The following is a 44,749-nucleotide window of genomic DNA, read 5'->3' on the forward strand; positions in this document are numbered from 1 at the left end:
TGAGGGTGGGCGAGGACGGCACGTCCTCCACCTTGGCCCGCAGCCGCTGCACACAGGCGTCGACCAGCCGGGAGTCGCCGAGGTAGTCGTGCTCCCAGACCAGGCGCAGGAGCTGCTGGCGGGAGAGCGCCTGGCCGGGGCGGCGGCTCAGTTCGAGCAGCAGCCGCAGCTCGGTCGGCGTGAGCTGGAGGTCCTCGCCGTTCTTCGTCACCGTCATCGCGGCCCGGTCGATGACCAGGGACCCAAAGCTCGCCGAGTCGCTGGACTCGCGTTCCCCGCGGCGCAGCACGGCTCGGATCCGGGCGTCGAGGACCCGGCCCTGGACGGGCTTGACCACGTAGTCGTCGGCACCGGACTCCAGGCCGACGACCACGTCGATGTCGTCGCTGCGGGCGGTCAGCAGGATGATCGGCAGCTGGTCGGTGCGGCGGATCCGCCGGCACACCTCGAAGCCGTCGATCCCGGGCAGCATCACGTCGAGCACGATCAGGTCGGGCCGCTGCTCGCGCAGCAGTTTCAGGCCGTCCTCGCCCGTCGCCGCGGTGGCCACTCGGTGGCCCTGGCGTGACAGGGAGAGTTCGAGGGCCGTGCGGATGGCGTCGTCGTCCTCGATCAGCAGCAGGAAAGGCACGGGCTCATTCTGTCCCATCCCCCGTCGGGACTTCGACCGTCGGGCGCTGGAGTTCGGGTGGAGGGTCGCTGTGACAGGCCTGTGACAGTCGGCGGACACCGCGGTTATGTCGCGGGGGCAGGCTTCAGTCAACGCACAACGGACCGAAGCAGACTCCACGACGGGGGGCGCGAGATGAACACGCTGCACAGCACCACGACCAGCGCGGTTGTCACGCGGCTGCACGATGTGAACCGCCGGGCGGGTGTCCGTACGGTGACGGCCGCCCGTCCGCGACCGGCACATGTTGTAGCCATTGACGCGAACCAGTACCAGGCGGTTCCCGTACCGCGCACCCCGTCCTCCGCGTCGGAGGCCGAGTTCACCGCGTACGTGCAGGAGCGCCGGGCCGCGCTGTACGCGACGGCCTTCCACCTGACCGGCGACCGGCACGAGGCCGAGGACCTGCTGCAGAGCGCGCTGTTCTCCACGTACCGCGCCTGGGACCGCATCACCGACAAGGCCGCCGTCGGCGGCTACCTGCGGCGCACGATGACGAATCTGCACATCAGCGCGTGGCGTCGGCGGAAGCTCAACGAGTACCCGACGGAGGAGCTGCCGGAGCAGGCCTCCGACACGGACGCGATGCGCGGCACGGAGCTGCGCGCGGTGCTGTGGCAGGCGCTCTCCCGCATCCCCGAGCCGCAGCGCACGATGCTGGTGCTGCGGTACTACGAGGGCCGCACCGACCCGGAGATCGCCGAGATCCTCGGGATCAGCGTCGGCACGGTCAAGTCGAGCATCTGGCGGTCGCTGCGGCGCCTGCGCGACGACGAGGCGCTGAGCTTCGGCCACGACGAGGCGGAGTCCTTCGAGGAGCTCGTCGCCTGAGGCGGCGGGCCACACGGAACCATCGGGCCGGGGGGCCCGTCCCACGGGGGTGGGACGGGGGCTGCGGGGGGAAAAGGCGGGATCAAGCGGCCGGGGGTCCGCGTGATCCCGCCTTTTCGCATGCCCGGGCGCCGGCCCGGGCCCCGTCAGGCGCGGGCGGCCGGGGTGCGGTGGCGGCCGGCTGCGGCGGCGGCCAGGCGCCCGAGGGCCTCGTCACGGGCGCAGGCGTGCGCGCCGAGCGCCACGTGGCGGGCCACGATGCCGCGTTCGGCACGCATCAGCCGCCAGCCCCGGCGCAGCAGGAACGGAACGGACTTGCGCCCTTCGCGCAGGTCGCGGACCAGCCGGCGGCGGAAGGTGGTGGAGGGGCGCCCGCGCAGGCAGAGGGCGTCGGCCAACAGCCCCAACTCCTGGCAGCGTGCCGCGATGTCGGCGGCGAAGATGCCCTCCGCGATGAACAGCGAGGTGCGCGGGGAGCGGGCGATGTCCAGGGTCTCGGCCCCGGTCCGGGAGGACGTGGCGATGTCGTACACCGGCACGTGGGTCCGCCCCGTCGCGCACAGCCGCTCGATCGCGGCGACCGCCTCGTCCGCGTCCCAGGACAGCGGGGAGTCCCAGTCGATGTCGGTGCTGCCCATGACCTGCGGGAGGGTGGGGTCGGTCCCCTCCTTGTAGAAGTCGTCGAGGCGCAGTACCGGCAGCCCCGAGCGGGCGGCCAGCGAGGACTTGCCGGAGCCCGACGGACCGGTCAGCAGCACGACGCGGGTCGGTGAAGGAGAGGAAGAGCTCACGGGACACCAGTCTGAACCATTCCCCCGGGCAGGGGATCCTCCAGGTGGCCGGTTGGTATCCAGGATCACACCTCCACTACGCTGCGTGCGCACGCGACTACGACCACAGGCGAGGATTCCGATGGCACGTCACGCAGCTCCCTCCGGACCGGGCCGGCTCCGCGCGGCGGGTCTGACCGTCTCGATGGCCGGTGCGGCCCTGGCGATGGCCGCCGGCGGCGCGCAGGCCGGCGAACTCGACGTCCCGGCGGCCCTCGCCGGCGTCGCGAACCCGATCGCGAACCTGAAGGTGAACCCGCTCGCGAACACGGGCGTGGACCCCCTCGACAACGGCGTCGCCACCAAGGTCGCGGACTTCCCCGCGCTCGGCACGGGCATGGTCACCGGCAGCCTGACGCGCGGGTCCTCGGTCGGTGAACTGCCCACCGCCGCGGCGTCCTCACTGCTCGGCCCGCTGCTCCCGGGCGCGGCCGGGCAGCGGTAGGCGGGCGCACGAAGGCCCCGGCAGCACGGGGGTCGCTGCCGGGGCCGGTCTTTCGTGCGGCCGGTTCCCCCATCTCTCGGACGGGGGCCCACCGCCGATACGGGGTCCGTCCGCTAGTACGAGGACCCGCCGGCGCCCAGCGAACCCGTCGGGTGCCAGACCGTCTTGGTCTCCAGGAACGCCGTCATGCGGTGCGTGCCCGGGTCGGCGCTCCAGTCGTCCACAGGCTGTGGACGCAGGACGCGCTTGAGGTTGTCCGCGGCCGCGATCTCCAGCTCCTTGGCGAGGGCCGCGCCGGCGCCCGCCAGGTCGATCGCGTTGACGTCCTGGTGGGAGGCCAGGTGCGGGCCCATCTCGGCGGCCTTGCCGGACAGGATGTTGACCACGCCGCCGGGCAGGTCGGAGGTGGCCAGCACCTCGCCCAGGGACAGCGCGGGCAGCGGGGAGGCCTCCGAGGCGATCACCACGGCGGTGTTGCCGGTCGCGATGACCGGGGCGACCACGGAGACCAGGCCGAGGAACGAGGAGTCCTGCGGGGCCACGACCGCGACCACACCGGTGGGCTCGGGGGTGGAGAGGTTGAAGTACGGCCCCGCGACCGGGTTGGCCCCGCCCACGATCTGGCCGATCTTGTCGGTCCAGCCGGCGTACCAGACCCAGCGGTCGACGGCCGCGTCCACGACCGCGGCGGCCTTGGACTTCGACAGCCCCTCGGCCTCGCCGACCTCGCGGACGAACTGCTCCCGGCGGCCCTCCAGCATCTCGGCGACGCGGTAGAGGATCTGGCCGCGGTTGTACGCGGTCGCCCCGGACCAGCCGCCGAAGGCCTTGCGGGCGGCGACGACCGCGTCACGGGCGTCCTTGCGGGAGGACAGCGGGGCGTTGGCCAGCCACTTGCCCGTCCCGCCCGAGGATGTCTTCGCCGTCACTTCGTACACCCGGCCGCTCTCGGAGCGGGGGAACTTGCCCCCGACGTACAGCTTGTAGGTCTTGAAGACGCTCAGCCGCGTCGCAGCAGAAGACTCAGACATCGAGGTAGCCCTCCAGGCCGTGACGGCCGCCTTCGCGCCCGAAGCCCGATTCCTTGTAGCCGCCGAACGGCGAGGTCGGGTCGAACTTGTTGAACGTGTTGGCCCAGACGACGCCCGCGCGGAGCTTGTTCGCGACCGCGAGGATGCGCGAGCCCTTCTCCGTCCAGATGCCGGCGGACAGGCCGTACTGGCTGTTGTTGGCCTTCGCGACGGCCTCGTCGGGCGTACGGAAGCTCAGCACCGACAGCACCGGGCCGAAGATCTCGTCACGGGCGACGGTGTGCGCCTGGGTGACGTTCGTGAACAGCGTCGGGGCGAACCAGTAGCCGGCGGACGGCAGCTCGCACGCCGGGGACCAGCGCTCGGCGCCCTCGGCCTCGCCGGTCTCCGCGAGCGCGGTGATCCGGGCGAGCTGCTCGGCGGAGTTGATCGCGCCGATGTCGGTGTTCTTGTCGAGCGGGTCGCCCAGGCGCAGCGTGGACAGCCTGCGCTTGAGGGAGTCCAGCAGCTCCTCCTGGATCGACTCCTGGACCAGCAGGCGCGAGCCCGCGCAGCAGACCTGGCCCTGGTTGAAGAAGATGCCGGTGACGATGCCCTCGACGGCCTGGTCGACGGGCGCGTCGTCGAAGACGATGTTGGCGCCCTTGCCGCCCAGCTCCAGGGTGACCTTCTTGTCGGTGCCGGCGATCTGGCGGGCGATGGCCTTGCCGACCGCGGTGGAGCCGGTGAAGGCGACCTTGTTCACGTCCGGGTGCTCGACGAGGGCCGCGCCCGCGTCCCCGTACCCGGGAAGGATGTTGACGACGCCCTTGGGCAGACCGGCCTGGCGGCAGATGTCCGCGAAGAACAGGGCGGACAGCGGGGTGGTCTCGGCGGGCTTCAGGACGACCGTGTTGCCGGTGGCGAGCGCCGGGGCGATCTTCCACGCGAGCATCAGGAGCGGGAAGTTCCACGGGATGACCTGGCCGGCCACGCCGAGGGGGCGCGGGTTCGCGCCGTAGCCCGCGTGGTCGAGCTTGTCGGCCCAGCCGGCGTAGTAGAAGAAGTGCGCGGCGACCAGGGGGAGGTCCGCGTCGCGGGTCTCCTTGATCGGCTTGCCGTTGTCCAGGGTCTCCAGGACGGCCAGTTCGCGGCTGCGCTCCTGGATGATCCGGGCGATCCGGAAGAGGTACTTGGCGCGCTCGGAGCCGGGCAGCGCGGACCACTTCTCGAAGGCCCTGCGGGCGGCCTTGACGGCGCGGTCGACGTCGGCGGCGCCCGCCTGGGCGACCTCGGCGAGGACCTCCTCGGAGGAGGGGGAGACGGTCTTGAAGACCTTGCCGTCGGCGGCTTCGGTGAACTCGCCGTCGATGAACAGGCCGTAGGACGGGGCGATGTCGACGACCGAGCGGGACTCGGGAGCCGGTGCGTACTCGAAGAGGGATGCCATGGTGATCAGTCCACCGTCACGTAGTCGGGACCGGAGTAACGGCCGGTGCTCAGCTTCTGGCGCTGCATCAGCAGGTCGTTGAGCAGGCTGGAGGCGCCGAAGCGGAACCAGTGGCTGCTGAGCCAGTCCTCGCCCGCGGTCTCGTTGACCAGGACCAGGAACTTCAGGGCGTCCTTGGTGGTCCGGATGCCGCCGGCCGGCTTGACGCCGATCTGGATGCCGGTCTGCTGCTTGAAGTCGCGGACGGCTTCGAGCATGAGCAGGGTGTTGGCGGGGGTGGCGTTGACGCCCACCTTGCCGGTCGACGTCTTGATGAAGTCGGCGCCGGCCATCATGCCGATCCAGGAGGCGCGGCGGATGTTGTCGTAGGTCGACAGCTCACCGGTCTCGAAGATCACCTTGAGGCGGGCCGCGGAGCCGTCGGGGCGGACGCACGCCTCCTTGACGGCCTTGATCAGCTCGTAGGTGTCCAGGTAGCGGCCGGCGAGGAAGGCACCACGGTCGATGACCATGTCGATCTCGTCCGCGCCGGCGGCGACGGCGTCCGCCGTGTCCGCGAGCTTGACGGGCAGGGCCGCGCGGCCGGCGGGGAACGCCGTGGCGACGGAGGCCACCTTGACGTCGGCGCCGTTCAGCGCCGCCTTCGCGGTGGCCACCATGTCGGGGTACACGCAGACCGCGGCCGTCATCGGCGTGGTCCGGTCGGTCGGATCGGGGTGGACGGCCTTGGCGGACAGCGCCCGGACCTTGCCCGGGGTGTCCGCGCCTTCCAGCGTCGTCAGGTCGATCATCGAGATGGCCAGGTCGATGGCGTAGGCCTTGGCCGTCGTCTTGATCGAACGGGTGCCGAGAGCGGCCGCGCGGGCCTCCAGGCCGACGGCGTCGACGCCGGGCAGCCCGTGCAGGAAGCGGCGCAGCGCGCTGTCGGACGTCGTCACGTCAGCGAATGCGGTGAGGGTGGTGGGCATGGTCACCAGATGAGCATATCTACGCGCGTAGCGACATGTCACCCCCACCCCGGGATCCGCTATGCAATCGACACCTCCCCCCGCCGATCTCGTCGGCCGGGACGGCGTGGGGCAGAATCGACCGCATGAGCAGCGAGCAGCAGCAGCCGACCGGTGAGCCGGTCTACGAGGACCGTGTGCACCGCTCTTCCATGGGCGTGGTGACCGGGGTGCTGCTCCTGGCCCTGACCGCCTGGCTGTGCGGGGACGCCGTGGTGCGCGGCGCGGGCAGCACCCCGTGGATCGCGCTGGCCGTCGCCCTGATCGTGGTCCCGCTGATCGTGGCGTTCACCGTCCGCCCGGCCGTCTTCGCCAATGCCGACCGGATGCGGGTACGGAACCCCTTCCGGATCATCGAGCTGCCCTGGGCGGCCGTGGACGCCCTGCGCTCCAGCTACTCCGTGGAGGTGCTGTCCGGGGGCGCGAAGTACCAGGTGTGGGCGGTCCCGGTGTCCCTGCGCGAACGGAAGAAGGCGAACCGGCAGCAGGTCCGCGTCCGGCGCGGCGGGCTGATGGGCCGGGGCATCGCCGAGCCGGAGGCCGCGGCGGCCGCCCGGCCGTCGGAGCCGCAGCGGGCCGCGGCGGACCAGATCGTCGACGAGCTGCGCGACCTGGCCGAGCGCGGCGCGGCCCGGCCCGGCGCGCAGGGCGCCGCCCGCGTGCGGTGGTCGTACGAGGTGATCGCGCCCGCCGTGGCCGGCGTGGTGCTGCTGGCCGTACTCGTCGCCACCGGCTGATCCACCGCGGGGCGGCCCGCCCCGCACGTGCTCCCCGCCACACCCCGCAGCCGGCGGAACCGGTCCTACCGCCTGGCGCGTCCTCGCAGGTGTGCAGCGTCTTGAGGCCGGCGGCAACGCCGCCACCGCCATCCCCCTGCGGCTCCGGCTCCTGGCCGGGGCCCTGCTCGCCGCCCACCTCCTCGTCGTCGGGTGGCTGACCCTGCAGCCACTGGACGTGCCCTGGGCGGCGGCGGCCAATCTGACCCCGCTGGCCGGAATCCGGGCGGACCTCGCCTACGGGCCGCTGGAGGCGGCCCGGCGCATCGGGGAGGCCGTGGCCCTGCTGGCCCCGCTCGGCGTCCTGCTGCCGCTGGTGAACGGCCGCCTCGCGCCGTCCCCGCTGACCGCCTGGTCCTCGCTGGTGCGGACGGCCGCCGCGGGCGGGCTGGTCTCGGTGAGCATCGAAATGCTCCAGAGCGCCGTCCCGGGACGGGTCGTCGACGTGGACTCCGTCCTGCTGAACACCGTCGGCGTGGTCCTCGCGCACGCGGTCGTCGTACCGGTCCTGCGGGCCCGGCTGCGGCGCTCACACCCCGTTTATCAGGGGGCCACCCCGAGAATTTCCAGGGTCGGGCTCGGCCCCTGGACCGAGGTCCTGTCGGCGGTCCCGCGGGAGTATTGAGGCACCGCACCCGAGCGGTCCCGACGAAGGAGAAACCATGAGCGCCCTGGCCCGCCCCCGTGACGGACGCTGGATCGGCGGAGTCTGCGCCGCGCTGGCGCGCCGCTTCGGAATGTCCGCGAACACGATGCGCGTCATCTTCGTGGTCTCGTGCCTGCTGCCCGGCCCGCAGTTCCTCGTCTACCTGGCGCTGTGGCTGCTGCTGCCCAACGAGAAGTCCGCCTCCACCGCCTGGTAGACCTCGCGACCCGGCCGGCGGCCGCGTGCTCAGCCGGCCTGCTGGACCTTTTCGATCTGCTTGGCGGCCACTTCCTGCGGCACCTGGGCCTTCTGCTGGGGTGCGGCCACGTTGAGGGCCATCAGCCGCACGACGGTGTCGCCCTCGCGGACGACGACCAGGTGCACCGGGGCGGAGACGCCCGCGGCGGTGGCGGTGGTGGTCCAGCTGACGCTCTCGTCGCCCCGGGTGGTGTACGGGGCGGCCGCGACCTCGCGGTAGCTGCCGGTCTGCTTCTCGACCGTGGCGGAGAAGCCCGTACCGCAGGCGGCGACGGCCGTCCTGAGCCGGGAGATCAGTGCCTTCGCGTCGCTCTCGGAGTACGAGCTGACCGAGGCGGAGACGGCGAGCCCGACCTGCTTCTGGGAGCCGATGCCCCGGTTGACCGTCTCGCGGGCGGCCGGGTCCGGCTTGTCGCCCATGATGTCGGCCAGCGGCTGGCAGGCCTTCTTGTCGGCCTGCGGCTGCCCGTCCGGGGCGTTGGGGTTCTTGCCCTGGGCGGAGATCTGGTAGCCCGGGATGTCGCCCTGTTCCAGCGCGGACCGCTCCAGCCTGCTGCCGCCGCTCTTCGGCGTGGCCGCCGGTCCGCTCGTGGTGGCGGAGGTGCCCGGGGCTCCGGGCGCGCCGGGGGTGGCGGCCACCGAGCCCTTGGGATCCGGGTCCTTGCCCGTCGCGGAGTTGTCCGTGCTGCTGCAGCCCACGGCTGCGAACAGCAGGGCGGGGAGCAGGGCGACCCAGGTCGCTGGTGCCTTCAAGCGCATGACCGAAACCTCATACCCAGTGCGTCGGCGGGCAGTTGGTGGTGATCGTGGCACACGGCGCGGCGGGACACACACCTCCTCGAAGGGGTGTGCGCCCGCCGCGCGCGCGTTCGTTTCGCGGCAGCGTCAGCCGCCGAGCCCGTTCAGGCCGCCGGTGAGCGGGTTCAGCAGGCCGGTGACCTGGGAGGTGGGGTCGCTGGCCTGCTGGCCGTCCTCGGCACCCATGTGCTGCTGGCTGGTGAGTCCCTGGAGCGTGCCGGTGGCGGAGCCCAGCGCATCGGTCAGTCCGACGGCGGGGACGGCGGCGGAGGCGGTACCGGCGGCGGCGACGGCGAAGGCGGCACCGATGACGGCGGCACCGAGGGTCTTGGCAGCTGACTGCTTCATGAAAACGTGTCCTTGCGACGGGGAATTGAGCGGCTCCGCAAACTAGTCACTTCAAACCCCGGCCCGCAAACATCCGTATATATGAGAAAGCGCCCGGGAATTGCTCCTCCCGGGCGCCTTCCGTACGTCAGGCCGTGGCCTATGCCGAGACAGAACCGCTGGTCGAAGCGGTCTGCTGGAACAGCCACGCCGACTTCAGCTCCGCATAACCGGGCTTGATCACCTCGTTGATCATGGCCAGCCGTTCATCGAAAGGAATGAACGCGGACTTCATCGCATTGACGGTGAACCACTGCATGTCGTCGAGCGAGTAGCCGAAGGTGTCGACCAGGTGCTCGAACTCGCGGCTCATGCTGGTCCCGCTCATCAGCCGGTTGTCGGTGTTGACCGTCAGCCTGAAGTGCAGCTTCCGCAGCAGGCCGATCGGGTGCTCGGCGTACGAGGCGGCCGCGCCGGTCTGCAGGTTCGAGGTCGGACACATCTCCAGGGGGATGCGCTTGTCCCGCACGTACGAGGCCAGGCGGCCCAGCTTCACCGTGCCGTCGGCGGCCACCTCGACATCGTCGATGATCTTCACGCCGTGACCCAGGCGGTCCGCGCCGCACCACTGCAGGGCCTGCCAGATGGACGGAAGGCCGAAGGCCTCGCCCGCGTGGATCGTGAAGTGGTTGTTCTCGCGCTTCAGGTACTCGAAGGCGTCGAGGTGGCGGGTGGGAGGGAACCCGGCCTCGGCGCCGGCGATGTCGAAACCGACCACGCCGTTGTCGCGGTAGCGGTTGGCCAGCTCGGCGATCTCCAGCGCGCGGGCCGCGTGGCGCATCGCCGTGAGCAGCGCGCCCACGCGGATCCGGTGGCCCGCCGCCTTCGCCCGGCGCTCGCCCTCGCGGAAGCCCTCGTTCACGGCCTCGACGACCTCTTCGAGGGTCAGGCCCGCCTCAAGGTGCTGCTCGGGGGCGTAGCGGATCTCCGCGTACACCACGCCGTCCTCGGCCAGGTCCTCGGCGCATTCCGCGGCGACCCGGGTCAGGGCGGCCTTCGTCTGCATGACCGCGCAGGTGTGCGCGAAGGTCTCCAGGTAGCGCGGGAGGGAGCCGGAGTCCGCGGCTTCGCGGAACCAGATGCCGAGCTTGTCGGCGTCGGTCTCGGGGAGGTTCTCGTAGCCGGCCTCCGCGGCCAGCTCGATGATGGTCCCGGGGCGCAGCCCACCGTCGAGGTGATCGTGCAGCAGCACCTTCGGGGCGCGGCGGATCTGGTCCGGGGTCGGCAGGTTAGAGGTCTCGCTCGTCATCTGCGCACTCTAACTCCTACGCGCGTAGAGCTGGGTCTTCGCGGGGTCCCCGGTTATGTAACAGTGACCGCGCGGACGGATGTCGTACACCTCGGCGTCTGAGACTGTTCCGCCATGGCACAGCATGCGCCGCCGGCGCGCGGGGCCCGCCTGGGGCGGGCGGCCGGCGCGACCGGGCCGGGCTCGACAGTCAGTGGTGTGGTGCTCCTGCTCCCCGGGGCGTCCAGATTCCCGCCCGGCCCCGTGCGCCCGCTCGCGCGGGCCCTCGCCCGGGCGGGCGGGGCGCAGGGCCTGGTCACCCACGGGGTGGTGCCCGGTCGGGACGCACCGCGGGAGGACGGTGCGGCCTGGGCGGTGACCGAGGCGGTCCGGCGGTACGGCGACGTCCCGGTGTGCCTGGCCGGGTACGGGGAGGGTGCCGCGGCCGTGCTGCGGGCGGCGGGTCACGAGGCCGTCAACTCGGTGGTGGCACTGGCCCCTTGTCTGACGGGGGAGGACGGCGCCGGGCCGCCGGAACCGGTGAGACAGCTCTCGGGGCGGCAGGTGCTCATCGTGCACGGTACGAACGACGCCCGGAGCGACCCCGAGGAATCCTTCCGGCTGGCCGCGCGGGCGAAGAAGGCGAACCGGGCGACCTGCCGTTTCGAGGTGCACTCCGACGGGCACGGGCTGCGGGAGCACCAGGCCGAAGTGGTCGCCCTGGCAGTGGACTTCGTCCTGGGGTCGGTGTTCTCGGGCCGGTTCTCCCGGCCGGTCACCGACGCCCTCGCCGCTCCCCCGCCACTGGGCCTGCGCATGCCGCTGGCCTCCGGCTTCGGCCGAGCCGCGAGGCGGTGAACGCCGGACGTCCCCGACCGGGCGCCCCCGGCCTCTCCACCCGGCTACGGCACCAGTGCTGTGACCGGGACGGTGTGCCGGGCGCCGCGGCCCGGTGAACCGGCCCGGTCACAGCACTAGGCGAGGCCGGTCTCCGGCTGGCGGGTCCGGCGCGGCGACTGGGCCAGCAGGCCGGCCGCCCGGTCGAGGGTGCGGGCCAGCGAACCCGCGGTGGGGGCCGTCGCCAGGACGTACGCGTGGTGCAGCGCCCCGGTGGGCGCGCAGCGGACCGTGCCGCCCATCGGCACGTCCAGCTGCACCCGGACCACGCCCGGCACGGACCGGGCCGCGGCGAGCCCGGGCCGGATGCCGTCGAGGCGGCGTCCGGGCGGGAAGTCCACGTAGCGCAGGGCGGCGTGCGCGGCGCGCGGCACCCGCTGGGGGGCGGGCAGTCCGAGTCCGGCCGCGAGGGCGAGCGCGAGCACGTCGGTGCCGTGGGCGAGCCGCAGCAGCCGGACGACCTCCTCGCCGCCGGGGCGGGCGTGCGCCTCGACCAGGCGGGGGCCGCGTCCGGTGAGGACGACCTCGGTGTGGGAGGGCCCGTCGCGGTGTCCGGCGAGGTCGAGGACCCCGCGGACGAGGGCCCGTACGGCCTCGGCGGTCGGGGGGTCCAGCGCCACGGGGAGTTCGTGGCCGGTCGCCCTGAGGCCGGGGTCCGTCAGCCGGCGGGTCCAGCCGAGGATGCGGTGGCGGCCGTCCTCGGAGAGGGCCTGCACGCCGAGCTCGGGGCCTTCGAGCAGCTCCTCGACCAGGAGGTCGGTGACGTCGGGGTAGGCGCGGGCGGCGCGCATCGCCTCCGCGGCGTCGCGCACCGGGTGCACCCCTTCGCCGTCGGCACCCGCCCGCGGCTTGACCACGCACGGGTAGCCGATGAGGCCCGCGAGGAAGGGGATCAGGGCGGCGCGTCCGCAGCGGGCGTAGGAAACGGGCCGACCGGGGTGCAGGGTGTTGGAGCGGGCCCGCAGGGCGGCCTTGTCCGTCAGGGCGGCGACGGCGGCGGCCGGGGTGCCGGGCAGGCCCAGCTCTTCGTTGGCCCGGGCCGCGGCCAGGGCCGAGGCGGCGGTGAAGCCGAACACCGAGGCGCCGCCGTCCCGGACCTCCGCCAGCGGGCCGAGGGCCTCGACGAGGCGGCGGTGGTCGCGCCAGTCCGCCCGTACCCGCCGCTCCGCCCCCTCACGGTCGGATGGCACGGGTGGATCCGGTGCGACCACCACGGTGTGCGCGCCCGCACGGCGGGCGGCCGCCAGTACGGCGGGGCGCGGGCTCAGCAGGACGGCCACGGGCCCCCGCCCCGGTCCGGCTCTCCGCTGCCCCATACCGCGCTCCCCCCTCACGCCGTGCTGCCCACTGTGCCCGTTCGGCATATGCCGGTAGCGTCCGGGCAGGCGTCGTCTTGCCGCCTTGCGGGAATACGAGGGGTTTATAAACGGACCCAGGCCGGGACGAATACGCATATGCCTGCCGATGCAGCAGAGGAACTGAGTCCGGCGGCCCGACGCCTGTACGCGTACGCCGTCGAACGACACGCCTTCGACACCGCCGAGGCCACGCAGGCCCTGGGCGCGCGCGCCGCCGCCGCGATCACCGAGCTGGCTGCCGCCCACCTGCTCCAGCGGGCCCCGGACGGCGGACCGGACCGGTGGAGCGCCGTGGCTCCCCGGGCGGCGGCGGCCCGGGCGCTGGCCCCGCTGGCCGTGCTCGTGCGGGAGACGCACGACGAGATGGACCGGCTGCGGGGGCGGCTGGAGGCGCTGGTGCCCGCGTACGAGGCGGGGACCGCACACCGGGACCTGAGCGGTTCCGGATGCCTGGAGCTGGTCACGGACCTGGGGGCGGTCCGGGCACTGATCGCGGAGCTGGTCGCGGGGTGCACCAAGGAGCTGCTCACCTCGCAGCCGGGCGGCGGGCGGCCGCTGGAGACGCTGGAGGAGTCGATCGGGCGGGATGAGACGCTGTTGGCCCGGGGCGTCCGGATGCGGACGATCTACCAGCACACCGCCCGGTACTCCCGGCCGACCGCCGCGTACGTGGAGCGGGTGACGGCCCTGGGGGCGCAGGTGCGGACGCTGGGCGACGGGCTGATGCGGATGCTGGTCTTCGACCAGCACACCGGGCTGATGGCGGTGCCGGACCGCGGCGGGGCGGCGCTGGTGGTGCGGGAGCCGAACGTCGTGCACTTCATGACGGCGGCGTTCGAGCGGTCGTGGCTGGGGGCGGAGCCGTTCCCGACCACGGTGAGCCCGGAGGCGGCCCGCTCGATCTCGGACGAGCTGCGGCAGACGATCGTGCGGCTGCTGTCGGAGGGCCTGGAGGACAAGGTGATCGCGCGCCGTCTCGGCATGTCGGAGCGGACCTGTCAGCGCCACATCGCGGAGATCATGCGGGCGGTGGGCGCGAAGTCCCGCTTCCAGGCGGGCTACTTGCTCTCCGCGCACCCCGCGCCGCCGCCCGGCCCCGGCCCCGGCCAGGCCCAGGACCCTGACCCGGGCCCGGGTCAGGGTCCGGGTCCGGGTCCTGCTTAGGCCGACGGTTCCAGTTCGGGGATCAGGCGGCCGCGGCGGGAGAGCAGGAAGCGCTTGAACTCCGCGACGGGCGGGGTGTCGGGGTGTCCGTCGAGCCAGGCGAGGCCGATCTCCCGGACCGCCCGCGGGGCGGTGACCGTCAGCTCGACCACTCCGGGGCGGGGCACGGCCGGCGGCGGCAGCAGGGCCACCCCGAGGCCCGCCGCGACCAGCCCGCGCAGGGTCTCGGCCTCCTCGCCCTCGAAGGCGACGCGGGGGGTGAACCCGGCCTCCGCGCAGAGGTCGTCGGTGATGCGGCGCAGGCCGTAGCCCGGCTCCAGGGTGACGAAGGTTTCCTCGGCGGCCTCGGCGAGGCGGATGCGCTTGCGGCCGGCGAGGCGGTGGTCGTCGGGGACGACCAGCCGCAGCCGCTGCTCGTCGAGGCGGCGGGCCACCAGGTCGGGTGCGACCGGCAGCGGCGAGGTGAGGCAGAGGTCGAGCTCCCCGGCGCGCAGCCGCTCCAGCATGGCCTCGCCGTAGTTCTGGACGAGGGAGAAGCGCACCCGCGGGTGGTCGGCGCGGAAGGCGCGGATCAGGCCCGGTACGGTCTCGGAGCCCAGGGTGTGCAGGAAGCCGAAGGCCACCTTCCCGCCGGCCGGGTCGGCGTCCTGCTGCACGGACTCGGCGGCCCGGGCGATGCCGTCCAGGGCCTGTTCGGTCGAGGCGAGGAAGGTGCGCCCGGCGGTGGTGAGGGCGACGGTGCGGCCCTTGCGGGCGAACAGGGTGACACCGAGGTCGCGTTCGAGCCGGACCATGGCCCGGGACAGGGTGGACTGCGGAACGCCCAGTTCCTGGGCGGCGCGGGTGACGTGCTCGTGGCGGGCGACCGCCGCGAAGTAGGCGAGGCGCGGGGCCAGCACGGATGTCACGGCCATGTCTTCTTCGTTACGGTTCATCGACATACGCAGCCCTGAGCTGTGGTGATGCACGCATGGATCGATTATCGCGAATCCATGCATTGGACGCATCAAAAAGCCGGGCCTACCGTCGACGTATGCCTCCCGCTCATACCGGGGCACCCTCCATCCCGGGTGCCTCCACCCCGCTGTTCCCTCTCTCGCCCGAGGGCCGGGAGCCCGGCCGCCCCGGCTACCGCCGGATGAGCCTCGCTCTCTTCGCCGCCGGCCTCGCGACCTTCGCCCTCCTCTACTCCACCCAGGCGCTGCTGCCCGCGATCTCCGCCGGCTTCGGCGTGACGGCGGGTCAGGCCAGCTGGACGGTGTCCGCGGCCACCGGCGCCCTCGCCCTGTTCGTACTGCCGCTCAGCGCGCTGTCCGAACGCTTCGGCCGGACCCGGATGATGACCTGGTCGATGGCCGTGGCCGTCGCCGTGGGCCTGCTGGTCCCCTTCGCGCCGAGCCTGGAGTGGCTGGTGGTGCTGCGCGCCGTGCAGGGTGCGGCGATCGCCGGCATCCCGGCCTCCGCGATGGCGTACCTGGCGGAAGAGGTGAAGCCGAAGGCGCTGGTCGGCGCGATCGGGCTGTTCGTCGCAGGCAACTCCATCGGGGGCATGAGCGGGCGCCTCGTCACCGGCTGGGCGGCGCAGTGGGGCGGGTGGCGGCTCGGCCTGCTCTCCGTGGGCCTGATGTCGCTGGCCTGCGCGGCGGCCTTCCTGGTGCTGCTGCCCCGGGCGCGGTTCTTCCGGCCCGCCCCGCTGGGCCCGCGGTCGGTGGGCCGCACCGTCGCCGGACACCTGCGGGATCCGCTGCTGCTGCGCCTGTACGGGATCGGCGCGCTGTTCATGACCGTCTTCGGGGCCGTCTACACGGTGATCGGCTACCGCCTGGTGGACGAGCCCTTCTCCCTCGGGCAGGGCGTCATCGGCTCCATCTTCCTGATCTACCTGGTGGGTACGGTCTCCTCGGCCGCCGCCGGCCGGCTCGTGGCCCGCGCGGGACGGCGGGGGGCGCTGTACCTGGCGGTGACCACCACCGCGCTCGGGCTGCTGCTGTCGCTGTCCGACTCCCTGGCGGTGATCCTCCTCGGGCTGGTCCTGATCACGGCGGGCTTCTTCGCGGGCCACGCGGTGGCCTCGGCGGCGGTCAGCCGCACGGCGAAGACGGGCCGGGCACAGGCGTCCGCGCTGTACCAGTCCGCGTACTACCTCGGCTCCAGCGCGGGCGGCACCCTGGGCGCGCTCGCCTACCACTCGGCCGGGTGGGCGGCCACGGTGGGGATCGCCCTGCTGGCAGTCCTCGGCGTCGTGTCGATCACGCTGTACGGGTCCCGCGCGGCCCGGGCGCAGCGCAGCCCGCTGGGCCGTACCGCCGCCGCGCGCTAGGAAATCTACGTCGCGGAACCGGGTGGCAGCCGCCCGCTTTCCGGGCAGGGACCCCCCAGGACGCGTACGCGGGCGGCCGCGGGCGCGGTGCGACCAGGGGAGGTCCGCATGGGGACGGCACGGGTGCGCAGCAGGGGGCGGGCGGCGGCGGTGTTCGGCGGGGCGGTGGCGCTGGCCCTGCCGATGGTGGTGGCCGAGGGGGGCACGGCGCAGGCCGCCGCCTGCAACCTCACCACCGGCCCGTACCAGCGGCAGGCTGAGCAGTTCCTGGGGCGGCCGGTGGACGGCCGGCAGTCGGCGGCCGACTGCTCCGCGACGCGGTCCTTCCAGGCGAGCCACGGGATCACCCCGACGCAGGGCTATGCCGGGCCGCTGACCTGGCGGACCATGAGCACGATGCTGGCCCAGCGGGCGGCGGGCAGCACCCCGAACCGGGACGGGAAGTGCCCGGTGGACCGGGGGCGGATCGCCTGCGTCGACCTGACCCGGCAGCTGAGCTGGATCCAGGACGGCGGCGCCCTGGCCTACGGGCCGGTGCCGGTGCGCACCGGCAAGGACGGCACGGAGACCCGGACCGGCCCGAAGAAGATCTACTACCGGAGCATCGACCACTGGTCGACGATCTACGACGTGGCGATGCCGTACGCGCAGTTCTTCGACGGCGGCATCGCCTTCCACTCCACCACCAAGAGCATGTGGAACCCGCCGGGTTCCGGGGGCTGCGTGAACATGCGGCCCGTAGACGCCAGGGCGTACTGGAACCTGCTGGGCAAGGGCGAGGACGTGTTCGTCTACGGCACCAAGCCCGGTACGTAGCAGGCCGGCCGCTTCCGGCTGCCGTTGTCGTACCCCTCCGGTAGTTTCCGAGGTACCGGACCTATCTGGGGGAACGACAGCCATGAGCGACCTCGCGACGACACCCCTCGACCTGGACGCGGCCATGGACCGCTACCGCGTCGAGCTGACCGGCTACTGCTACCGGATGCTCGGCTCCTCCTTCGATGCCGAGGACGCGGTGCAGGACACGTACATCCGGGCCTGGCGCGCGCACGGGAAGTTCGAGGGCCGCTCCTCGCTGCGCTCGTGGCTGTACCGGATCGCCACCAACGTCTGCCTGGACCTGCTGAGCGCCGGGAAGAAGCGGGCCCGTCCGATGGACCTGACCGCCGCCCAGCACCAGGCCTCCGCGGTGCTGAGCGAGCGGCCGGAGGTGACCTGGCTGGAGCCGGTGCCCGACGGCCGGGTGCTCCCGCAGAGCGCGGACCCGGCGGAGATGGCCCTCGCCAAGGAGTCGGTCCGGCTGGCGTTCGTCGCGGCGCTCCAGCACCTGCCGCCGAAGCAGCGGGCCGTCCTGATCCTGCGCGAGGTGCTGGCCTGGAAGGCCGACGAGGTCGCGCAGCTCCTGGACACCACGGTCGCCTCGGTCAACAGCGCGCTCCAGCGGGCGCGGGCCACGCTCGCCGGGCAGTCCCTGCGCGAGAGCGACCCGGCGGACCCGCTGGACGCGCAGCAGGCCGCACTGCTGGAGCAGTACCTGGCGGCCTTCGAGGCCTACGACATCTCCCGGCTGACCGCGCTGCTGCACGAGGACGCGGTGCTGTCGATGCCGCCGTACGACCTGTGGCTCCAGGGGCACGCGGACATCGCGGCCTGGCACCTGAACCAGGGCATCGGCTGCAAGGGCTCCCGGCTCGTCCCGACGACGGCGAACGGCATGCCTGCCTTCGGCCAGTACCGGCCGGCGGCCTCGGGCAGCGGCCACACGCCGTGGGCGCTGCAGGTCCTGGAGATCTCAGACGGCAGGATCGTCGGGCTCAACGCCTTCCTGGACACCGAACGCTGGTTCCCGCTCTTCGGCCTGCCCGAGCAACTGCCCTAGCCCTACGAGCTCCAGCAGGTCCCGCAGCTCGGGCGCGGCCCGCACCCGCAGGGGGACGCCGAGGCGCCTCGCGGCCAGTGCGGCGCGCGCGAGGGCCTGGACGGTCGCGAGGGTGGGCCCGGCGACCGCACCCACGTCGAGAACGATCCCGTCGGGCCGGCCACGGCACAGTTCGGCCACGCGCGTGCACAGCCCGGCCGCATCCGGCTCCGGTCCCTCCACCGTCAGGGTTCTGGTCTCCACACGGGGCAGACCCCCGGCCCTGCCCGAACTCATCGGCGGGGCCGGGACCTGCCGAGGTACGGCGGAACGCCTGCGGCGGCGTACGCCGTGAGCTTGCGCCCCGGTCTTCGGGGAGCGCCGAGCAGAACGGGACCGGCGGGAGTCCACCGGTCCCGTTCATCCGACAGGGAAGCCGCAGGTCAGGCGATGCGGTCCAGCACGATCGGCGTGGCGGAAAAGGCCGTGCCCGCCGGGGCGATGTCGTAGGCGCCCTCCAGCGAGGCCAGGGCGTACGCGAACTTCTCCGGGGTGTCCGTGTGCAGGGTCATCAGCGGCTGGCCGGCGGCCACGGTGTCGCCCGGCTTCGCGTGCAGCTCGATGCCGGCGCCCGCCTGGACCGGGTCCTCCTTGCGGGCGCGGCCGGCGCCCAGGCGCCAGGCGCCGACGCCCACCGCGTACGCGTCGAGGCGGGTCAGCACGCCCGAGGCGGGGGCCGTCACCACGTGGTGCTCACGGGCGACCGGCAGGGCAGCGTCCGGGTCGCCGCCCTGCGCCGCGATCATCCGGCGCCAGACGTCCATGGCCGAGCCGTCGGCCAGGGCCTTCGCCGGGTCGGCGTCCTTGATGCCCGCCGCGTCCAGCATCTCGCGGGCCAGGGCCAGGGTCAGCTCGACCACGTCGGAGGGGCCGCCGCCGGCCAGGACCTCGACGGACTCGCGGATCTCCAGGGCGTTGCCCGCGGTGAGGCCGAGCGGGGTGGACATGTCGGTGAGCAGCGCGACCGTCTTGACGCCGTGGTCGGTGCCGAGGCCGACCATCGTGGAGGCCAGCTCGCGGGCGTCCTCGATGGTCTTCATGAAGGCGCCGGAGCCGACCTTGACGTCCAGGACCAGGGAGCCGGTCCCCTCGGCGATCTTCTTCGACATGATCGAGGAGGCGATCAGCGGGATGGCCTCGACCGTGCCGGTCACGTCACGCAGGGCGTAGAGCTTCTTGTCCGCGGGGGCCAGACCGTCGCCGGCCGCGCAGATGACCGCGCCGGTGGTGTCGAGGACGTGCAGCATCTCCTCGTTGGAGAGCAGCGCGCGCCAGCCGGGGATGGACTCCAGCTTGTCGAGGGTGCCGCCGGTGTGGCCCAGGCCACGGCCGGACAGCTGCGGGACGGCCGCGCCGCAGGCCGCGACGAGCGGGGCCAGCGGAAGGGTGATCTTGTCGCCGACGCCGCCGGTGGAGTGCTTGTCGGCGGTCGGGCGGGAGAGGGAGTCGAAGTTCATGCGCTCGCCGGACGCGATCATCGCGGCGGTCCAGCGGGCGATCTCGGCCCGGTTCATGCCGTTGAGCAGGATGGCCATCGCCAGCGCCGACATCTGCTCGTCGGCGACGACACCGCGGGTGTACGCGTCGATGACCCAGTCGATCTGCTCGGGGCTCAGCTCGCCGCGGTCCCGCTTGGTCCGGATGACGGAGATGACGTCCATGGAGTGCTTCTTTCTACGCGCATAGAGAGAGGGGTTGAGGAGAATGCGACGGCCCTCCGCCCGGCAGGGGGCGGAGGGCCGTCGGCACGGCTATCTCAGGTGGTCGGGCCCGAAGGCCTGCGGCAGCATCGCGGCCAGCGGCAGGATCCCGTCCGGGGTCTCCACCAGCAGCTCCGGGCCGCCGAATTCGTACAGCAGCTGGCGACAGCGGCCGCAGGGGACGAGGATCTCGCCCTTGCCGTCCACGCAGGTGAAGTGCGTGAGCCGGCCGCCGCCGGTGGCCTGGAGCGAGGAGACCAGCCCGCACTCCGCGCACAGGCCCAGCCCGTAGCTCGCGTTCTCGACGTTGCAGCCGGTCACGATGCGCCCGTCGTCCACGAGGGCGGCGACCCCGACCGGGAAGCCCGAGTACGGCGCGTACGCACGGGACATGACGTCCCGGGCGGCCGTGCGCAGGGCTTCCCAGTCGACGGCCGGAGCTGCCTGCGGGCTCGTCACTTGCCCTGGCCCTTGCGGTACGGCAGGCCGTCCGCCTTCGGCATGCGCAGGCGCTGCGCCGACAGGGCGAGCACCAGCAGGGTGGTCACGTACGGGGCCGCGTCGACGAACTGGCTCGGCACCGAGTCGGTGAGCGCGTACCAGACGAAGAGCAGCGCGGCGCAGGCCGCCGAGATGCCCGCCTGCAGGTACTTCTTCTTGTACAGCTGCCAGGCGCAGACCAGCAGCAGCAGGATCGCGATCAGCAGCAGCAGGGCGTGCACGTTGGTGGCGCCGCCGCGCAGCTTCAGGCTGTCGATGAAGCCGAACAGGCCCGCGCCCAGGGCCATGCCGCCCGGCATCCAGTTACCGAAGATCATCGCGGCGAGACCGATGTAACCGCGGCCGCCGGTCTGGCCCTCCTGGTAGATCGGGCTGGCGACGATCGACAGGAACGCGCCGCCGAGGCCGGCCAGGGCGCCCGAGACGATCACGGCGATGTACTTGTACTTGTAGACGTTGACGCCGAGGGACTCCGCCGCGGTGGGGTTCTCGCCGCAGGAGCGCAGCCGCAGGCCGAAGGTGGTCCGCCACAGCACCCACCAGGTGCCCGGGATCAGCAGCAGCGCGACGACGGTCAGCAGCGACAGCTCGGTGACCAGGCCGCCGATGACGCCGGCCAGGTCCGAGACGAAGAACCAGTGCTTGCCCTGGAGGTCGGACATCCAGTCCGACAACCCCGGCACAGTGATCTTGTAGATCGGTTCGACCTGCGGGGACTGCTTGGAGGAGCCGCCCGGGGCCTCGGCGAAGGTGAAGTTCGACAGGTACTGGGTGAAGCCCAGGGCCAGGATGTTGATGGCCACACCGGAGACGATGTGGTTGACGTTGAAGGTGATCGTGATGATCGCGTGCAGCAGGCCGCCGATGGCGCCGCCGGCGATGCCGGCCATGACGCCGGTCCACGGGCCCCACTGGTAGCCGGCCCAGGCACCGAACCAGGTGCCGAGGATCATCATGCCTTCGAGGCCGATGTTGACGACGCCCGCGCGCTCGGCCCACAGGCCGCCGAGGCCGGCGAGGCCGATCGGCACCGCGAGCGAGAGGGCACCGGAGACCTGGCCGACCGAGGTCAGGTCGTTGGCGCCGCTGATCAGGCGGACCACGGAGACCAGCGCGAGGCCGGCCGCGATGATCAGCATGATCCAGGGCAGGGTGAGCTTCTTGCGGCCGCCGGACTTCTTCGGGGCGGCGGCCGTCGCGGATACCGTGCTGGTGCTCACGCCGCGACCTCCTTGTCGGTCTTGATGGCGTGCCCGGCGGCGAGCTCCTCGCCGACCTTCTGCTGCTGGCGCCGGATGCCGTAGCGGCGGACGAGTTCGTACGAGACGACGACCGCGATGACGATCAGGCCCTTCATGATCGTGCCGATCTCCTTCGCGTACCCGGCCTGGTCGAGCGAGGCCGAGGCCTTGTCGATGAAGGCCATCAGGAACGCGGCGAAGAGGATGCCGACCGGGCTGTTGCGGCCGAGCAGCGCGATGGTGATGCCGGTGAAGCCGACACCCACCGGGAAGGCCAGGTTGTAGGTGTGCGTCTCGCCCAGCAGCTGCGGCATGCCGGCCAGGCCGGCGACCGCGCCCGAGATGAGCATCGCCGTGATGATCATCTTCTTGGAGTCGACGCCCGAGGCCTGCGCCGCGGACTCGCTGGCACCGGTGGCGCGCAGGTCGAAGCCGAAACGGGTGCGGTTGAGGGTGAACCAGTAGACGATGCCGAGGGCGAAGGCCACGAAGGTGAAGCCGTAGATCTCCAGGCCGTCACCGAGGGAGACCGCCGGGAACCAGCCCGATTCGGCGATGTCGCCGGTGGTCAGGTCGTTGGAGCCCTCAAGCTGCACACCGAGGTTCTTCGTCAGGATCAGCCAGGCGATCAGGCTGGTCGCGATGGCGTTCAGCATGATCGTGGACACGACCTCGCTGACCCCGCGCTTGGCCTTCAGGACGCCGGCGATGCCGGACCAGAACGCGCCGACGAGCATCGCGACGAGGATGATCAGCAGCAGGTGCAGCGGACCCGGCAGGGTCACGGCCGCGCCGACCACGGCGGACAGCATCGCCGCGAGGCGGTACTGGCCGTCGACGCCGATGTTGAAGAGGTTCATCCGGAAGCCGATGGCCACGGCCAGGGCCGCCAGGTAGTAGGTGCCCGCCTGGTTGACGATGAGGACCTGGACGTCCTCGTAACCGGCGTTCTCCACCATCAGGCGCAGCGGCTCGATCGGGTCGATGCCCGTCGCGGCCAGCACGACCACGGTCAGCAGGAAAGCGGTGACCAGCGCGAGCACGGGCCCGGCGATGCCGAGGAGCAGCCGGTCCTTGTCGAATTTCTTCATCGGGCCTCGTCCTCCGTGGAGCCGGTACCGGTGTCGGTGCCCGCGGCGGAGTGGTTGTCGGATGCTTCCAGGTGACCGGAGGCGGCGCCCGTCATGGCGGTGCCGAGTTCCTCGGGGGTCACGGTCGCGGGGTCGGCGTCCGCGACGAGGCGGCCGCGGTAGATCACGCGCAGGGTGTCGGACAGGCCGATCAGCTCGTCCAGGTCGGCGGAGATCAGCAGGACGGCCAGGCCCTCGCGGCGGGCCGAGCGGATCGCGTCCCAGATCTGCGCCTGCGCGCCGACGTCCACGCCGCGGGTGGGGTGCGCCGCGATCAGGAACTTCGGGCCGTGGCTCATCTCGCGGCCGACGATCAGCTTCTGCTGGTTGCCGCCGGAGAGCGAGGCCGCGGTGACCTCGATGCCGGGCGTGCGGACGTCGTACTCGCGCACGATCCGCTCGGTGTCCTTGCGGGCGGCCTTCGGGTCGAGGATGCCGCGCCGGGAGTTGGGGGCCTCGGTGACGTGGCCGAGGATGCGGTTCTCCCACAGCGGGGACTCCAGCAGCAGGCCGTGGCGGTGGCGGTCCTCGGGGATGTACCCGATGCCGCCCTCGCGGCGCTTGCGCACCGAGGACTTCGTGATGTCCCGGCCGTCCAGGGTGATCACGCCGGCGTCGGCGGAGCTCATCCCCATGAGGGCTTCGATGAGCTCGGTCTGGCCGTTGCCCTCGACCCCGGCGATGCCGAGGATCTCGCCCTTGTGGATGGTGAAGCTGATGCCGTCCAGCAGGAGGCGGCCGGCCTCGGCCTTCTCCTTGAGGGCGGAGTCCCCGGGGGTCTCGGGCCGCAGCGACTCCGGCTCGACGGCGACGGTTTCGTCCGCGGCGACCGTCAGGTCCGACACCGCGAGCATCGGCACGGTGGTGACGGTCGACTCGCGGGTCTCCGGGGAGGGCAGCTCGGAGCCGACCATGAGCTCCGCGAGCTGCTTGGTGGTCGCGGTCCTCGGGTCGGCGGTGCCCACCGTCGTACCGCGCCGGATGACGGTGATGTCGTCGGCGACCTTCAGCACCTCGCCCAGCTTGTGCGAGATGAAGATGACGGTCAGGCCCTCGGCCTTGAGCTCGCGCAGGTTGTCGAAGAGCGCGTCCACTTCCTGCGGCACGAGCACGGCGGTCGGCTCGTCGAGGATGAGGATCTTCGCCCCGCGGTAGAGGACCTTGAGGATCTCCACGCGCTGGCGGTCGGCGACACCGAGGTCCTCGACCAGGGCGTCGGGGCGGACCCCCAGGCCGTAGGCGTCCGAGATCTCCTTGATCTTCCGGCGGGCCTTGGCACCGATGCCGAAGAGCTTCTCGCCGCCGAGGACCACGTTCTCCAGGACGGTGAGGTTGTCGGCGAGCATGAAGTGCTGGTGCACCATGCCGATGCCGCGGGCGATGGCGTCGCCGGGGCTGCTGAAGGAGACCTGCTCCCCGTCGATGGCGATGGTGCCTTCGTCCGGCTTCTGCATGCCGTAGAGGATCTTCATCAGAGTCGACTTGCCGGCGCCGTTCTCGCCGATCAGAGCATGGACCGTGCCCTTGCGGACGGTGATCGCGATGTCTTTGTTGGCGACGACGCCGGGGAAGCGCTTGGTGATGCCGTGCAGTTCTACGGCGGGGGGCGGGCTGGACGCGTTGATGACGCACTCTCCTTGGCGCGGAAGGAGTTGGAGGCAGGGCAGGGACAGGGCGGAGTTCGGCCGGGCGGGTGGGCGGGAGGAGGACGGTATCGCGTCCACCCTGCCTCTACGCGCGTAGCACTGTCGAAAGTGAAAACTTGCGGCCAACTGACCACGAGCAACACCGCTGGCAGGCGTTCTCCTACAGAACACGGCTCGGGGCCCGGGAGCGGCAGAGACCGCTTCCCGGACCCCGGAGACCACTACTGCATCAGACGGAACCTTACGGCGCGGTCTTGACGGTGATCTTCTTGGCGATGATGTCGGCCTTCGCCTTGTCCACCGCGGTGATGACGTCGGTCATCTTCTTGTACTCCGGGTTGGAGTCGGCCAGGCCGACGCCGTCCTTGTCCAGGCCGTAGCGGATCTCGCCGGTGGTCGGCTTGCCGTCCTTGACCGACTTGATCAGGTCGAAGACGGAGTCCGAGACGTCCTTGGTGACCGAGGTCAGGATGTGGTCCTTGTACTTCGTCAGACCGGCCTGGTTGTACTGGTCGGAGTCGACGCCGATGGCCCACTTGCCCTTGGCGGCGGCGGCCTCGATGGCACCCGAGCCGGCCAGACCGGCGGCCGAGTAGACCACGTCGGCGCCCGCGTCGAGCTGGCCCTGCGCAGCGGCCTTGCCGAGGTCGGGCTTCGAGAAGCCGTCGAAGTTCGGGGGCTGCGTCAGGTACTGCGAGAGCACCTTGGCGTTCGGGTTGGTGTCCTTGACGCCCTGGACGAAGCCCGCCTCGAACTTCTTGATCAGCGGGACCTCGACACCGCCGATGAAGCCGACCGTGCCGGTCTTGGACACCTTGGCGGCGGCGACGCCGGCCAGGTAGGAGCCCTGCTCCTCGTTGAAGACGAGGTTGGCGATGTTGGCGCCGGTCACCGAGGTGTCGTCGATGATGCCGAACGTGGTGTCCGGGAACTTCGGCGCGACCTTCTTGATGGCCGGGGCGTAGGCGAAGCCGACGCCGATGACCGGGTTGTTGCCCTTGCGGGCCAGCTCGGTGAGGCGCTGGACCTTGTCGGCCTCGCCCTCACCGTCGGTGGGCTCCGCCTCGGCGCCCTTGACCTTCAGCTCGGTCTCGGCCTTCTGCAGACCGGCGTAGGCGGCGTCGTTGAACGACTGGTCGCCGCGGCCACCGACGTCGTACGCGATGGCGGCGCCGGCTTCCTTGGAAGAGGTGTCCGACGAACTCTTACCGCCACAGGCGGTGGCCGAGAGGGCCAGCGCAGCGGACGCGAGGCCCACGGTGGCGATCCTGGTGATCCGGCGCAAGGGGAGGCTCCTTCAAAACCTGACCGAAGCGCCACGACCGGCGCTGGTTTCGCGGCGATCGTAACGCGCGTAGATGTCAGTTAAAGGCCCGTTCATGAGTCGTTATCGGATCGTCGCGAACCGGACAGTGACCGATTCGTAACTCCTTGGTGCCCAGCCCTTGTGTACCAAGGGCTGGACAGCTCCGCCGAAGTACCCCCCGTTGTTGTACGGAGCTTTACCCGGCGGGCGTCACCCGGAGGCTGTCGAGCAGGGCGGCGGCGGTGAAGAACTCCACGCCGACAGCGATCGCGTCCTCGTCCACGTCGAAGTCGCCCCGGTGCAGGTCCCGCTTGGCCGTGTCGCCGGGCGCGCGGACCCCGAGGCGGGCCATGGCGCCCGGCACGTGCTCCAGGTACCAGGAGAAGTCCTCGCCGCCCAGGCTCTGCTCGGTGTCCTCGACCGACTCGACGCCGCGGCGGGCGGCCATCGCCTCGCGCAGCAGCTCGGTGACCACCGGGTCGTTGACCACGGGCGGGACCCCGCGCACGTGGTTGATCTCGAACTTGGCCCCGTGCATCGTCGCCACCTCGTCGATGGCCGCGTGGATCACGTCCGGCGCCTCGTGCCAGGCGTTGAGGTCCAGGCAGCGGACCGTCCCGGACAGTTCGGCGTGCATCGGGATGACGTTGCAGGCGTGCCCGGCCTCGATCCGCCCCCAGGTGACCGACATCCCCGAGCGGGCGTCCATCCGGCGGGCCAGCAGGGCCGGCACGTCGACGGCCACCCGGGCGGCGGCGGTCACCAGGTCGGTGGTCAGGTGCGGGCGGGCGGTGTGCCCGCCCGCGCCCGAGAGGCTGACCTCCAGCCGGTCGCAGGCCGAGGTGATGGGACCGGACCGCAGACCGATCCGGCCGGCGTCGACCCGCGGGTCGCAGTGCACGGCGACGATCTTCCCGACGCCGTCCAGCACCCCCGACTCGATGGCCTCGGTGGCTCCGCCGGGGAGCACCTCCTCGGCGGGCTGGAACAGCAGCCGCACGGGCCGGGGCAGCAGGCCCTGGCGGTCCAGCTCGGCCAGGACCAGCCCGGCGCCGAGGACGACCGCGGTGTGCACGTCGTGGCCGCAGGCGTGCGCGCGGTCCGGGACGGTCGAGCGGTAGGCCACGTGCGTCTTCGCGTCCGGGATGGGCAGGGCGTCGATGTCCGCGCGCAGGGCCAGCATGGGCCGTACGCCGTCCCAGGTGCCGACGTCGCAGATCAGGCCGGTGCCCGAGGTCAGCACCCGTGGGCGCAGGCCGGCTTTCTCCAGCCGGGCCTTGATCGCCGCCGTGGTACGGAACTCCTGGTGTCCGAGTTCGGGATGCATGTGCAAGTCCCGACGGAAGGCGATCAGTTCGGCACGCAGGTGGTCCGGAAGCGTGCCTGGCAGCTCGGGCCGGTCGGGCTTGCCGGGCAGGGCGGTCGGGGACTCGCGGGACATCAACTGGTTCACCCGTTTAAGGGTAGGCGCACCCACCGGCCAACTGGCTGGAGATCACCAAAAGTTCATGCCGTTAGGGGAAGAAAACCCGGCCTCTGGACGCATGAGCGTATGTGAGCGCGGGTAAACTGCCGCGCTCATCCGGCCGCGGAGGTCGTCCGGGCCGGGAGTCTGCGCACACCACGGGCGGTGTCGGTGACTCCCGCGAGGAAGCTGCGTGCCCGCGCGGAGGCGGATGCGGTGAGCCACTGCGGGTCGACGGCGCATACGGCGACGGTCACCCCGGTACCGGTCAGTGCGTACGGCAGCGTGTGGACGACCGTGGACGGAAAGCTGACGATCGTCCGTCCCACCGGGCCGCGGCGGGCGATCAGCTCCAGGGGGAGGTCCGGCCGGACGATCTCCAGCCCGGTCGCCTCGCTCAGGGCCCGCAGCTTCTCCGGGGACTCCCGCCGGTGCGCGAAGTAGCGCGTCGCGCCGTGCTCCCGGGTGAGGGTCCGTACGGCGTCCAGGTAGCGGGCGGGGTCCACCACGCCGGTCTCCACCAGCGAAGTCCCGACCAGGTCGGTTCCCCTGGTCAGCCGGGGCGGGCCGAAGCGCTCCCGGGTCCAGGCGAAAGCGTTGACCCGCAGCGCCGTCCCCCCGTGGACGGTGACGGGCATGGACGTGAACACCTCGACGTGCCGCCCGTCGCCCGCCGTGAACCGCCGGCGGGCGGTCGCCGACACCGGGGCGTACGCCAGCTCGCGCACCCGGCCGCGCAGCCCGCCGCCGCCGGCCCGGTGCCAGCGCACGAGGCGCTCGCCGCGGGCGGTCTGCGCGATGAATTCCATGGTGGCGGTGCCGTCGTCGACCACCACGAGCTCCTCGGCCCGCACCAGGGTCAGCAGCAGCTGCACGTAGCGGGAGAAGGGGTCGCCGATGACGACGCGGCGGGCCGCGCGGACGTCCCGGACCAGGGCGGCGAGCGCCTTCAGCGGGGCGAGGCGGCCGCCGCGCGCCTCCTGCCAGCTCACCTGGTGACCTTCGTCACGCGCCAGTCCCGCCATGCGGCGCAGCTGACCCCTCGACATGGGGTCGGTCGGGGGCAGGACGACGATCCGCAGCCCCGTCGGGGCACCCGCCGCGGCGGCGCCGGCGGGGGCGTCCGGCGGTCCGGGGCGGTGCCGGCGCTGCTGCGGGACGGCGCCGAGCAGCGGGCCGGGGTCCGCGGGGCCGTCCCGGTGCAGATGGGCCCACTCCAGCACGTTCAGGAGTTGGACCGGGCTCTCGACGAACGCCAGGGTGGGGGCTGCAGGGGTCACCGGGTACTCCTCGTGTGGGGGCGGGACTCGTACGCGCCGGGCCTGGGGCGTCGGGGGACGGCCCCCGGGGGTCAGACGGCGACCGGCTCGCCCTGGAAGCGGCGGAGCTTCTTCATGGGGCCGAGTTCGGACGCGTAGACCCGCTTGACGCCGTCGCCGAGGGCCGTCTCGATGGTGCGGATGTCGCGGACCAGCCGCGCCAGTCCGCCGGGCTCGACGGAAGCGGCCTGGTCGGAGCCCCACATCGCCCGGTCGAGGGTGATGTGCCGCTCGACGAAGGTGGCGCCGAGGGCGACCGCGGCGAGGGTGGTCTGCAGGCCCGTCTCGTGGCCGGAGTAGCCGATCGGCACGTTGGGGTACTCCTCCTGGAGGGTGTTGATGACCCGCAGGTTGAGCTCCTCGGCCTGGGCCGGGTACGTGGACGTGGCGTGGCAGAGCAGGATGTTCTCGCTGCCCAGCACCTCCACCGCGTGCCGGATCTGGCGCGGCGTGGACATGCCGGTGGACAGGACGACGGTGCGGCCGGTGGCGCGCAGGGCGCGCAGCAGCTCGTCGTCGGTGAGCGAGGCGGAGGCCACCTTGTGCGCGGGGACGTCGAACTTCTCCAGGAAGGCGACGGCCTCGGTGTCCCACGGGGAGGCGAACCAGTCGATCCCGCGCTCGGCGCAGTGCGCGTCGATGGCCCGGTACTCGTCCTCCCCGAACTCGACCCGGTGGCGGTAGTCGATGTACGTCATCCGGCCCCAGGGGGTGTCGCGCTCGATGTCCCACTGGTCGCGGGGGGTGCAGATCTCCGGGGTGCGCTTTTGGAACTTCACCGCGTCGCAGCCCGCCTCGGCGGCGGCGTCGACGAGCGCGAGGGCCTTGCCGAGGTCGCCGTTGTGGTTGATGCCGATCTCGCCGACGACGTAGACGGGGCGGCCGGGGCCGGCGGCGCGCGGGCCGAAGTTCCGCAGGCGGGCGGGGGCGGTGGCGGTGGCGGTGGCGGTGGCGGTGGCGGTGGCGGTCATGGCAGATGGCGTCCTTCGGTGCGGGGTGTCCGGGTGGTCCGGGGTGTCCGGGCGGTCCGGGACATGCGGGATGTGCCGGGGGCGCGGTACGGGTGGGGCGGGCGGGGTGCGTGGGGTGCGCGGGGCAGGCGGGGCGTCCTCGAACAGCGGGGCCAGGAGTCGGGCCCGGGCCAGGTCGTGCGGGTCGTCGACCTCCAGGACCCGCGCGGGGTCGGTGGCGACGGGCAGGGTGCGGCCGAAGAACCGGTGCCGGGCGGTACGGAACCCGGCGGCGTCCATCGCGTAGGCGGCGCCGGTCTCCAGGAGGTCCCGGGGCCGGTCCTGGCGGCGGGGCCGCAGGGCGCTGTCGTGGTTGACGCCGGTCCCGGCCCCGTCGGCGTCCTGCCGCCAGAGGAACCCGTGGAAGGGCGCGACGGTCAGGGCGCAGTCGGCGGCCCCGCAGGCCACGGCGGCGGCCACCGACTCGACGTCGGAGGCGGTGAGGAAGGGGCTGGTGCACTGGACGAGGAGGACCACGTCCACGGTGAGGGAGTGCAGTTCCTCGAAGGCCTGCAGGGCGTGCAGCAGGGCGGCTTCGCTGCTCGCGGTGTCCCCGGAGAGCGCGGCGGGCCGGGCGATCACGTCGGCCCCGGCGGCGCGGGCCGCCGCGGCGACGGCCTCGGAGTCCGTGGAGACCACCACGTCGGTCACGCTCGCCGCGGCCCGGCAGGCGCGCACGGCGCGGGCGACGAGCGGGCTGCCGGCCACCTCCGCGAGGTTCTTGCCGGGGACCCCCTTGGATCCGCCCCGGGCGGGGATCACGGCCAGCACCCGGGGGCTCACAGCTCCCCCAGCCGGCGGATCACCGGGGCGACGCGCTGGACGCCGTGCCGGTACGCGCCGCGGGCGGCTTCCCGCAGATGGCTGCGGAGCCTGCGGCGCAGCCGGGACTCCTCCCGCGGGTCGTGCGCCGCGCCGGGCAGCGGGGTCCCGTCGGGGGCCAGGCGGTGGCGGGCGAGGATCCCCGGCAGGTAGCCGGGGGCGGTGGTGGGCGTGTAGTAGGGCGCGGGCGCGGGCAGCAGCCGCTCCCCCGCCAGCGCGGCGACCCGCGCCCGGGCGGCGGCGTACGCGTCGTGCGGCGCGCCGTCGGCGGCCGGGGCTGCCGCGGTGCCGCCCGTGGCGGAGGGCGCGGCCGGGCCCGGCAGGACGCCCTGCGCCGCCAGCCAGTGCGGGTCGGCCTGCGGGAGCAGGCCCGCGTCCAGCTGGTCCCAGGAGGCGAGGCAGCCGGAGCCGAGGAAGTGGTGGTTGCCGAGGGCCTCGCGGATGCCGAGGTCGGTGAGGACCGCGGTGGGGATGCCCCGGTGCAGGGACTCCAGCGCGGCGGTGGAGGAGACGGTGACCAGCAGGTCGGTGCCGTCCAGCACCTCGCCCATGTTCCCGTAGACCAGCCGGCAGTTCGGCGGGAGCCCGCCGGGGAGCTTCGCCGCGAGCCGCTGGTACGGCTGCTCCTCCAGGTGCGTGGTGTGCTCGCCGGGCCTGCTGCGCAGCTTGACCAGCACCTCCCGACCGGGGTGCAGCCGCGCGTGCCGGGCGGCCCGCTCCAGCAGGTACGTGCGGTCCGCCCGGCTGTCGGGCACGGAGGGCTGCACGGCGAAGACCACCGTGCAGGTGCGGCTCCCGGCCGGTTCGTACGGGGCTCCGCCGAGGAAGGGCAGGGCCGTCTCGGTGACGGCGGCCGCGTCGGCGCCCACTCCCTCGTACACGGCGCGGAAGCGCTCGGCGTCGTGGCGGGAGTTGGCGAGCACCAGGTCGGCCCCGTGGCGCAGCAGCAGCCCGTCGGCGAGCTTCTCGTAGACCACCCCGACGTAGCCGGTAACCAGTACGGGCCGTTCGGCCGGGGCGGGCCACAGGGCGCGGGCCCCGTGCAGGACGGCCTGCGCCGCCCCGCCGACCAGGGCGAGGACGACGACGTCGTAGGACTCGCGGCCGAGTTCGGCGAGGAACTGCGCGCAGGTCACCTCGGTCAGCCGGTCGGGCCGGACGCCCACTTCGCCGAGCTGGCGGGCCGTGGGAGTGGCGCGGCCGCGGAGCAGGAAGCCGGTGAGCCGGTGGTCGGGCACGAGAGCACCCGCGGTGAGTGCACCCCATTTCCATCGCGTATCGGAATCGGCGAGTACGGCTACGCGTTTGCGTTCTGGCACGCGGCAGAAACTATGGGGCCGTTTCGGTGTTCGGCCCAACGAGCGCACAACAGCGGGTTAACAACGCGTCGAGGACATGCGAAAGCGTCCGGGTTAACACGTCCGCCCGGCGCCGTTCACATGGATTCCGCATGCGGGCCATGCTGAATGCCGGAGGGCGCCATAACGTCTCGCGGGTGCCCAAGCTCTCTGTTGTCGTGCCGTTCTACAACGTGCAGGCCTACGCGCCGGATGCCCTGAGAAGTCTCGAACTCAACGCCCGGGACGATTTCGAGTTCCTGCTCGTCGACGACTGCTCGACGGACGGGACCCCCCAACTGCTGGAGCGGGCGGCGCGCGAACTGCCCGGCGCGGTGCACCTCAGACACGAGCGCAACGGCGGCCTGGCCACCGCACGGAACACCGGTCTGGACGCGGCCCGCGGCGAGTACCTGGCGTTCCTGGACGGCGACGACTGGCTCGCCCCCGGGCACCTGTCCCGGACCCTGGCCGCGATCGAGGCCCTGGACTGCGACTTCGTCCGTACCGACCATGTCCGGTGCACCGGCCGGGCGCGCAGCGTGCAGCGCGTCCCGTCCGGGGCGCACGGGGTCGTGGCCGACCCGCGGTCGGGAATCCTGCCGGCGGACCGGGCCACCTCGGTGGACTACCCGTACGCCTGGGCCGGCATGTACCACCGGCGGCTGCTGGAGCGCGGGGTGCTGCGTTTCACCGACGGACTGCGGACGGCGGAGGACCGGCCGTGGATCTGGCGGCTGCACCGCGAGGCGCGCTCCTTCGCCCCGGTCGGACTGCCCGGCGTCTTCTACCGGCGCGGTGTCGCGACCTCATTGACGCAGATCGGCGACGAGCGCCAGCTCGATTTCCTTCGCGCATTCGATCAGATTCTGTCGGACACGGCAAAGGACCGGGAATCCGACCTGCTGCTCCCCAAAGCCGTCCGAACGTATTGCGCAATCATCGCGCATCATGTCGGATCCCTGGAAAGGTTCGAACCGGCCGTGGCCAAGAAACTCCGCTCGATGAGCACGGCCGCGCTCGGGCGCATGCCGCAGGACCTCCTGGACGGCGCCCTGGACTCGATGGACGTCGAACGCGCCACCCTGCTGCGGCGCCTGCGCGGCAGCCGCCGCGCCGCCACCGGGGCGGCCGCCTGATGCCCGTCCAGATCTTCCTGGCCTCCACCCTCTACGGCGCCGCCACTCTTGCGGCGGGCATCGACGCGGGCAGCTTCCCGCCGGCCGGCCGCCGAATCCTGCTGACCAGCGACCACGCCGTCGCCGCCGAGGTCACCCCGGGTCTGGCCGCCGTACCGGGCTTCGCCGCCCTGCGCGCCCGCTTCGACGAGGTGCTCGACTGGAACCGCGTCGTCGAACCGCTGCACCCGAGCACCTGGGCCCCGCGCGCCGAGGACGTCCCGTTGTGGGAGCGCCGGCTGCGCGCCCTGTGGGACCTCGGCGAGGAACGCGTCGAGCTGGTCGTGGAGTCCCTCCAGGTCCCGCCCGCCCAGACCCTGTGCCGGCTCTTCCCCGGGGCGGCGGTCGACGTCTACGCCGACGGGCTGATGAGCTACGGGCCCACCCGCTTCCGCCTCGATCCGCAGCTCGGGATGCGGGTGCGGCGGGTGCTCCACCTGGACCTGGTTCCGGGCCTGGAGCCGCTGCTGCTGACGGAGTTCGGGGTACGGGCCGAGCTGGTGCCTGCCGAGTCCTTCGCGAAGGTCCTCGCGGAACTGTCGGAACCCGCCGGTCCCACCGCGCTCCCCGAGACGGGAGCCGGGAAGGGGACCGGCGCCGAGGCGGGGACCGGAGCCGAGGCCGCAGCCGCCGGCCCCGCCCTCCTCCTCGGCCAGTACCTCTCCGCCCTGGACCTGATGACCCCGGCGCAGGAGGAGGAGCTGCACGGCGAGATGGTCCGCGGCGCACACGCCCTGGGCCACCGGGAGCTGGTGTTCAAACCGCACCCGAGCGCGCCCCTGGCCCACTGCGGCCGCGCGGAGGCGGAGGCGGCCCGCCTGGGCGTCCGGCTGACCGTGGTGGACAGCCCGGTGCTCGCCGAGACCCTCTACCGGCGGCTGCGGCCGGCCCTGGTGGTCGGCTGCTTCTCCACGGGACTGCTCACCGCGGCGACCCTCTACGGGCTCCCGGTGGCCCGCACCGGCACGGACGCCCTCCTGGCCCGCCTGACCCCGTACGCGAACAGCAACCGGGTCCCGCTGGCGGTGGTGGACGCCCTGCTCCCCGACCTCGCGGACGCCGAGGCGGTCCGCGCCTGGCGCCTCCCGGACCGCGCCCACGTGCGGGGCGAGCTGGCCGGGCTGCTCACCGCGGTGGGCTTCACCATGCAGCCCCGGATCCTGGCCGCACGCCGCTCCGCCGCCGAGGCGTACCTGGCCGCGCACCTGACGCCGCGCACCCGGCGCTACTTCACCCGCCGCCGACTGGCGGCCCTGGGGCTGCCGGGCGGCATCCCCGCCCCGCTCTCGTTCCTGCCCCGCAGCCCGGCCGTGCGGCGGGTCCTGCGGCGGGCCCTGCGGCGGGTGCGCCGACCGGTCAGCTGACGGCGAGCTTGGCCGCGAAGCCGAGGAACAGCACGCCCGCCGCCGAGGTGGCTCCGGCCGACAGGCGCCTGCGGCGGCGGAACGCGGCGGACAGCCGGGTGCCGCCGAAGATCAGCACGGTCAGGTACAGGCCGCTGCTGATCTGCAGCAGACCGCCCAGCACCAGGAAGGACAGCGCCGGGTAGGCGTAGCCCGGGTCCACGAACTGCACGAAGAAGGACATCAGGAAGAGGATGGCCTTCGGGTTGAACAGGCTGATCAGCAGCGCCCGCCGGTACGGCCGCTCGCTCTCGCCGTGCTCGCCGTACTCGCCCTGCTCCACGGCGTCGGCTTCCACCGCGGCGGCCATCTCGGCCCGCGCCCGGCGCGAGCGCCACAGCGTCCAGGCGCCGCGCAGCATCCCGATGGCCAGCCAGGTCAGGTAGCCCGCGCCGAGCAGCTTGACGATGCCGAACAGCAGCGGGCTGGTCTGCAGCAGGGAGGCCGCGCCCGCCGCGGCGAGCGCCATCAGCACGGCGTCGCCGGTCCATACGCCGGCGGCGGCCTTGTAGCCGGTGCGCACCCCGCGGCGGGCCGCCACGGACAGCACGTACAGCGAATTGGGCCCCGGCAGCAGAATGATCAGCACCAGGCCGGCGAGATAGGTCGGAAGATCGGTCACACCCAGCATGTCCAGGAGTGTCCCAAGGGTTGCACCTGTCACGCCAGTCGTTTCACCATGTGGAATCTGCGGGCACGTACGTGCCCCAGACCTCCCGCAGTGCCCCGCAGACCTCCCCCACCGTGGCCCGGGCCCGCAGCGCCTCCTTCACCGGGTACAGCACGTTGTCCGTACCCGCGGCCGCCGTGCGCACCGCGGCCAGCGCCGAGGCCACCGCCTGCCCGTCGCGTTCGGCCCGGAGCCGGGCGAGGGCCTCGCACTGGCGCGCCTCGATCGCCGGGTCCACCCGCAGCGGCTCGTACGCCTCCTCGCGCTCCAGCGCGAAGCGGTTGACGCCGACGACCACCCGCTCGCCGCTGTCGGTCTCCTGCGCGATGCGGTAGGCGTTGCGCTCGATCTCCCCCTTCTGGAACCCGGCCTCGATCGCGGCCACCGCCCCGCCGAGGTCCTCGACCCGCCGCATCAGGGCGAGCACCTGCGCCTCCAGCTCGTCCGTCATCCGCTCGACCGCGTAGGAGCCCGCGAAGGGGTCCGCGGTGTGCGGCACGTCCGTCTCGTGGGCGAGCACCTGCTGGGTGCGCAGCGCGAGGCGGGCGGACTTCTCGGTGGGCAGCGCGATCGCCTCGTCGAAGGAGTTGGTGTGCAGGGACTGCGTACCGCCCAGCACGGCGGCCAGCGCCTGCACGGCGACCCGTACGAGGTTCAGCTCGGGCTGCTGCGCGGTCAGCTGGACCCCGGCCGTCTGGGTGTGGAAGCGCAGCATCAGCGACTTCGGGTCCCGGGCCCCGAACTCCTCCCGCATGACGCGGGCCCAGATCCGGCGGGCCGCGCGGAACTTCGCGACCTCCTCCAGCAGGGTGGTGCGGGCCACGAAGAAGAAGGACAGCCGGGGCGCGAACTCGTCGACCGCCATCCCGGCCGCGAGGGCGGTACGGACGTAGGCGACGGCGTCGGCGAGGGTGAAGGCGACCTCTTGCGCGGGCGAGGCCCCCGCCTCGGCCATGTGGTAGCCGGAGATGGAGATCGTGTTCCACTTCGGGAGCTCGGCCCGGCAGTAGGAGAAGGTGTCGGCCGTCAGACGGAGCGAGGGGCCCGGCGGGAAGATGTACGTCCCGCGGGCGATGTACTCCTTCAGCACGTCGTTCTGGACGGTCCCCGTCAGCCGCTCGCCCGCAATGCCCTGTTCCTCCGCCACCAGTTGGTAGAGCAGCAGGAGCAGCGCCGCAGGCGCGTTGATGGTCATCGAGGTGGAGACCCGGTCGAGCGGGATCCCCTCGAACAGGGCCCGCATGTCGTCGACCGAGTCGACCGCGACCCCCACCTTGCCCACTTCGCCGCGTGCGAGAGGGGCGTCGGAGTCGTGCCCCATCTGGGTCGGCAGGTCGAAGGCCACGGACAGCCCGGTGCCGCCGCCCTCGATGAGCCGCCGGTAGCGGGCGTTGGACTCGGCGGCCGTGCCGAAGCCGGCGTACTGCCGCATGGTCCACGGCCGTCCGGTGTACATCGTGGGATGAATCCCCCGGGTGTAGGGAAATCCCCCGGGCTCCCCGAGCGCCGCCACCGGGTCCCATCCCGTCAGGTCACCCGGCCCGTAGACCGGTTCGATCGGGATACCGCTCTCGGTGCGTGCCATCGAACCATCCTCCAGAGGGCGCCCGGAACTGCTGCCGCCGTCCGTGCGCAAAGCTCCGGACAGCTTCTGGTCACAATGGCGCAACATCCGGGAACGGGGTGCAACTCTCCACGCCCGTGAGGCATCACCTACTTACACACCGTAGAAACCGGGGGACCGCAATGCACCGCACGAGAGTCATGATCCGCACGCTCGGAGTGGCCACCGCCGTCGCACTCGCTGCGACCGCCTGCGGGCCGCAGAAGGCGGAGTCCACCGGCTCCGCCTCTGCCTCCCCGTCCTCGCCCGCGGCGGGCGCCTCTCCCACGGCCACGTCCGACGACAAGCCCGCCGAGCCCTCGGACTCCGCCTCGCCGAAACCTTCCGCCTCCGCCTCGCAGTCCCCGTCGGCCAAGCCCTCGTCCTCGGTCTCGCCGACCCCGGCCGTGAAGCCGATCATGGCGAACGGCGACGACACCGAGCAGGTGCGCGAACTGCAGGCGCGGCTGCGCCAGCTCAAGCTGATGAGCGTCGCGCCCACCGGCTTCTACGGCTCCAAGACGACCGCCGCGGTCAAGACCTTCCAGTCGAAGAACGGCCTGACCGCCACCGGTTCGGTCGACGCGGCCACCTGGAAGAAGATCGAGGCCGCCTCGAAGAAGCCCACCCCGCAGGAGCTGAACCCGCCGACCGTCAACGAGCCGGACGCCCCGGACCCGAACTGCATGCAGGGCCGGGTCATGTGCATCAGCAAGGAGAGCCGCACCCTCGCCTGGATGATCGACGGCAAGGTCGTCTCCACGATGGACGTGCGCTTCGGCTCGGAGAACACCCCGACCCGCGAGGGCGTCTTCGACGTCGGCTGGAAGGCCAAGGACTGGACGTCGACGATCTACCACACGCCGATGCCGTACTCGATGTTCTTCAGCGGCGGCCAGGCCGTGCACTACTCGGCGGACTTCGCGGCCCGCGGCTACAGCGGCGCCTCGCACGGCTGCGTGAACGTCCGGGACAAGGGCAAGCTGTCCGCGCTGTTCGACCAGGTCCAGGTCGGCGACAAGGTCGTCGTCTACTGGTGACCCCGGCGGGCGGGCCGGCCGGAGAGGGGTGGCGCGGGCAGGGCCGGGGGAACGTGCCCCGCCCGCGCCAGTTGCGCAGAGCCCAGGGGTACGGGGGGAACCCCGGCTCATGCGCAGCCGATGACCAGTCGGCTCACTGACTACTGCGCCACGGGTTCGAAAAGTGTTACAGCGGGGTGAGCGGGCCGATCACCGGCGGTCGAGGAAGCCGGTGAGCGGCCGGGCGGGGTCCAGCGTGGGCGCCGGCGGCGCGGCCCCGCCGGAGACGGGCCCCTGCGGTGCGGGAGCGTCCCCGCGGGCGCCGCCCTTGGGGGGCCGGTCCAGCAGGGTGTCGCAGAAGCGCGCGATCCGCGCCGCGCCACTGGCCACCTTCGCGAGCCGGTCGCGGCGGTCGCCGTCGAGCCGGCCCGCCCGGTACTCCCGGCACAGGTCGACGTTCCGCAGCCGGCTGTCCCCTTCGCCGCCGCGGTCCTTGCCGGGGTCGCCGGCCGTGAGCCCTTCCCGGTCCGGGTCCGTACCGTCCCCGCCGCCGTCCGCGCCCTTGCCGTCCCGGTCGGCGCCGCCGGTCAGGCCGCCCTGCGCGTCCTTGCCCGGGCCGTCGGTGGCGGACGCGCCGGCGGAGCCCCCGCCCGTGGCGTGGGGGCCCGGGAGCGTACGGCCGCCGCCGGCGCCCGGGGACTGCGTCCCGCCGGAGGGCTGCGGGGAGGCCGTGCCGTCCCGCAGCGGGCTGGGCATCAGGTCCGGGCCCGTGGTCGGCTCCTGGCTCCCCGACGGAAGCAGCTCCCCGTCCGCGCTGACGGACGTGGCCGGCCCCGGGCCGGCGGTGTCGCTGCGGTTCTGGTCCAGCAGCCCGGCCCCCACCGCCGCGGCCACCCCGCCGACGGCGACCGCGGCCAGCGCGGCCGCCAGTCCGAAGCGGACGGGCCGTGCGGCGCGGCGTCCGCGCGGCGCCGGCGCGGAGAGGCAGACGGGGTGTCCGAGGTCCAGCAGGGGGTCGGCGCGGGGCGCGGGGCGGGGCGGGTCCGCGGCCCGGACCGCCGGGCCGCGGGCCGCCCGGAAGGCGGCCAGGGCGGCGGCTTCACCGGGCAGTTCCGCTCCGGCGGCCGGCTGTTCGGCCAGGGCGTCGAGGGCTGCGCGCAGGCGGGCGGCACGGGCCCGCGCCGCGGGATCGGCGTCCGGCCCCACAGGTTCCACCGGCTCGCCGCGCAGCAGTCGGTCCACCGCGGCTTCGTCCAGCCACCTGTCGCGCTCGTCGGCCATCACATGTCCTTCTGCGTCCGCCAACGTGAATGCGTCACACCGGTTTGTTCTACGAGGCCCCCGCCACGGCCGCGCTGGGCGGGGACGGCGTCGAGATCCCTCCCGCCCCCGCCGTCCCGTGCCGGGCCCCCGGCATTATGGCCGACCGGAGCCTCCGCTTCCGAGCCCGGGCCGCAGCCGGCCCCGGACCCGCCCCGCGCCTCCTGCGCCGCCAGCAGCTCCGCCAGCCGCTTCAGCCCCCGGTGCGCGGCCGTGCGGACCGCCCCGGGGCGCTTGCCCAGGGTCTCGGCCGCGGACTTGGCGTCGAGGCCGACCACCACCCGCAGCACGACGGCTTCCGCCTGGTCCTGCGGCAGCTGCGCGATCAGCGCCATGGCCATTCCGGTGGACAGCGCCTCCATGGCCTCGCCCGCGGTGTCGCAGTCCGCGGCCCGGCCGGCCAGCTCGCTCTCGTCGCCGCCGATGGCGGGACGGCGGCCGCGCATCCGGACGTGGTCGAGGGCCCGGTTGCGGGCGATGCGGGCGGCCCAGCCGCGGAAGCGGTCGGCGTCGCCGGTGAAGGAGTCGAGGTCGCGGGCGATCTGCAGCCAGGCCTCGGAGGTCACGTCTTCCGCGTCGCCGTCGCCGACGAGCGTGCGTACGTATCCGAGCAGGCGCGGGTGCACGGCGCGGTACACAGTACGGAACGCGTTCTCGTCGCCGTCCTGTGCCGCGAGCACCGCGGCGGTCAGCTCCGCGTCGTCCCCCAGCAAAGTCCCCAACCCGTTCACTGTCCTGTACGTGTGGCGCAAATCAGCACGTTACGGCTTTCAAGCACCCGCGTCCACGAGTTGTACAACGAGCAACCATCCCTGCGCGGAGCGAGGTGTGACACAAAACGCACTCCAGGCGCTGACAGGGGTACGGGCTTGTCGCACGAGCCCGTGACGGACGGCGACCGGGGCCTCTCCTGTGGGGGGTGGCGGCCTCGGTCGTCTTCCCCTTTCCGCCTGGTGTCAGCCATGCCCACTTCATCCTTTCGGCTCACTTCCGGGTGAAATCCTCGAATGGGTACGCCACTGACGACCCCGCGTCGATAGCGTGGCGGAACACCCGCGCCACGCCACGAGGAGCCCCCCGCTGTCCAGCCACCTTCCGGCCCAGGCCCGCGGCGGCTCCGACCCTTCACACGGCTCCGGGCTGGCGCGGTTCAACGCCCTGGCCCCCGAAGCCGCCCACGCCGTCCTCATGCACTGCTGCGGAAGCCGCCGCTGGGCCCACCGGATGGCCACGCACCGCCCGTACCCCGACCCCGGCGCGCTGCTCGCCGCCGCGGACGAGGCCTCGTACGACCTCTCCCAGGCGGACCTCACGGAAGCACTGGCCGCCGAATGCCCCGAGGAACTGGGGCACGGCGCGCCGTACGCCGCCCTGCTGGCCCTCGACGCGGCCCACGCGGAGTACGAACGGAAGTTCGGCCACGCCTTCGTGATCTGCCTCGACGGACACCCCCCGGAGGAGCAGGCCGACCAGCTCCTGGCGGCGATCCGGCGCCGGATGGGGCACGAGGTCGACGAGGAGCGCTCGATCTCCGCCGACGAGCTCCGCCGGGTCGCCCAGGCCCGGGTTCTCGACCTGACGCGCTGGCTGACCTCGCCCGATGGGCTGTCTGCCACGGAAATCGGGCGATACGCCCCCGTGGGATAGTCCGTACGTGCCTGTTTGATCACACCGAAGACCCCCGGGCGAAGGAACCGACAAAGCGTCGCTACGATGTCCGGGGCCGGAGGACCGTACCCGGCCGGGCCCGACCGACAACGAAGCCGGCTGGCCCCCGCCCCGCTTCCGGAGGGTTTTCCGTGCCGGCTGGAACGTTGTACCGCGGCCGGGAAGGAATGTGGTCCTGGGTGGCTCATCGAGTCACCGGCGTCCTCATCTTCTTCTTCCTGTTCGTACACGTCCTCGACACCGCTCTCGTCCGCGTCTCCCCCGAGGCGTACGACGATGTCGTGGCTACCTACAAGACGCCGATCGTCGCGCTGCTGGAGTACGGCCTCGTCGCCGCAATCCTCTTCCATGCGCTCAACGGTCTCCGTGTCATCGCCGTGGACTTCTGGTCCAAGGGCCCCCGCTACCAGAAGCAGATGCTCTGGACCGTCGTGGGCATCTGGATCGTGCTGATGGTCGGGGCTCTCTACCCCGTCCTGGGCCACGCCTACCTCGAACTCTTCGGGAAGTGACACGCATGTCTTCTGACACTTCTTTCGAAAAGGGCATCGGCGACGTCGAGGGCGCGTCCCTCTACGACGTCGACAACCCCGCCCCGTACATCGAGGCACCGCGCAAGCGCACGGGCAAGACCCCGCGCTCGACCCGCGGAAACTTCGAGATGGCCGCATGGCTCTTCATGCGCCTCTCGGGCATCGTCCTGGTCGTCCTGGTCATCGGCCACCTGCTGATCCAGCTGGTGCTCGACGGCGGCGTCTCCAAGATCGGCTTCGCCTTCGTGGCCGGCCGCTGGGCGTCCCCGTTCTGGCAGGTCTGGGACCTGCTGATGCTGTGGCTGGCCATGCTGCACGGCTCCAACGGTCTGCGTACCGTCATCAACGACTACGCGGAACGCGCCAACACGCGGCTGTGGCTGAAGGGCCTGCTCTACACCGCCACGGTGTTCACCATCCTTCTGGGCACGCTGGTGATCTTCACCTTCGACCCGAACATCCGCTAGGCAACGGGGCTGAGGCGAAACCAATGAAGATCCACAAGTACGACACCGTCATCGTCGGCGCGGGCGGCGCAGGCATGCGCGCCGCCATCGAGTCGACGAAGCGCAGCCGCACCGCGGTGCTGACGAAGCTCTACCCCACCCGCTCCCACACGGGCGCCGCGCAGGGCGGCATGGCCGCCGCGCTCGCCAACGTGGAAGAGGACAACTGGGAGTGGCACACCTTCGACACGGTCAAGGGCGGTGACTACCTGGTCGACCAGGACGCCGCCGAGATCCTCGCGAAGGAGGCCATCGACGCGGTCCTCGACCTGGAGAAGATGGGCCTGCCGTTCAACCGCACCCCGGACGGCACCATCGACCAGCGCCGCTTCGGCGGCCACTCCCGCAACCACGGCGAGGCCCCGGTCCGCCGGTCCTGCTACGCCGCGGACCGCACCGGCCACATGATCCTCCAGACGCTGTACCAGAACTGCGTCAAGGAAGGCGTGGAGTTCTTCAACGAGTTCTACGTCCTGGACCAGCTCCTCGTCGAAGAGGACGGCGTCAAGAAGTCGGCCGGCGTGGTCGCGTACGAACTCGCCACCGGCGAGATCCACGTGTTCCAGGCCAAGGCCGTCATCTACGCCTCCGGCGGCACCGGCAAGTTCTTCAAGGTGACCTCCAACGCGCACACCCTCACGGGTGACGGCCAGGCGGCCTGCTACCGCCGCGGCCTGCCCCTGGAGGACATGGAGTTCTTCCAGTTCCACCCGACGGGCATCTGGCGCATGGGCATCCTGCTGACGGAGGGCGCCCGCGGTGAGGGCGGCATCCTCCGCAACAAGGACGGCGAGCGCTTCATGGAGAAGTACGCGCCGGTCATGAAGGACCTCGCGTCCCGTGACGTCGTCTCGCGCTCCATCTACACCGAGATCCGCGAGGGCCGCGGCTGCGGCCCCGCCGGCGACCACGTGTACCTGGACCTGACGCACCTCCCGCCGGAGCAGCTCGACGCGAAGCTCCCGGACATCACCGAGTTCGCGCGCACCTACCTCGGCATCGAGCCCTACACGGACCCGATCCCGATCCAGCCCACCGCGCACTACGCCATGGGCGGCATCCCGACCAACGTCGAGGGTGAGGTCCTGGCCGACAACACCACCGTCGTCCCCGGCCTGTACGCGGCCGGCGAGGTCGCATGCGTATCGGTGCACGGCGCCAACCGCCTCGGCACCAACTCGCTGCTGGACATCAACGTCTTCGGCAAGCGCTCCGGCATCGCCGCCGCCCGGTACTCGCAGGAGAACGACTACGTCGAGCTCCCCGAGAACCCCGCCGCCCTCGTCCAGGAGCAGGTCGAGCGCCTGCGCAACTCCACGGGCCACGAGCGGGTCGCCGACCTGCGTCTGGAGCTCCAGGAGACGATGGACGCCTGCGTGATGGTCTTCCGCACGGAGCAGACCATCAAGACCGCGGTCGAGAAGATCGCGGAGTTGCGCGAGCGCTACCTGAACGTGTCCGTCCAGGACAAGGGCAAGCGCTTCAACACGGACCTGCTGGAAGCCATCGAGCTGGGCAACCTGCTCGACCTGGCCGAGGTCATGGCCGTGTCCGCGCTGGCGCGCAAGGAGTCCCGCGGCGGCCACTACCGCGAGGACTACCCCAACCGCGACGACGTCAACTTCATGCGCCACACCATGGCGTACCGCGAGGTCGGAGCCGACGGCTCGGACTCGATCCGGCTCGACTACAAGCCGGTCGTCACGACCCGCTACCAGCCGATGGAGCGTAAGTACTGATGGGCACCCCCACCCTGAGCAAGACGGACTCGATGGAGGCGGCGGCCGCGGCCTCCCCCTTCATCACGGTCACCTTCCGGATCCGCCGCTTCAACCCCGAGGTCTCGGACCAGCCGGAGTGGCAGGACTTCCAGATCGAGATCGACCCGAAGGAGCGCGTGCTCGACGGTCTCCACAAGATCAAGTGGGACCTCGACGGCACGCTGACCTTCCGCCGCTCGTGCGCGCACGGCATCTGCGGCTCCGACGCGATGCGGATCAACGGCAAGAACAGGCTCGCCTGCAAGACGCTGATCAAGGACATCAACCCGGAGAAGCCCATCACCGTCGAGGCCATCAAGGGCCTCACCGTGATGAAGGACCTCATCGTCGACATGGAGCCCTTCTTCCAGGCGTACCGGGACGTCATGCCGTTCCTGGTCACCACGGGCAACGAACCGACGCGTGAGCGCCTGCAGTCCGCCGAGGACCGCGAGCGCTTCGACGACACCACCAAGTGCATCCTCTGCGCCGCGTGCACGTCCTCGTGCCCGGTGTTCTGGAACGACGGCCAGTACTTCGGCCCGGCGGCGATCGTCAACGCGCACCGCTTCATCTTCGACAGCCGTGACGAGGCGGGCGAGCAGCGCCTGGAGATCCTCAACGACAAGGACGGCGTGTGGCGTTGCCGCACGACCTTCAACTGCACCGACGCATGCCCCCGCGGCATCGAGGTCACGAAGGCGATCCAGGAAGTCAAGCGGGCACTGATCACCCGCCGCTTCTGACCTTCCGCCGGCGCGGCCCAGCCCGTCGCCACGACCGAGGGCCCGTACTCCGCACCGGAGTACGGGCCCTCGGCGCAGGCGGCGGCGCCTGCCGGACGGCCCGCGGGGTAGGGCGCAGCCCGGTGCCTGTGGAAGGATCGGCCGTATGAGTGACCAGCAGCCGAATCCGTACGCGAGCGACCCTTCGCAGGGCAGCAACAACTGGGCCCAGGGAGAGGCCGGTTACGGCTACCCCCAGCCCTACCCGGGATCCCCCGCCTACCAGCCGACGATCGGCGGCGCAGGCATCCCGGGCGGCGCCCCCGCGTACGCCCCGGGCCCCGGCGGCCCCGGCCTGAGCCTCGGCGACATCACCATCGCGGGCGACCAGATCATCACCCCGTCGGGCAACATGCCGCTCCAGGGGGCGATGTGGAACGCGACGGACTTCTCCCGCACCGAGGAGAAGATCCCGACGCACGCGATCGTGCTCGCGATCGTCTTCGCCCTCTTCTGCCTGATCGGCCTGCTCTTCCTCCTGATGAAGGAGAAGGTCACCACGGGATACATCCAGATCACGGTCACGAGCGGCGGCCGCCACCACTCGACGATGATCCCGGCAGCGGACGCCCACTCGTACGCCTGGGTGATGACCCAGATCAACTACGCGCGCTCGCTGAGCATGTGAGGGGGCGGGGGGGGCTTCGGGGGCTCGCGGGGCGGGGGCTTCGGGGGGCTCTGTGCCGCCTGGGCGGGATCAGGGTGGTGTGGGGGTTTCCCGTCAGTCCCAGGGTCCTTCCGGGTCGGGCCGTCCCCTCAAGGGCGCTCCTTCGTCGCGTCGCTACGCGATGGCCTTCGGCCACCCTTGACCGGCCGTCCCGCCCCGGAAAGACA

44 protein-coding genes and 1 pseudogene (1 of these 45 only partly in view) are annotated in these 44,749 nt (G+C 72.3%); 19 read left to right on the forward strand and 26 right to left on the reverse strand.

Features of this window, described 5'->3' with window-relative positions; translation table 11 throughout:
- Window positions 1-631 carry the 5' portion of a two-component system response regulator AfsQ1 gene (afsQ1, locus tag ACLJTM_RS23965; protein WP_063754818.1) on the reverse strand. 47 nt of this gene lie to the left of the window's left edge, so 631 of the gene's 678 nt are visible here — the first part of the coding sequence; its start codon is at window positions 629-631; its stop codon lies beyond the left edge, outside the window.
- Between the two features lie 174 nt (window positions 632-805).
- On the opposite strand from afsQ1, the gene ACLJTM_RS23970 reads away from it, so the two are divergent.
- Complete coding sequence (locus tag ACLJTM_RS23970) at window positions 806-1,501, forward strand: SigE family RNA polymerase sigma factor (RefSeq protein WP_411105745.1); 696 nt, start codon at window positions 806-808, stop codon at window positions 1,499-1,501.
- Window positions 1,502-1,647: 146 nt separating this feature from the next.
- Here the strand turns inward: ACLJTM_RS23970 and ACLJTM_RS23975 are convergent, their stop codons facing one another.
- Window positions 1,648-2,358, reverse strand: coding sequence for a uridine kinase (locus tag ACLJTM_RS23975; protein ID WP_411105800.1), 711 nt, complete (start codon window positions 2,356-2,358; stop codon window positions 1,648-1,650).
- 55 nt (window positions 2,359-2,413) lie between these two features.
- Between ACLJTM_RS23975 and ACLJTM_RS23980 the strand changes: the two genes are divergently transcribed.
- On the forward strand, window positions 2,414-2,776 hold the full coding sequence (locus ACLJTM_RS23980) for a hypothetical protein (RefSeq protein WP_411105746.1): 363 nt from the start codon (window positions 2,414-2,416) through the stop codon (window positions 2,774-2,776).
- 113 nt (window positions 2,777-2,889) lie between these two features.
- On the opposite strand, the gene ACLJTM_RS23985 is transcribed toward ACLJTM_RS23980, so the two are convergent.
- The 3 genes from ACLJTM_RS23985 to deoC are packed head-to-tail and all read right to left on the reverse strand — an operon-like array spanning window position 2,890 to window position 6,204.
- Window positions 2,890-3,807, reverse strand: a complete 918-nt coding sequence (locus tag ACLJTM_RS23985; RefSeq protein ID WP_411105747.1) for an aldehyde dehydrogenase family protein — start codon at window positions 3,805-3,807, stop codon at window positions 2,890-2,892.
- Entirely contained in the window at window positions 3,800-5,236 is a 1,437-nt protein-coding gene (locus ACLJTM_RS23990; protein ID WP_411105748.1) for an aldehyde dehydrogenase family protein, read from the reverse strand. The genes ACLJTM_RS23985 and ACLJTM_RS23990 overlap by 8 nt, the downstream gene beginning before the upstream one ends.
- 5 nt (window positions 5,237-5,241) lie before the next feature.
- Window positions 5,242-6,204 (reverse strand): deoxyribose-phosphate aldolase, encoded by a 963-nt coding sequence (gene deoC, locus ACLJTM_RS23995; protein WP_411105802.1) that lies wholly within the window; start codon window positions 6,202-6,204, stop codon window positions 5,242-5,244.
- 125 nt (window positions 6,205-6,329) lie between these two features.
- Here deoC and ACLJTM_RS24000 point away from each other — a divergent pair, with 125 nt between their 5' ends.
- The 3 genes from ACLJTM_RS24000 (at window position 6,330) to ACLJTM_RS24010 (ending at window position 7,882) form a co-directional block, all read left to right on the forward strand.
- The gene (locus ACLJTM_RS24000) at window positions 6,330-6,980 is read left to right on the forward strand and encodes a PH domain-containing protein (RefSeq protein ID WP_411105749.1); all 651 of its coding nucleotides are present in this window, start codon (window positions 6,330-6,332) and stop codon (window positions 6,978-6,980) included.
- Window positions 6,981-7,071: 91 nt separating this feature from the next.
- A complete protein-coding gene (locus ACLJTM_RS24005) occupies window positions 7,072-7,644 on the forward strand; it encodes a VanZ family protein (protein ID WP_411105750.1) in 573 nt (190 codons plus the stop codon).
- 37 nt (window positions 7,645-7,681) lie between these two features.
- Entirely contained in the window at window positions 7,682-7,882 is a 201-nt protein-coding gene (locus ACLJTM_RS24010; protein WP_411105751.1) for a PspC domain-containing protein, read from the forward strand.
- A gap of 29 nt (window positions 7,883-7,911) precedes the next feature.
- Here ACLJTM_RS24010 and ACLJTM_RS24015 read toward each other — a convergent pair whose 3' ends face one another.
- The 3 genes from ACLJTM_RS24015 to ACLJTM_RS24025 form a co-directional block, all read right to left on the reverse strand.
- Window positions 7,912-8,682, reverse strand: coding sequence for a hypothetical protein (locus ACLJTM_RS24015; RefSeq protein ID WP_411105752.1), 771 nt, complete (start codon window positions 8,680-8,682; stop codon window positions 7,912-7,914).
- Window positions 8,683-8,808: 126 nt separating this feature from the next.
- On the reverse strand, window positions 8,809-9,069 hold the full coding sequence (locus tag ACLJTM_RS24020) for a hypothetical protein (RefSeq protein ID WP_411105753.1): 261 nt from the start codon (window positions 9,067-9,069) through the stop codon (window positions 8,809-8,811).
- A 139-nt stretch (window positions 9,070-9,208) separates the two neighbouring features.
- Complete coding sequence (locus ACLJTM_RS24025; RefSeq protein ID WP_411105754.1) at window positions 9,209-10,357, reverse strand: adenosine deaminase; 1,149 nt, start codon at window positions 10,355-10,357, stop codon at window positions 9,209-9,211.
- A gap of 114 nt (window positions 10,358-10,471) precedes the next feature.
- On the opposite strand from ACLJTM_RS24025, the gene ACLJTM_RS24030 reads away from it, so the two are divergent.
- A complete protein-coding gene (locus ACLJTM_RS24030; protein ID WP_411105755.1) occupies window positions 10,472-11,194 on the forward strand; it encodes an alpha/beta hydrolase in 723 nt (240 codons plus the stop codon).
- Between the two features lie 116 nt (window positions 11,195-11,310).
- Here ACLJTM_RS24030 and ACLJTM_RS24035 read toward each other — a convergent pair whose 3' ends face one another.
- A complete protein-coding gene (locus ACLJTM_RS24035; protein WP_411105756.1) occupies window positions 11,311-12,549 on the reverse strand; it encodes an ATP-grasp domain-containing protein in 1,239 nt (412 codons plus the stop codon).
- Between the two features lie 138 nt (window positions 12,550-12,687).
- Here ACLJTM_RS24035 and ACLJTM_RS24040 point away from each other — a divergent pair, with 138 nt between their 5' ends.
- Window positions 12,688-13,755, forward strand: coding sequence for a LuxR C-terminal-related transcriptional regulator (locus ACLJTM_RS24040; protein WP_411105757.1), 1,068 nt, complete (start codon window positions 12,688-12,690; stop codon window positions 13,753-13,755).
- Here ACLJTM_RS24040 and ACLJTM_RS24045 read toward each other — a convergent pair.
- A complete protein-coding gene (locus tag ACLJTM_RS24045; RefSeq protein ID WP_411105758.1) occupies window positions 13,752-14,690 on the reverse strand; it encodes a LysR family transcriptional regulator in 939 nt (312 codons plus the stop codon). The two genes, ACLJTM_RS24040 and ACLJTM_RS24045, sit on opposite strands and share 4 nt — an antisense overlap.
- A 98-nt stretch (window positions 14,691-14,788) precedes the next feature.
- On the opposite strand from ACLJTM_RS24045, the gene ACLJTM_RS24050 reads away from it, so the two are divergent.
- The 3 genes from ACLJTM_RS24050 to ACLJTM_RS24060 all read left to right on the forward strand — a co-directional run bounded on the left by ACLJTM_RS24050 (window position 14,789) and on the right by ACLJTM_RS24060 (window position 17,954).
- Window positions 14,789-16,075, forward strand: coding sequence for an MFS transporter (locus tag ACLJTM_RS24050; RefSeq protein WP_411105759.1), 1,287 nt, complete (start codon window positions 14,789-14,791; stop codon window positions 16,073-16,075).
- Between the two features lie 108 nt (window positions 16,076-16,183).
- Window positions 16,184-16,891 carry a L,D-transpeptidase family protein gene (locus ACLJTM_RS24055; RefSeq protein WP_411105760.1) on the forward strand — a complete coding sequence of 236 codons (708 nt, stop codon included), beginning with the start codon at window positions 16,184-16,186 and terminating at the stop codon, window positions 16,889-16,891.
- An 82-nt stretch (window positions 16,892-16,973) separates the two neighbouring features.
- Complete coding sequence (locus ACLJTM_RS24060; protein WP_411105761.1) at window positions 16,974-17,954, forward strand: sigma-70 family RNA polymerase sigma factor; 981 nt, start codon at window positions 16,974-16,976, stop codon at window positions 17,952-17,954.
- Here the strand turns inward: ACLJTM_RS24060 and ACLJTM_RS24065 are convergent.
- From ACLJTM_RS24065 to ACLJTM_RS24120, 12 genes and pseudogenes are all read right to left on the reverse strand, one after another.
- Window positions 17,868-18,197 (reverse strand): hypothetical protein, encoded by a 330-nt coding sequence (locus ACLJTM_RS24065; protein ID WP_411105762.1) that lies wholly within the window; start codon window positions 18,195-18,197, stop codon window positions 17,868-17,870. The two genes, ACLJTM_RS24060 and ACLJTM_RS24065, sit on opposite strands and share 87 nt — an antisense overlap.
- A gap of 179 nt (window positions 18,198-18,376) precedes the next feature.
- Entirely contained in the window at window positions 18,377-19,654 is a 1,278-nt protein-coding gene (locus ACLJTM_RS24070) for a thymidine phosphorylase (RefSeq protein ID WP_411105763.1), read from the reverse strand.
- 90 nt (window positions 19,655-19,744) lie between these two features.
- Window positions 19,745-20,152: a cytidine deaminase gene (locus ACLJTM_RS24075; RefSeq protein WP_411105764.1), complete on the reverse strand. Its 408-nt coding sequence runs from the start codon at window positions 20,150-20,152 to the stop codon at window positions 19,745-19,747.
- Window positions 20,149-21,414, reverse strand: a complete 1,266-nt coding sequence (locus ACLJTM_RS24080) for an ABC transporter permease (protein WP_411105765.1) — start codon at window positions 21,412-21,414, stop codon at window positions 20,149-20,151. The genes ACLJTM_RS24075 and ACLJTM_RS24080 overlap by 4 nt, the downstream gene beginning before the upstream one ends.
- A complete protein-coding gene (locus tag ACLJTM_RS24085; RefSeq protein WP_411105766.1) occupies window positions 21,411-22,526 on the reverse strand; it encodes an ABC transporter permease in 1,116 nt (371 codons plus the stop codon). Before ACLJTM_RS24085 ends, ACLJTM_RS24080 begins: the two co-directional genes overlap by 4 nt.
- Window positions 22,523-24,190: an ABC transporter ATP-binding protein gene (locus ACLJTM_RS24090; protein ID WP_411105803.1), complete on the reverse strand. Its 1,668-nt coding sequence runs from the start codon at window positions 24,188-24,190 to the stop codon at window positions 22,523-22,525. Before ACLJTM_RS24090 ends, ACLJTM_RS24085 begins: the two co-directional genes overlap by 4 nt.
- 262 nt (window positions 24,191-24,452) lie before the next feature.
- Complete coding sequence (locus ACLJTM_RS24095; RefSeq protein ID WP_411105767.1) at window positions 24,453-25,496, reverse strand: BMP family lipoprotein; 1,044 nt, start codon at window positions 25,494-25,496, stop codon at window positions 24,453-24,455.
- Between the two features lie 217 nt (window positions 25,497-25,713).
- The gene (locus ACLJTM_RS24100) at window positions 25,714-26,958 is read right to left on the reverse strand and encodes an amidohydrolase (protein ID WP_411105804.1); all 1,245 of its coding nucleotides are present in this window, start codon (window positions 26,956-26,958) and stop codon (window positions 25,714-25,716) included.
- Between the two features lie 137 nt (window positions 26,959-27,095).
- Window positions 27,096-28,262, reverse strand: coding sequence for a hypothetical protein (locus ACLJTM_RS24105; RefSeq protein WP_411105768.1), 1,167 nt, complete (start codon window positions 28,260-28,262; stop codon window positions 27,096-27,098).
- Window positions 28,263-28,333: 71 nt separating this feature from the next.
- Window positions 28,334-29,272: an N-acetylneuraminate synthase family protein gene (locus ACLJTM_RS24110; protein WP_411105805.1), complete on the reverse strand. Its 939-nt coding sequence runs from the start codon at window positions 29,270-29,272 to the stop codon at window positions 28,334-28,336.
- Window positions 29,273-29,728: 456 nt separating this feature from the next.
- Window positions 29,729-30,094: pseudogene (locus tag ACLJTM_RS24115) on the reverse strand (cytidylyltransferase domain-containing protein); the annotation flags it as partial.
- Window positions 30,091-31,452 (reverse strand): DUF6716 putative glycosyltransferase, encoded by a 1,362-nt coding sequence (locus ACLJTM_RS24120; protein ID WP_411105769.1) that lies wholly within the window; start codon window positions 31,450-31,452, stop codon window positions 30,091-30,093. The pseudogene ACLJTM_RS24115 and the gene ACLJTM_RS24120, both read right to left, overlap by 4 nt.
- Window positions 31,453-31,628: 176 nt before the next feature.
- On the opposite strand from ACLJTM_RS24120, the gene ACLJTM_RS24125 reads away from it, so the two are divergent.
- Window positions 31,629-32,609 carry a glycosyltransferase family 2 protein gene (locus tag ACLJTM_RS24125; RefSeq protein WP_411105770.1) on the forward strand — a complete coding sequence of 327 codons (981 nt, stop codon included), beginning with the start codon at window positions 31,629-31,631 and terminating at the stop codon, window positions 32,607-32,609.
- The gene (locus tag ACLJTM_RS24130; RefSeq protein WP_411105771.1) at window positions 32,609-34,012 is read left to right on the forward strand and encodes a polysialyltransferase family glycosyltransferase; all 1,404 of its coding nucleotides are present in this window, start codon (window positions 32,609-32,611) and stop codon (window positions 34,010-34,012) included. The genes ACLJTM_RS24125 and ACLJTM_RS24130 overlap by 1 nt, the downstream gene beginning before the upstream one ends.
- Here ACLJTM_RS24130 and leuE read toward each other — a convergent pair.
- Together leuE and ACLJTM_RS24140 are read right to left on the reverse strand one after the other, a co-directional pair.
- Window positions 34,005-34,682 carry a leucine efflux protein LeuE gene (gene leuE, locus ACLJTM_RS24135; protein WP_411105772.1) on the reverse strand — a complete coding sequence of 226 codons (678 nt, stop codon included), beginning with the start codon at window positions 34,680-34,682 and terminating at the stop codon, window positions 34,005-34,007. The genes ACLJTM_RS24130 and leuE overlap by 8 nt on opposite strands.
- A gap of 43 nt (window positions 34,683-34,725) precedes the next feature.
- The gene (locus tag ACLJTM_RS24140) at window positions 34,726-36,306 is read right to left on the reverse strand and encodes a methylmalonyl-CoA mutase (RefSeq protein ID WP_411105773.1); all 1,581 of its coding nucleotides are present in this window, start codon (window positions 36,304-36,306) and stop codon (window positions 34,726-34,728) included.
- A 161-nt stretch (window positions 36,307-36,467) separates the two neighbouring features.
- On the opposite strand from ACLJTM_RS24140, the gene ACLJTM_RS24145 reads away from it, so the two are divergent.
- On the forward strand, window positions 36,468-37,364 hold the full coding sequence (locus ACLJTM_RS24145; RefSeq protein ID WP_411105774.1) for a L,D-transpeptidase family protein: 897 nt from the start codon (window positions 36,468-36,470) through the stop codon (window positions 37,362-37,364).
- A gap of 189 nt (window positions 37,365-37,553) precedes the next feature.
- Here ACLJTM_RS24145 and ACLJTM_RS24150 read toward each other — a convergent pair whose 3' ends face one another.
- Together ACLJTM_RS24150 and ACLJTM_RS24155 are read right to left on the reverse strand one after the other, a co-directional pair.
- Entirely contained in the window at window positions 37,554-38,624 is a 1,071-nt protein-coding gene (locus ACLJTM_RS24150) for a hypothetical protein (RefSeq protein ID WP_411105775.1), read from the reverse strand.
- Entirely contained in the window at window positions 38,624-39,376 is a 753-nt protein-coding gene (locus tag ACLJTM_RS24155; RefSeq protein ID WP_411105806.1) for an RNA polymerase sigma factor, read from the reverse strand. Before ACLJTM_RS24155 ends, ACLJTM_RS24150 begins: the two co-directional genes overlap by 1 nt.
- Before the next feature lie 328 nt (window positions 39,377-39,704).
- Here ACLJTM_RS24155 and ACLJTM_RS24160 point away from each other — a divergent pair, with 328 nt between their 5' ends.
- From ACLJTM_RS24160 to ACLJTM_RS24185, 6 genes are all read left to right on the forward strand, one after another.
- The gene (locus ACLJTM_RS24160; RefSeq protein WP_411105776.1) at window positions 39,705-40,310 is read left to right on the forward strand and encodes a 2-oxo-4-hydroxy-4-carboxy-5-ureidoimidazoline decarboxylase; all 606 of its coding nucleotides are present in this window, start codon (window positions 39,705-39,707) and stop codon (window positions 40,308-40,310) included.
- 152 nt (window positions 40,311-40,462) lie between these two features.
- On the forward strand, window positions 40,463-40,843 hold the full coding sequence (gene sdhC, locus ACLJTM_RS24165; protein ID WP_078892868.1) for a succinate dehydrogenase, cytochrome b556 subunit: 381 nt from the start codon (window positions 40,463-40,465) through the stop codon (window positions 40,841-40,843).
- A gap of 5 nt (window positions 40,844-40,848) precedes the next feature.
- A complete protein-coding gene (locus ACLJTM_RS24170; protein ID WP_411105777.1) occupies window positions 40,849-41,331 on the forward strand; it encodes a succinate dehydrogenase hydrophobic membrane anchor subunit in 483 nt (160 codons plus the stop codon).
- Window positions 41,332-41,354: 23 nt separating this feature from the next.
- Window positions 41,355-43,109: a succinate dehydrogenase flavoprotein subunit gene (gene sdhA, locus ACLJTM_RS24175; protein ID WP_411105778.1), complete on the forward strand. Its 1,755-nt coding sequence runs from the start codon at window positions 41,355-41,357 to the stop codon at window positions 43,107-43,109.
- Entirely contained in the window at window positions 43,109-43,876 is a 768-nt protein-coding gene (locus tag ACLJTM_RS24180) for a succinate dehydrogenase iron-sulfur subunit (protein ID WP_411105779.1), read from the forward strand. The genes sdhA and ACLJTM_RS24180 overlap by 1 nt, the downstream gene beginning before the upstream one ends.
- A 145-nt stretch (window positions 43,877-44,021) precedes the next feature.
- Window positions 44,022-44,543, forward strand: a complete 522-nt coding sequence (locus ACLJTM_RS24185) for a hypothetical protein (RefSeq protein ID WP_411105780.1) — start codon at window positions 44,022-44,024, stop codon at window positions 44,541-44,543.
- Window positions 44,544-44,749: the final 206 nt, after the last annotated feature.

The sequence above is a fragment of the Streptomyces sp. cmx-4-9 genome, assembly GCF_046548835.1.
Classification (GTDB): Bacteria; Actinomycetota; Actinomycetes; order Streptomycetales; family Streptomycetaceae; genus Streptomyces.

What these genes read in the sequence shown, in the direction of transcription:
- ACLJTM_RS23980 (WP_411105746.1), top strand. Translation starts at nt 2,414, where the DNA reads ATGGCACGTCACGCAGCTCCCTCCGGACCGGGCCGGCTCCGCGCGGCG.
- ACLJTM_RS24085 (WP_411105766.1), bottom strand. Translation starts at nt 22,526, where the DNA reads ATGAAGAAATTCGACAAGGACCGGCTGCTCCTCGGCATCGCCGGGCCC.
- ACLJTM_RS24010 (WP_411105751.1), top strand. Translation starts at nt 7,682, where the DNA reads ATGAGCGCCCTGGCCCGCCCCCGTGACGGACGCTGGATCGGCGGAGTC.
- leuE (WP_411105772.1), bottom strand. Translation starts at nt 34,682, where the DNA reads ATGCTGGGTGTGACCGATCTTCCGACCTATCTCGCCGGCCTGGTGCTG.
- ACLJTM_RS24170 (WP_411105777.1), top strand. Translation starts at nt 40,849, where the DNA reads ATGTCTTCTGACACTTCTTTCGAAAAGGGCATCGGCGACGTCGAGGGC.
- ACLJTM_RS23985 (WP_411105747.1), bottom strand. Translation starts at nt 3,807, where the DNA reads ATGTCTGAGTCTTCTGCTGCGACGCGGCTGAGCGTCTTCAAGACCTAC.
- deoC (WP_411105802.1), bottom strand. Translation starts at nt 6,204, where the DNA reads ATGCCCACCACCCTCACCGCATTCGCTGACGTGACGACGTCCGACAGC.
- ACLJTM_RS24035 (WP_411105756.1), bottom strand. Translation starts at nt 12,549, where the DNA reads ATGGGGCAGCGGAGAGCCGGACCGGGGCGGGGGCCCGTGGCCGTCCTG.
- ACLJTM_RS24000 (WP_411105749.1), top strand. Translation starts at nt 6,330, where the DNA reads ATGAGCAGCGAGCAGCAGCAGCCGACCGGTGAGCCGGTCTACGAGGAC.
- sdhA (WP_411105778.1), top strand. Translation starts at nt 41,355, where the DNA reads ATGAAGATCCACAAGTACGACACCGTCATCGTCGGCGCGGGCGGCGCA.
- ACLJTM_RS24025 (WP_411105754.1), bottom strand. Translation starts at nt 10,357, where the DNA reads ATGACGAGCGAGACCTCTAACCTGCCGACCCCGGACCAGATCCGCCGC.
- ACLJTM_RS24130 (WP_411105771.1), top strand. Translation starts at nt 32,609, where the DNA reads ATGCCCGTCCAGATCTTCCTGGCCTCCACCCTCTACGGCGCCGCCACT.
- ACLJTM_RS24145 (WP_411105774.1), top strand. Translation starts at nt 36,468, where the DNA reads ATGCACCGCACGAGAGTCATGATCCGCACGCTCGGAGTGGCCACCGCC.
- ACLJTM_RS24180 (WP_411105779.1), top strand. Translation starts at nt 43,109, where the DNA reads ATGGGCACCCCCACCCTGAGCAAGACGGACTCGATGGAGGCGGCGGCC.
- ACLJTM_RS24150 (WP_411105775.1), bottom strand. Translation starts at nt 38,624, where the DNA reads ATGGCCGACGAGCGCGACAGGTGGCTGGACGAAGCCGCGGTGGACCGA.
- ACLJTM_RS24040 (WP_411105757.1), top strand. Translation starts at nt 12,688, where the DNA reads ATGCCTGCCGATGCAGCAGAGGAACTGAGTCCGGCGGCCCGACGCCTG.
- ACLJTM_RS24060 (WP_411105761.1), top strand. Translation starts at nt 16,974, where the DNA reads ATGAGCGACCTCGCGACGACACCCCTCGACCTGGACGCGGCCATGGAC.
- ACLJTM_RS24070 (WP_411105763.1), bottom strand. Translation starts at nt 19,654, where the DNA reads ATGGACGTCATCTCCGTCATCCGGACCAAGCGGGACCGCGGCGAGCTG.
- ACLJTM_RS24050 (WP_411105759.1), top strand. Translation starts at nt 14,789, where the DNA reads ATGCCTCCCGCTCATACCGGGGCACCCTCCATCCCGGGTGCCTCCACC.
- ACLJTM_RS24045 (WP_411105758.1), bottom strand. Translation starts at nt 14,690, where the DNA reads ATGAACCGTAACGAAGAAGACATGGCCGTGACATCCGTGCTGGCCCCG.
- ACLJTM_RS24030 (WP_411105755.1), top strand. Translation starts at nt 10,472, where the DNA reads ATGGCACAGCATGCGCCGCCGGCGCGCGGGGCCCGCCTGGGGCGGGCG.
- ACLJTM_RS24100 (WP_411105804.1), bottom strand. Translation starts at nt 26,958, where the DNA reads ATGTCCCGCGAGTCCCCGACCGCCCTGCCCGGCAAGCCCGACCGGCCC.
- ACLJTM_RS24015 (WP_411105752.1), bottom strand. Translation starts at nt 8,682, where the DNA reads ATGCGCTTGAAGGCACCAGCGACCTGGGTCGCCCTGCTCCCCGCCCTG.
- ACLJTM_RS24110 (WP_411105805.1), bottom strand. Translation starts at nt 29,272, where the DNA reads ATGACCGCCACCGCCACCGCCACCGCCACCGCCACCGCCACCGCCCCC.
- ACLJTM_RS24140 (WP_411105773.1), bottom strand. Translation starts at nt 36,306, where the DNA reads ATGGCACGCACCGAGAGCGGTATCCCGATCGAACCGGTCTACGGGCCG.
- ACLJTM_RS24020 (WP_411105753.1), bottom strand. Translation starts at nt 9,069, where the DNA reads ATGAAGCAGTCAGCTGCCAAGACCCTCGGTGCCGCCGTCATCGGTGCC.
- ACLJTM_RS24185 (WP_411105780.1), top strand. Translation starts at nt 44,022, where the DNA reads ATGAGTGACCAGCAGCCGAATCCGTACGCGAGCGACCCTTCGCAGGGC.
- ACLJTM_RS23990 (WP_411105748.1), bottom strand. Translation starts at nt 5,236, where the DNA reads ATGGCATCCCTCTTCGAGTACGCACCGGCTCCCGAGTCCCGCTCGGTC.
- ACLJTM_RS24055 (WP_411105760.1), top strand. Translation starts at nt 16,184, where the DNA reads ATGGGGACGGCACGGGTGCGCAGCAGGGGGCGGGCGGCGGCGGTGTTC.
- ACLJTM_RS23970 (WP_411105745.1), top strand. Translation starts at nt 806, where the DNA reads ATGAACACGCTGCACAGCACCACGACCAGCGCGGTTGTCACGCGGCTG.